Origin of the sequence: Cytobacillus oceanisediminis (assembly GCF_003182355.1) — a bacterium.
In the GTDB taxonomy this organism is placed as follows: domain Bacteria; phylum Bacillota; class Bacilli; order Bacillales; family Cytobacillaceae; genus Cytobacillus; species Cytobacillus oceanisediminis_A.
In genome coordinates, this window is record NZ_QGTW01000013.1 from 1 (window position 1) to 57,671 (window position 57,671).

Consider the following 57,671-nt stretch of genomic DNA (forward strand, 5'->3'; position numbering starts at 1 on the left):
TCGACTTGCATGTATTAGGCACGCCGCCAGCGTTCGTCCTGAGCCAGGATCAAACTCTCCATATAAGAGTTGATTAAGCTCATAAGTTGTCTTTTCAAAAAAGACTAAAGAATTAACGTTGACGTTTTTGTTCGTTCAGTTTTCAAAGATCAATTTCTCTTTGTTATATTTTGCCTTATCGCTCAGAGGCGACTTTATTAATATAACATGTGCTGCTTTTAACTGTCAACACTTTTTTAAAAGAAATCCGTCAGCTGTGAAAATGTTTTTTGTTCATATCGCAGCGACGGATATAAATATAACAAGGATTTAAATAAAGGTCAATAGTTTTTAATGTTTTTTTACGATAATTTTTTCCCGAGTTTATAATACCGGTGATATATCCCTTGCCCCTTCGTTTCCATATTCACTACTTCTATAATATGTTTATCAATCAGATATTCAAGAAGCATACTTAAGTCAACTGAATATAAATGAAGTTCTTCATGGTTCATAATGTCATGGATAGACCATTCTTCTTTTTCACCAAGAATATCTGCAAGATGGGTAATTCCTTGTTTTGTCCTTGAGTGGATCAAGAACTCACTAGCCAAAAATAACAGTTCCAGTCTTTTTTCCAACGGTTCCTGGCTATTTACAAGCTCTTCATATAACTTCATAACTTCTGGCTCAATTTGTTTCACTTGGTTCCAAACGGTTACCTCGGGATGAAAGCCATTTTCGATCACTGCAAGCCTGGCCAGATGATGGAGAGAATGAACAATATGATTATAGGCGTCAAAATAATGGCGGTTCTCAAAAAATGCTTTGCCATCCATATACCTGCGGATCAGCTTCGCAAACTCCAGCCCCATCTTTAGTTTCCGCCCATAGAACGGAAATTCCCTTAATTCCACTTTCAAATTATGAATATATTCATTTCGATCAAAAAGAACTTTTCCATTATAGAGCCAATCAAAGATCTTGCGGTTTGATCCTAAAAGGATCCATTCACGCAGCTGCTTATCTGTCACTATATGAAGAGCTGCTTTTTTATCCTTATATGTGTAATGCTTAACAAACACCGGTTCATCTGCTTCCTTTACAAGAATCAGGAGCACAGCATCAAAGGTATCTGTAGCGGGAATTGCTTTTTGTATCTTCTCGGTCATGATCACTCCGAGAGTATTTGCCTGGCTTGCCCGTTCTTGGTAAATAGGACGGAGAATATCTTCCATCATAATTCCTCCAGTTTATTGATAGCGTATATCTTCGACAATTATAAATGAAATCCTCCCTAAATGTGAGACATTTTTCGACACCATTCTATATTAATATTTATTTACGTAAAGAGGTTATGGTATAGTTAGCTTTTAGGAGGGAACAGAATGGCTAAGTACTCAAGTAAAATCAATAAAATTCGTACATTTGCCCTAAGTTTAATTTTTATCGGATTTATCGTTATGTACGTAGGAATCTTCTTTAGAAATTCCCCTCTTCTCATGACAATATTTATGCTGCTTGGAATGCTGTTCATCCTCGCAAGCACCGGTGTATATTTTTGGATCGGCATGCTTTCAACAAAAACCGTGCAAGTGGTTTGCCCAAATTGCGGCAAGCATACCAAAATGCTTGGCCGTGTTGATATGTGCATGTATTGTAAAGAGCCTTTAACGCTTGATCCAAAACTTGAGGGCGTTGAATTTAATGAAAAATACAACAAAAAAAATACGAAGCAGAACTGATAACCTCACCGCTTCATATTCGCGATTCAAATGGCCGGCTAGCTTATAGCCGGGTTTTTTATTATTAATTGTTCAGTTTAAACTTAAGTAAAAAAGAAAAAGCTGTCAGCATCCAGCCGGCAGCTTTGTATTATTTTATTAGTGGGCTTCTTTGCTTGCACATTCAGGGCAGGTTCCATAGATCTCCATTCTATGATGGCTGATTTTAAAACCTGTTACATGCGAGGCAAGATGCTCTACTTCATCAAGGCCAGGATAGTGGAAGTCTACAATCTTGCCGCAGCTTTCACAAATGACATGGTAGTGATGAGTAGTTACAAAATCGAAGCGGCTCGATGCGTCTCCGTATGTTAACTCCTTTACCAAGCCAACCTCACGGAATACTCGTAAATTATTGTAAACTGTAGCCACACTCATATTAGGGAATTTACCTTCCAATGCTTTGTATATATCATCTGCAGTCGGGTGTGACATGGAGTTTATTAAATATTCAAGTATCGCATGACGCTGCGGAGTGATACGGACTCCTGTTTCTTTCAAAGTTTCCAGCGCCTCTTTTAATTCCATTTGCGCCACCGCCATGCACCTCTTTTCCAACAAATATTCTTACTTTATAATCTTTATAAATAGTGTACTAATTTTTTACCACATTTGTCAATATTACAAACACCTTAATAGAGGGAAATCAGCTTTTATCAGCATGCAATGTGTCCTCGCTGGAACCTAAATGATGATTTACGAAGCGAGCTGAGACAAATAACAAATCGGATAAACGGTTTAAATAGGCAAGAACCAGCGGGTTTACATCTTCCCCCAGTGAGACCGCACAGCGCTCGGCCCTTCTTACAATTGTTCTTGCCACATGGAAAGCAGCTCCAGATGGATGGCCGCCAGGCAGAATAAAGTTAGTAAGGGCAGCAAGTTCTGCATCCCATTCATCGATTTGTTTTTCCATGAAGGCAATATCCTCTTCTGATATGACCCATTTAACTTCCTTTCCTTTAGGCGTTGCAAGCTCAGCGCCTGCATGAAACAAATCAGTCTGTACTTTGTGAAAAACCTTTTCTATCTTTTCTTTATCTGTAAAAAATTCAGCTGTTAAGTGGCTTATCGCCATCCCAATCATTGAGTTGGCTTCATCACACGTGCCGTAAGCTTCAACACGGATATCATCTTTATTGACCCTTTGCCCATATACCAAAGAAGTAGTTCCCTTGTCTCCAGTTTTTGTATAAATTTTCATCTTAATACCCTCTTTCAAGATCATCACATTAATTTAATCTTTGTTATTTTTAATATATGTATGAAGGTTATGCTTAAAAACTTCAAAAGATCTGGGTAAATAACTTTTAGTAATGCTTGAGAGGTGTGGTGTGACTGTCACATTTTCCATTTTCCAGAACGGATGCCCGCCCCTTTGGAAGCGGCTTATTTTCGAAAACATCCAGGTAAACATGTGAAACCTGGTCTGTTTCTAATACAGAAAGAAGAATATCCTCCTCCACAAGATGCCTCTCCCTATATTTATAAAGATAGCTGAATCTTTCATGGCTGTAAAATGCTTGTTTCAACTGTGATAGGCAAAACAGATACGACAAAATCAGCTTCAGGAAGTATTTTACTAAGATGGCTAATACTATAGATTCGGTCTGCGCCAGCTGCGTCTTTCCCGCTCCTATTCACTCCTGCTACATTCATTCCAATGCATTTAGCCAGCCTCGCGATTTCCCCTCCTATTGCACCGATGCCCAGCACCAACAAAGTCATGCCACACAGTTCCTCCATCGGCAGTTTTCTATCCATACTTCATTCAGCTCATTTCCCGCCAATGCAGCCATTTGTTTTATATGACCCAACATTGTGCCCAGCGTGAACTCAGGCATCGATATTTTATGGATTCCCTCGCATTCGTAACAAGGATTCCTTTTTCCTTGCATGCTTTGAAAGGCATTTCATCCATTCCGGCGGATATCACCATGATCTTTTCGATTTATGTATATGTTCCTCCGTTAACTCTTCCCCGTATGTAATAAATATTTTCTGCATTATAAAAAGATTCCCCGGCCGCTTCAATCCCTTTATAAAACAGAAACTCTGCTTGCGGAAATTCTTTGTGCACCTCTTCACCGAGTGCTTCCGAGGGGCAAAATAGAAGACACAATTTTCATACGGCATCACTCTATATTCGTTTTTTTCATCATATTACCGATGTCTGAATTGAAGTAACAATACGTTTTTTATTTTAGTACTCTTAAAATAAAAAAAACGGACCAGATAAGGTCCGCTTCGAAAAAAGTATCTGAGGAGGTATGCCCTAATAAAATGATATGCAAAACTTGTTTTTAGGAATGGACAAAAGCCTTGATCTCCTAAAAATAGGCCACCCATTTGCAAATTTATTCTCATTAAATCAATGCTAGGCCAGGTTTTCCTTAATATATTCAAGAGCTTCTTCTACATGCCCTTTTACTTTCACTTTCCGCCACTCTTTAACGAGTTTACCTTCCTGATCAATAATAAAAGTGGAACGTTCAATTCCCATATATTCTTTCCCAAAATTCTTTTTCAGCTTCCATACATCATATGCTTCTGCGGTTTTATGATCTTCATCAGCAAGCAGCAAGAATGGCAAGCTGTGTTTTTCAATAAACTTTTCATGTCTTGTGAGCGGATCGGGGCTTACACCTAAAATAACTGCATTCACTCCCGCAAAGTTCTCATACTGGTCCCTGAAATCACATGCTTGTGTTGTGCAGCCTGGTGTCATGTCTTTCGGGTAAAAATAAAGAACCACATTTTTCCCCCGGTAATCTGAAAGCTTTATCTTTTTGCCATTGCTGGCCTCCAGCTCAAAATCTGGAGCAAGTTCTCCAATTGCAACTGCCATACTCTATCACTCCCGTTGGATAAGTTTTTCTTCCTTTAAGCCTATCCAACTTTTCACTTAAAAACAACTATTAGGCAGGCAGTCATGCCTGCTTTTCCGCATCAAAAACAACTCTCGCCACAAAGGCAGCAGGTATGACATAGCCAATCAACGCTTCCATAACAGCAATCATCCTGCCAATCCCAATCGGGCTAATATCTCCATATCCAACTGAAAATAGAGTTACTGCACTAAAGTAAAAGCCAGTCTCAAGCCGTTCAAGAAATCCCGCTTCAATATAGTTTGTACCATCTATTAAAACAACTAGCCCATGCAAATCAAGCAAAATATAAATTAGCCCAAAACCAATCATGATCGTAGCATACAAACTTATCAGATAAAGGAAATTCTCCATAGAAACCCATCTGCCCTTTATCTTCGCGGATGAAAAAAGGGTTTGCAGACTCATAATCATGCATAACACAATCAGGATTAACGACAAATAAAATGCCATAATGCAACCTCATTTCGAAATGGCTTCAACTTATTTATACGCTTTCTATCCAGGCTGTATGACTGCCTGTCTGCACACAAGAAAAGCGGAGGCGCCATTCGGAACAAGCAAAAGCCGCGAGTTCCTGCGAAGCTGATTCCAAGGAGCTTGCCTTAGTGCGCATCGACGGAGCGTGGTGGACTGGCGCCCACAGGACAAGGAAGGCTTCGTCAGCTTTTGGGAGGATGTGGATCACTCAGACGTTGCCACAGGACAAGGAAAGCTACGGCAGCAATACATCGCACAACCAAAAGCGGAAGCATTTGGGATGACGTGGCGCTCTTAGTCTGAATTCCTTTTTGAGATAAAAGAAACAGGAAGAGCGATAACGATGTTGACTTATAACACTCGGAAACGCGCACGTCCTGTGCGTCATCGTAGGCGAAGTGAAGGTAGCACGTCGAGTCGATAGGGGCCGCAGCTAGACAGTTATCGAACTTGAAGGTTTTACATTCACATAAAAAAAGCCTGGGATATCCCCCGGCTCTTGTCTCAATTACCTGCACCTCTATACCTTTTTACGCCTGAATTCCAAATCAGGATCGAGAATCCGAAGAATACGATTCCGATTACCGGAGTTAAGAATGAGTAGAGAAACCACTCTTCTTTCCCCAAAAAGTAAGCGGCAGGATAAACACCGACAAAGGCGAATGGCAGTACCCAAGTTAAAACAAAGCGAATAACGCTATTATAAATATCTACTGGATACCTGCCATAATTTCCGATGTTGTACATCATCGGCATGATCGAAGTTCGGGCATCCGCCCAAAAACTTATGCAGGCAATCATGACAAAAATGCCGCCATATACAAGCATTCCTCCTAATACAAAAAGAAGAAATAAAAACGGGTCTGCCCAGGACAGCTTCAGGCCAAGGCTGTTTCCTGCATAAAACATTACAGCGATTCCCGTAACGGCACCGAAAAGGGATTCAAGCTCCATCCGTTCCAAAACGATTTGAAACAGGCTATGGATCGGACGGGTCAATATCCTATCAAGTTCGCCTTTGACAATATACCTCTCGTTAAAATCCCAAATATTAAAGAAAGAAGAGAACAGTGCATATGGGACAAGGAAAAATCCGTAAATAAAAATAATCTCATCCCTCGTCCAGCCTCCAAGAAGATTGGTATGGCCGAAAACGACTAATATAAAAATTAAATTGACTGCTTGAAATAATAGGTCTGAAAATATCTCCACAAATAAATCTGCTCGGTATTGCATTCTCGTTTTCATATATTGGGCGACATATTGGAAGAAAATTTTTATATAAAACATAGTCACCCTCCCTGAATAATAAGCTGTTTTTTCGCAATCACCCATAGAATCTGAATTGGGATCACCAGAATAATTACCCAGACACCCTGAAGAATAATCGCTTCAATAGCTTCATTATTTGAAAAGCTATTTGTAAAGATCATACTCGGTACATAACTGATTCCCTGAAAGGGAAGATACTTCAATATATCCTGGGCCCAAATCGGGAAAAAGCTGATGGGAATAAGAAGGCCTGAAAAGAGATCAATCACAACTCTTTTCGCCCGGATAAGCCCTGTATTATTAAATAGGAAGAAAGCGGTAATCCCTGTCAGCAAATTAATTTGAGTATTAATAAAAAAACTTAATAATATCGATACCGCAAAAAAGAGCCAAGTGGTTAAATCTGCGGAAAATTGGAGCGGGAAAATGAACGAAACAATCACTAGACCCGGAACCGAGAAGAAGAACAGACGGAATATCCCCTCGCCCAGACCCTGCATTGTTTTCATGCCAAGGTAATTGTACGGGCGTATCAGTTCCACCGCCACTTTCCCTTCTTTAATTTCCGTAGCCATTTCACGGTCAATATTATTAAAATAAAATGCCCTTGCCATCCACGCTACTGCAACATAGGTAGACATTTGGATAACAGTCATGCCTTCGATTGCATCCTTTTCGCCATAAATCGCCGACCATAAAAAGTAATAGGCGCCGATATTAATGCTATAAATTAAAATACCTGTATAATAATTAGTTCTGTAAGCCAGCATCATCAGAAAACGGATCCGGATCATTTCAAGATATTTATCCATGAGAACACCCCCAGTTATGGAGCGGGCGGAACCATTCCATTACGAGATCCCCCGATCATAAATATTACGGATGATTTCCTCAGTTGAAGTTTCTTTAATATTGATATCTTTTATTTTTAAAGCGGCAACCACCTTTGCAATTAATAGTGATATGAGCTCATCATCTTCCTCCACTACCGCCGTAAAAATGGCTTTCTTCTCATCCTTCTCCCATTTCACTTCAGATGATGCTGTAATTTTATTAAGATCAGCAAGTTCCACTTCTTCGAGGAATTGAAATTCTATTTCTTTGCCTTCTCCCCATTTTTCCTTCAGGCTTTTTAAAGCCCCATCATAAATGATCTTACCATCATCAAGCATAACCACCCTTTCACACAAGGCCTCGATATCTGTTAAATCATGTGTAGTCAGCAGAATGGTTGTATTATATTTTTCATTAATCTCTTTTAAGAACTCCCTGATTCTCAGCTTAACCAGCACATCAAGCCCGATGGTGGGTTCATCTAAAAACAGAAGCGGAGGGTTATGGATCAGTGCCGCAGCAAGTTCGCATCTCATTCTTTGCCCAAGCGAAAGCTTACGGACTGGCTTATCCAGCAGGGGTTCTATATCCAATGTTTTTATGACATGTGCCATATGGTTTTCATATTGCTCATCAGATACTTTGTACACCTTCTTCAGCAGCCTGAAAGACTCCTGAACAGCAATGTCCCACCATAGCTGCGATCTTTGTCCAAAAACCACACCAATGGTGCTAACGAACTTTTCACGGTCTCTATGGGGGTTCATTCCATTTACAATGACTTCCCCGCTGGTTGGGGTTAAAATTCCAGTCAGCATTTTTATGGTCGTTGACTTGCCTGCTCCATTTTCGCCAATATAGCCGACCATTTCTCCTTGCTTCACATTAAAGCTGATGTTGTTAACAGCTGGTACAATCTTATAGTTTCTTGTTAAAAGGTCCCGAAAAGCACCCTTTAATCCTGAGCGGCTAGAATAAGCTTTAAACTCTTTCTTTAAATTCCGGACTGTTATTGCATCTTTCATGATTACTCCTCCTGCCAATTAATGCCCTAATGAAATAGTTTAGACAAACTAGCACACCAACACAAATAGAATGCACCCTTTTCTTTTTGGCTCTGTTAAACTTTGATGCTGATTTCGGCTACACTCACTCGCTTTCTGCGGGCCGGACACTCCTCGAATAAACTCCGAACGAAGGGAATGCAAAAGCATTTCGAGGGTCTTGAAGCCTTCTGCGCCAATCTCCACAGTGCAAAATCAAATTAACACAGCTCTATTTGTTTTTATACCAATATACAGAATTCTCTGCTTTCCCCTTTAGATTGGACTAACTGCCTTTCGATCATGTTAAAATAATAAATGTACTACTAATTGGATTCATGTCAGGAGGATAATAATGCAATTTACTAATTCTGAAAGATTACATAAACAAGCTCTTGAACATATTGTCGGGGGAGTCAACAGTCCTTCCCGCTCTTATAAAGCAGTTGGCGGAGGTTCCCCGGTCGCGATGGAGCGCGCTCAGGGCGCATATTTTTGGGATGTTGACGGCAACCAATATATCGATTATTTAGCCGCCTACGGACCGATCATTACCGGGCATGCCCATCCGCATATTACTGAAGCGATTAAAACTGCAGCAGAGCGCGGAGTATTATATGGAACTCCAACCCCGCATGAAGTGAAATTTGCTGAAATGCTAAAGGAAGCAATGCCTAATTTGGATAAAGTCCGTTTCGTAAACTCGGGAACAGAAGCAGTTATGACAACCATCCGTGTTGCACGGGCTTATACAGGCAGAGACAAAATCATAAAGTTTGCCGGCTGCTACCACGGCCATTCCGACCTTGTTCTTGTTGCAGCAGGCTCTGGCCCCTCAACATTAGGCACTCCCGACTCTGCTGGAGTACCAAAGAGCATTGCCCAGGAAGTTATTACAGTTCCTTTTAATGAAATCGAGCCGTATAAGGAAGCTTTGGAAAAGTGGGGAGACCAGATTGCAGCAGTTCTCGTTGAACCGATTGTCGGCAATTTCGGGATTGTAGAACCTAAACCAGGATTTTTGGAACAGGTAAATGAATTAACCCATGCTGCAGGAGCGTTGGTTATTTATGATGAAGTTATTACTGCTTTCCGTTTTATGTATGGCGGAGCACAGGATTTGCTAGGAGTTAAACCAGATTTGACTGCTATGGGTAAAATCATTGGCGGAGGCCTGCCTATAGGTGCTTACGGCGGAAAAAAGGAAATCATGGAAACCGTTGCTCCTCTAGGACCTGCGTATCAAGCCGGGACTATGGCAGGAAACCCTGCTTCCATTCTGTCCGGCATCGCCTGCCTTGAAGTACTTAAACAGCCAGGTATCTATGAATATTTGGACCGCCTGGGCGAAATGCTTGAAGAAGGCATTAAAGCCGCTGCAGCAGAATTTAACATCCCGATCACGATTAACCGTTTAAAAGGTGCTCTCACCGTTTATTTTACAGATGAAATAGTTGTAAATTATGAGCAGGCAGAAAACACAGATGGTGAAATGTTTGCAAAATTTTTCAAGCTAATGCTAACCCAAGGAATAAACCTGGCACCATCCAAGTATGAAGCATGGTTTGTAACGATCGCCCATACAGAGGAAGATATTCACGCCACTATCCACGCAGTCCAAAATGCATTTCAGCAATTAATCACCGAATAATTATTCATTATTTTATACATTAATGGGAGCCTTAAGGTTCCCATTTTCTTTATTAACAGTCATGAAAACGTTTACATTATTGGCGTTTTTTTATACATCATCAGTTTTGTCCACCTAAACTCTATCCATCTTTTTGTATAAATAATTGATTTCTGAAAATTCATATGATATGATAGGAGAAATCTTTTCTGTAAGTGCGGATTACGCCAGCAAAAAGATGGGTATAAAGGCAAAAACCTTTCCCAAATAATCACACTATTCATTTAATAAATGCATGATGCATTTATCCTTTCAAAAACATGACTTTTTGAACAACCTCATTTAAAACCCGTAAACAACTAATTTTTAATAGATTACTAATCAGGGGGTGAACGGCTTTAAGGCAAAGCCTTATTTTCAGCCGAATACAATGACATTACAACAATGGAGTCCTTCACTTTTTAAAGAGTTTAACCGTCAGGAGCATGATGCGTGCGGCATCGTTTCTGCTATGGAAAAAAAGAAAGTACCTACACGGGAGAATATTTTCAGCTGCATCAACGCCCTTGTCACAATGAATCACCGTGCCGGCTTTATTAATGGAGAAGGAGACGGTGTTGGCATTCATATCGATATCCCGAGAGAGCTTTGGAAAGAAAAGCTAAAGGAAGCAGGAGCCGATCCGGCAGCTGCAACCAGTGAGGGGTTTGTCGTTGGACATGTCTTTATGTCCAGAAGCAAGGACACTGAATCTTTTAAAAAGCATTTAATGCAGAAACTTGCCGATTCTCAACTTGCAGTCATTTTTGAATCTGAAGAGGTAACAGAATCCTCTGCCCTTGGTCCAATTGCCATTCAGGAAAACCCTGTATTTTGGCAGTTTGCATGTTTGTCAGAACAAACCGGAGGAGAGCTTTCTAAAAAGCTTTTTGAATTGATTGTTGATTTTGAAGAAAATGAGCATGTGCATGTCGCTTCCCTAAGCCAGCATCATGCTGTTTATAAAGTAATGGGTGCTGGGGATATTTTGCCTAAATATTATCATGATTTAGCAAACCCGCTTGTTGCTTCAACAATGACACTTGGACATAACCGCTATTCAACTAATACATTATCAAGCTTCTTTCGCGTGCAGCCATTCAGTATTCTTGGCCACAATGGCGAGATCAACACAATTGCAAAGCTAAGAGATGAAGCAAAAATGGTTGGAGTTCCGCTTGTAAAAGACGGAAGTGATTCACAGGACTTGAGCAGAACGCTTGAAACGTTTATTTGCCGTGACGGTTATTCACTATTCGAAGCGATGGATGTCATGTTCCCGCCAATCGTGAATGAAATCAAATCTTACCCGGAACACCTTCAGGATATGTACTCATATATTCGTGAAGCATGGGGACATTTTGCTCAAGGTCCAGCAGGAATTATCTCCCGCTTTGCTGACGAAGCTGTGTTTAGTGTAGATGCTTTGGGTCTTCGCCCGCTCTGGATGCTTGAAACAGAAAGCTCTTACCTGTTCTCATCTGAGCCAGGAATTATTCCATCAAGTGAATATGTCAACGAACCAAAGCCGCTTTCACCTGGTGAAAAAGTTGGACTGAAATGGGATGGCGATACTCTTGCCGTTTATGAACACAGCAATTATCAAGCTGCAGTTTTTGAAAGATTTTCAAAACGTGTTAACGCTGATAACTTCCGTATTCGCTTGCAGGAGCCAAAGTTAGAAAAAACAATTTCTATAAACTATCCGGATAAAGTCCATAATGGGCAATATAAAGCGTTTGGCTGGGAAAGAGATCATGTCCAGCTTATAGAACAAATGGCGGAAAAAGGAGCAGAGCCAATCCGTTCACTCGGACACGACTCTCCACTTGCTGCACTAAATCCGCAACGCAAAAATATATCAGATTTTATCAAGGAAAGTGTTGCAGTTGTTACAAACCCTGCGATTGACCGCGACCGTGAAACCGAGCATTTCTCAACACGTACCATTATTGGGCAGCGTCCGTCCTTGTTCGAAAAACAGCAGCCTGGTGCTGTAATTGAGTTGCAGACTCCTATTTTAATAGAAGGAAAAGCAGGTTTTGAATGTTCTGCTGCTCTTAAACAGCCAAGCTACGATCAGGTAACCAGCTTTTATCAGGAACAAAAGCTTATTTCTTATCTGTCTACCACATTTAAGAAAGATGAAACAGTAAAAGAAGCTTTGGACCGTTTATCAGCAGAAGCAGTTGAAGCTGTCCGCAGCGGAAAAACCCTGCTTGTGCTCGATGATGCAAATGCCCATCAGGAGGATGCTTATTGGATTGATTCACATTTAGCCGTGTCTGCTATTGACCAGGCACTTGTAAAAGAAGCTTTACGCCGCGAATGTTCTCTTTTGGTGCGCTCTGCTTCCATCAGGTCCTTGCATGATATCATCACAGCATTTGGCTTAGGTGCAGATATAATCAGCCCGTACTATATGTTTATGACAGTGCTTGGCGATTCAGTAACGCCATTAACCAATTTATATTCAGCCCTTACTAAGGGTCTTGAGAAGGTAATTTCAACGATCGGCATCCACGAGTTAAGAGGCTATGGCCGTTTGTTCTCTGCAATCGGTCTGCATGAAGACATGGCCGAGTATCTGAATATCGTAAACTTCTTCGGTTCAAAGGAACTTGCATTTAATTTCGACGCCTTAAAAGAAGATGCTTTTGCGAGAGCAGAAGATTACCAAAATGAAAAAGAGCGGATCGGAAAGACGTTCAGCCTTTTCCCTCGTATCTGGAAAGCTATCGGCGAGGTTGCATCAACAGGCGACTATAGTGCATACAAGGAAAAAATCTCTGAGCAGGAGGATCAAAACCCTACGACAATCCGCCATTTAACTGGATTTAAGGAGACGGCCTCAAACTTAAAGCCGGAGGATATTAGCCTGAATGTAGGAGAGCATGACCTTCCGTTCGTCATCTCGTCCATGTCATTTGGTTCTCAGAATGAGACTGCGTTCAGGGCTTATGCAGAAGGTGCAGACCGTTTGAACATGGTCAGCTTGAATGGTGAAGGCGGGGAAATTAAGGATATGCTTGGTAAATATCCAAAAACCCGCGGACAGCAGGTGGCATCTGGACGTTTTGGTGTAAATGCCGAGCTGCTCAACTCGTCCAACTTGCTTGAAATTAAAATCGGGCAAGGTGCAAAGCCTGGTGAGGGCGGACACCTTCCAGGTTCAAAGGTTACAGCAAAAATTGCCGAAGCACGTAATGCAACAATTGGTTCAGATTTGATTTCACCTTCAAATAACCATGATATCTATTCAATTGAAGATTTGGCACAAATGATCCATGAGCTTAAGACAGCCAACGATAAAGCAAAAGTAGCCGTTAAGGTTCCGGTAGTACCGAATATCGGGACAATCGCTGTCGGTATCGCAAAAGCTGGTGCAGATATTATCACACTAAGCGGATTTGACGGCGGTACTGGTGCAGCCAGAATCCACGCGCTCCAGCACGTAGGCCTGCCGGTTGAAATCGGCGTAAAAGCCGCTCACAATGCGCTATTGGAAGCAGGCATCCGCGATAACGTCGAGCTGTGGGCTGACGGCGGAATCAAGAGTGCAGCAGATGTATTAAAGGTAATGCTTCTCGGAGCTAACCGAGTTGGCTTTGGTACATTGTCCATGCTAGCCATTGGCTGTACAACATGCCGCGGCTGCCATCTTGACACTTGCCACGTGGGTATAGCTACACAAATTGACTCTGAAGCACAGGCTAAGGAGCATGGTTTAAGAAGATTTGTTCCTCGCCAATTTGACCTTGCTGTCCAAGGCATCATGAATTTGTTTACAGCATTTGGCGAAGAGCTTAAAGCACTTGCAGTTTCTATTGGAGTAAAAAATCTTCAGGATGCTGTTGGGCGTTCTGACCTTCTGGTACAAACCAAAGGTGAAAACCAGCTTAATCTGACTCATCTGTTAAAGACACTTGAAATCGGCCAATTCTCTCAACAGGAAGCGCCTGCAGCCCTGCATGAAGCACAGCTACAGGTAGCCGTTGGAGCAGAGTACCTTGATGCAAGCGTGGAAGAGTTGCATCAATCACGCGAATTCCAGAGTATTACTTCAGAACAGCGTGTGTTAGGCAGCCGTGTTTCCTGCCACCGCGTAAGAGGCCGTTTGGATGGTTCCTATAAAGGGCTTCCACCGGTTGACTTAAAATATAAAGGCGGATCCATTCCTGGAAATGGCCTGGGAGCTTACAACAGCTTCGGCATTAATATTGAAGTTGCCGGAGGAGCCCAGGATGGAATCGGTAAGACGTCATTTGGCGGACAAATCAAGATCTTCAAGGCAAAAGGAAAGAACGGCAAGTTTTATAACGGCTCTGTCGGAAAAGGCTTTGGCTACGGAGCTCAGCATGGTTTGCTTGTAGCCCAGGGAAATGCTGATGCACGCGCAGGGATCAGATTATCCGGAGCTGACATGATTATAGGCGGACAACTGAAAAAGCCGATTCCTGAAAAGGAATACGGTAATATCGGAACAAACGCCAATATTAAGGGCTTTGCCTTCGAATATATGACAAACGGAAGAGGCCTTGTCCTTGGTGATCCTGGTCCATGGATTTGCGCAGGTATGACTGGCGGTGTTGTTTACTTAAGACACCAGCCGGAAATGGGCTTAACAAAAGAAGCCATCGAGCGCAGAATTGCAAAAGGAGCAAAAGTTTCTGTCACTTCCCTTTCAGAAAAAGGAACGGAAGATGTAAGAGAACTCCTTGGCCAATATATTGCGATGCTGACAGATCAAGGCCAGACTGATGAAGCTTCCCAGCTTGCTGCCCTCCTTGACCATCCGGCTGACCACTTCGTACAGGTCATTCCGGTTAAAGAACAAGCTGACCCATCTGTTTCTACAGAGTGATTATTTAGCAGAATATTAAAGAACCGTCCGTGCCTGCGGACGGTTCTTTTTATTTTATTAGTTGCAGATCTAAGTGGATACTTAGAGTTAATTATATTTTATTTGCCAATCTTGGCTGTATTCCAGGTTCATAGGCACTATTCCTCGCCTTTAGGTTCTTTTATGGCAGCTTTTCTCCACTCAACGGTACTATTCCTCCGTCTTAGTTCCCTTCTTGGCGCGGTTACTCCATTCAACGGCACTATTCACTCGCTTTAGTTCCCTTCATGGCGGCTTTTCTCCATTCAACGGCACTATTCCTCCGCTTTAGTTCTCTTCTTGTCTCGGTTACTCCATTCAACGGCACTATTCCTTGGCTTTAGTTCCCTTCATAGTTCGGTTACTCCATTCAACGTACTATTGATTACTCCGTCAACAGCACTATTCCTCCGCTTTAGGTCGCTTCACGGCTATTTTCTCCGTTTTCGGCATAAATCCTACACTATAACTCCAAAAAATATGCATTTAAGCTACCAAAGGTAAATATCACCTATTTACTTTTCTTAATAAAATTTCATTAAAATGCCCCTTGAACTTCTTTCCATATCCCTGTATAGTACAATATTGTTTAATAATGAGCAAAACCGTTTAAAGTATTTATAATTAGCACTTTAAACGGACCAATCGGCGAGACTACTAATCAACCAGAAGAAACTTGCTTCTGGAGGAAAGGACATATATTGTATGAAGCTTGGCGCCCGCATACTTAAGACGGGAATCGCAATTATTTTATCTTTATTTTTATCGGAAGTGTTTAACCTTCCCTCACCTATCTTTGCAGGGATTGCGGCTATTTTCGCCGTTCAGCCGACCATTTACAGATCTTATCTTTCCATTATTGAGCAGATCCAAGGGAATGCCATCGGCGCATTAATTGCAGTTGTTTTTGTGCTGTTGTTTGGCAATGATGTCTTTATTATCGGGCTTGCAGCCATTATGGTTATCACAATCAATCTGAAGCTGAAAATTGAAAATACGATTGGTTTATCACTGGTAACCCTGATTGCTATTATGGAGACACCGGGAGATACCTTTTTGCAGTTTGCACTTATTCGATTTTCCACTATTATGCTCGGGGTATTGTCTGCATTTATTGTGAACCTTGTATTTTTGCCTCCTAAATACGAAAACAAGCTTTACAATAGGATTTCCCATAACACAGAAGAGATTACGAAATGGATCCGGCTTAACATCAGGCACGCATCTGAGCACAAACTCCTGAAAAATGATATCGACAAAATGAAAGAAAGCAATGTAAAGCTTGAACAATTGTATTTAATGTACAAAGAAGAACGGAATTATTTTAAGAGAAATGATTTGGTTAAGTCACGAAAGCTTGTGATATACAGACAGATGATCTCAACAGTAAAGCGTTCACTTGAGACCTTAAAGAAATTGCACCGCTTTGAAAATGACTTGCAGCAAATGCCTGAAAACTTTCAGCATGCAGTTCAGCAGCAGCTGGATATTCTGATTCATTATCATGAGCATGTAATGCTAAAGTTTATCGGGAAAGTTCGACCGAATGTGGTATTTGAAGAAGGGGACTTCAACTTAAGCAGAAAAGAGCTCGTAAATCTTTTTCTGTCACAGCAAAAGGAGCTCAACCTTGAAGATGAATCAATATTCCCTCATACTATGCAAATCATCTCTGCTATTGTGGATTACGATGAGCATGTAGAGCATCTCGATAAGCTAATAACAAGTTTTCAGGCTTATCACAAGGACGAAAATGAGGTTACTATACAGGAGAATATTGAATAAGAATAGCTCCAGGCATTGGAGCAAGGACAAGAAAAAAAGCAGCTGGGCCTCAGCTGCTTTTTTAATTAATTCTTCATTCTCGGATCGAGAGCATCTCTTAATCCGTCACCCATTAAGTTAAACCCGAGAACAGTAAGCATAATCGCCAGCCCCGGGAAAATCATCGTCCATGGAGCCTGTACGAGATATGCTTTTGCATCAGCCAGCATTTTCCCCCACTCGGGGTTCGGAGCCTCAGCACCGAGCCCCAGGAATCCTAATGCGGCGGCTTCAATAATGGCAGTCGCAATCGCAAGAGTTCCCTGCACAATGATCGGCGCCATACTATTCGGCAGCACATGCTTGAAGAGAATACGGCTATTGCTCATTCCAACCGCTTTTGCAGCCATAATATACTCTTCCTGTTTTACACTAAGCACCCGTGAACGGATAAGCCTTCCGAAGTTAGGAATATTAATGACTGCGATCGCAATCAGGGCATTTCGCAATGAAGGTCCCAAAACAGCTACAATCGCAATCGCCAGCAAAATACTAGGAAAAGCAAGCATAATATCAAAAACACGTGAAATAATCGCATCAACCCATTTACCGTAGTAGCCTGCGACTACACCCAGAAGGCAGCCTACAACAATGGATCCCATTACTGCCAGGAATCCGACCCATAAAGAGATTCTTGCTCCGTAAATAACCCTTGAGAAAATATCCCTTCCAAAGTCATCAGTCCCAAACCAATGCTCGCTAGATGGGGCTTGCAGCCTTTTGGACAGCATTTGTTCATTTATCCCCTGCGGTGCGATAACCGGCGCAAAAACAGCCAGAAGAATAAAGAATATGACGATGATTGAGCCAATCAAAGCCAATTTGTTTTTTCTAAAGCTCCGCCATGCTTCCATCCAGGGGGAAACCACTTTTTCATCAGCTGGCAAAATCGGCGGCTGAATATCTTTTTGAGTTGAAAGTTCCAAGCTTCTCTCCCCCTCCCTAGTTATATTTAATGCGAGGATCTATTGCTGCATACAGCAAGTCCACCACTAAATTGATCATGACAAAGATAAAAGCGATAACAAGAATGCCTGATTGAATCACAGGATAATCCCGGTAGTTAATGGCTTCATAAATATAACGGCCGATTCCAGGCCAGCTGAAAATCGTTTCCGTCAATATCGCTCCCCCGAGCAATAAGCCCATTTGCAGGCCGATAATCGTTAGAACCGGAATAATTGCATTTTTTAATGAATGTTTATAAACAACCCAGAACATTCTTAAGCCTTTTGCCCTTGCTGTTCTAATAAAATCGGATCTCATAACCTCAAGCATAGTCGAGCGTGTAATTCTCGCAATAATAGCCATAGGTATGGTGGCTAATGCAAATGCAGGCAAAATTAAATGCTTGACGACATCCCAGAATTGATCCATCCTCCCTTGCAAGAGGGTATCAATCATATAAATATGTGTAATGGCCGTAATCGGGTTTCTTACCTCTTCCCTGCCTGATGTAGGCAGCCAATCCAGCTTTATGGCAAACGCCCACTGCTCCATTAAACCCAGCCAGAAAATCGGCATGGATACGCCAATAAGCGCAAGCACCATGGCAACATAATCAAACCATGAGTTTTGGTACCAGGCACTGATAATTCCTGCATTTACCCCTATAAAAACTGCAATTAACATCGCTACAAATGTCAGCTCCATAGTGGCAGCTAAATATGGCCAAATTTCCTGGCTAATTTCAGATTTTGTTCTAATTGATTCTCCAAGATCACCAGTCAAAAGTCCGCCAAGATATGTAAAATATTGAAGGTACCACGGTTGATCCAGCCCCAGCTGCTTCGTTAATGCCTCCACAGCCTCTTTTGTTGCCAATTGTCCCAGAATAATCTGTGCCGGATCTCCCGGAATTGCCCGAATCATAAAAAAGACGATTAGGGAAAGCCCCAGTAATACCGGTAAAAGTGAAAAAATTCGTTTGATCGTATAGGACATCATTTACATTTTCACCTCTCTTGAAGGTTGGTACAATATTTTGGAATAGAAAAGGGAGATACAAAACTGTACTCCCCTTTCCTGGATTATAAGAAGTATGACTCTCTTGCAATTTTTTCATTGTCTTAGCTGAGAGTCCGCATACTCTCAGCCTATTATCTTATTTAAATTCAACAGTTGATAATAAATCAGAACCTGTTGGGTGCGGCTTGAATCCTGTTATATCTGCTTTTCCCGCAAGGATTGGTCTTGAGTGGACAAGCGGAATCCAAGGAGCATCTTCTTTAATGATAAGCTGAGCCTGTTTGTATAGTTCTTCACGCTCTGCCTGGTCTGCACTTGCTTGTGCTTTCACCAATAAGTCATGCACTTCAGGGTTTTTGTAGTAAGAGTAGTTATTGGATCCAATGCTGTCCTGGTCAAGAAGTACGTATAAGAAGTTATCCGCATCTCCGTTGTCGCCTGTCCAGCCAAGCAGGAATGTATCTGCTTCACCATTCTTTGCTTTATCCAGGTAAGTACCCCACTCATAGGAAACAATTTTAGCTTTTACGCCGATCGCATCAAAGTTGGCTTGAAGAGCTTCTGCTACCTTTTGTCCATCTGGCATGTATGGTCTTGGAACAGGCATAGCCCATAGTTCCATTTCAAATCCGTCTTCATATCCCGCTTCTTTTAATAGTTCTTTCGCCTTTTCAGGGTTGTACTCATAATCTTGAACATCATCGTTATATCCTGCTACGACCGGAGGCATTGGGTTCTTCGCAGGTTCAGCTGCGCCTGCATAGAATGCATCGATTAATGCCTGCTTATCAACTGCATAGTTCAGTGCCTGACGTACCAGCTTTTCTTTCAATGGTCCGCGAGTGCTTGTTAATCCAAGATAAGCAACGTTTAGAGTTGGACGCTCAAAAACCTGTAAATCCGGATTTCCTTCAATTTGTCCTACATCACTGAAGTTAACGCCATCAATCAGATCAACCTCGCCTGTTGCCAATGCATTCAAACGTGCAGAGTTTTCAGGGATAACTCGGAAGATTACTTGATCTAACTTAGGTAAGCCTTCTTGCCAGTAATCTTCATTTTTCACAAGAGTAATACGGTCATTGGGCTTCAATTCCTGGAATTTGAATGGACCAGTTCCTACAGGATTTTGAAGGAACTTATCACCGTGCTTTTCAACAGCAGCCGGGCTTGCAATTCCGAATGGAGACATAGCCAGGTTTTTTAGGAATGGAGCAATCGGCTTGTTTAAAATGAACTCTACTGTATAATCGTCAACTGCTTTAACTTCAGAGATCTTGTCTCCAAATTGAGAGTTGTAATAGTAGAATTGTTCAGCGCTTCCTGCTTTCCATCTTTCAAAGTTGAAGACAACCGCTTCAGCATTGAAATCTGTTCCATCATGGAATTTAACACCTTCACGAAGCTTTAATGTGTGCTTTAGGCCATCTTCGCTTGTTTCCCATTCAGTAGCAAGACCCGCTTCAATTTCTGTATCCTGCTCACCGAAGTTAATTAGTGTTTCATAGATATTTTTAGTTACTTTAAAAGATTCACCTTCTGTTGTAATAGCCGGGTCAAGTGAAGTGGAATCACCGCCGCGTCCAAAGACAAGCGTACCTCCTGAAGTTGTTTCTTCTGTATCTGTGCCTTTCTCATTATCCTCTTCTTCCTTCGTTCCGCTGCTTGAGCTGCTGCAGCCGGCAAGTGCCAGTGACAGAAGCATGGCTACAATAAGGAACCAAATACCATTGCGCTTTTTCATTGTTTTCCCCCTTTTTTCTTTTGCCTGTTTTACAGGCGTCTTTACATATTTATCATCCATGCAGTGCTGCCATTTTGCCAGCTCATCGAGAACTGTACAAATGGCAGGCTGCAAAGTGACCAGGTTCAATTTCCTCTAATTGAGGTCTGTCTGTTTTACAAATATCCATGCATTCTTTGCATCTTGTGTGGAACGCGCATCCAGCTGGAGGATTCTGCGGGCTTGGAATATCCCCGGTTAAAAGCTCCCTGTCTTTCTTTAAAGCCGGATCAGGAATTGGAACTGCACCAAGCAAAGCTCGCGTATACGGATGCAGCGGCTTGTCATAAAGCTGGTCAGCTGTTGTGATTTCTACCAGCCTTCCAAGATACATAACTCCAACTCTATCACTAATATGTTTAACCACCCCAAGATCATGGGCAATGAATATATATGTAAGCTGAAATTCCTTTTGCAAATCCTCAAGCAGGTTTAATACCTGTGATTGAATCGATACATCGAGAGCTGAAACTGGTTCATCTGCAATGATCAGCTTCGGCTTTGTCATAAGTGCTCGTGCAATTCCGATTCTCTGCCTCTGGCCGCCGCTGAATTGGTGTGGATAGCGCTTTGCATGGTAGCTGCTGAGGCCGACAACCTCCAGCATCTCCCTTACCCTTCGCTTTCGCTCCTCTTTATCGCCAATGCCATGGACGATAAGTGGCTCCTCCAATATCTGTTCAACAGTATGGCGTGGATTCAGGGAAGCAAATGGATCCTGGAACACCATCTGCATTTCCTTTCTCATTTTGCGCATTTCACCGGAGCTTAAGCTTGTTAGATCTTTTCCTTCGAAAACCACTTTTCCTTCAGTTGGTTCAATCAGTCGCATTAGCATTCTTCCTGTAGTGGATTTACCGCATCCAGATTCTCCGACTAGACCAAGTGTTTCCCCTTTATTGACAAAGAAACTGATGTCGTCAACTGCTTTAACATCACCTGTTTTTCTGCCAAAAAGTCCGCCAGTCACCGGAAAGTACTTTTTTAATTGATTAACTTCCAACAGCACTTCGGTCATTCACTACACCCCCTGTCTCGTGCAGAAAACAGCGTACAGTATGCTGTTCTGCTTCTTCAACATTGTAAAGCGAAGGACTTTCAGCCATGCAGCGGTCATGGACAAACTCGCAGCGTGCTGCAAATCGGCAGCCTGTCTTGATTGACCCCGGCTTTGGCACATTTCCCGGGATAGAATAAAGACGTTCTTTCTTTTCCCGGACATCCGGTACAGATTGAAGCAGCCCCTGCGTATAAGGATGCTTCGGATTCTTAAAAATCTCTTCTACCGGCGCTTCTTCGACAATTTTTCCTGCATACATCACGATGACCCGCTCGCAGACTTCAGCGACCACGCCTAAATCATGGGTGATCATAATAATTGCTGTATCCAATTTCTCGTTAAGATCCTTCATCAGGGAAAGGATTTGAGCCTGTATTGTCACGTCTAAAGCGGTTGTCGGCTCATCGGCAATCAGGAGTCTCGGATGGCAAGACAACGCCATGGCAATCATAACTCTCTGCCTCATCCCTCCGGATAGCTGATGAGGATATTCCTTCATAATTTGCTCTGCTCTCGGCAGTCCGACTAGCTTCAGCATTTCAACTGCCTGCTGGGCCGCAGCCTTCTTGTTTACTTTTTTATGTATTTTGATGCCTTCTACCAGCTGGTCGCCAATCGTGAATAAAGGATTCAATGAAGTCATCGGCTCCTGAAAAATCATCGCCACTTCATTGCCTCTTATTTCACGCATTCTTTTTTCTGAAGCGTTCACCAGATTTTCGCCGTCCAAAAGAATTTCTCCTCCAACAATTTTTCCTGGCGGCTGTGGAATAAGCTTCATTATGGATAGGGAAGTAACACTCTTGCCGCAGCCGGATTCCCCGACTATTCCAAGGACCTCTCCCTTATTAACGGAGAAACTTATATCATCCACGGCCGGTACTTCACCATCCGAAGAGAAAAAGGAAGTCCTTAGCTGCTTTACATCTAAAACTGGAGCTTGAGTCACACGGATACTCCTTTCTTAATCATCCTTTTCTATGAATTAGGACATTTTTAACAATTTTGGAACTTAGGTCACTATCTTTTTCTCATTCTATAAAAAAAGATAGTTTAAGTCTACTCATTTTTCTAAATTATTTAAATATAGTAAACATTATATATTTTTCGACATAATTCTGTGTCATTCTACCTATGAAAATTAATAGTTTTCTAATAATATGTATGAAAAGGATGTATATTAATGACTGATTTTTTTCACTTAAATATTGTTACACTATAGCAATTTAACGCGATACCATAAAAAAGCAAAAGAAAGCCGACCCTTCTTAGAGCCGGCTTTTAGTCCTAATGTTCAAGCTGCTGAACTTGAAATAGCTTATAATAATTTCCTTGTTTTTTCATTAATTCGTCATGGCTTCCTGCTTCAGAAATTTCTCCATGTTCTATTAGGATAATTCGATCAGCATGGGTAATCGTGGAAAGACGATGTGCCACGATAAACGTCGTGCGATCCTTTGCCAATTTTTCCAAGGCTTCCTGTATCAGATGTTCACTCTCAAGGTCCAAAGCAGAAGTTGCTTCATCCAAAACAAGGATGGGCGGATTCTTCAAAAAGATTCTTGCAATGGCAATGCGCTGTTTCTGCCCTCCTGAAAGTTTGACACCTCGTTCACCGACCTTTGTTTCATACCCATCATGCAAGTTCATAATAAATTCATGTGCGTTGGCAGCCTTGGCAGCTTCGATCACTTCTTCATCTGTTGCTTCCGGCTTCCCCAGAAGGATATTTGTTTTTACTGATTCACTAAACAAAATATTATCCTGGAGCACCATGCCGATTTTATCGCGCAGACTGCGGACTTTAAAGGAACGGATATCGGTCCCATCAAGCAGGACTCTTCCTTCGGTTACATCATAAAAGCGCGGGATCAGGCCCACCAATGAAGACTTTCCGCCGCCGCTCATCCCTACTAGCGCAACCGTTTCCCCTTCTTTCACATCTAGGGATATATCCTTTAATACAGAAGCTTCATTCTCATTGTATGAGAAGCTTACTTTTTCAAACTGGATATGGCCCTTCACATCCCGGCACTCTATTGCATCAGGTGAGTCATCTATATCGTATTCCTCATCAATCAATTCGAAAACCCGGTCCATGGAGGCAATCGATTGGGTTAAGGTTGTCGAAGAATTAACAAGCCTTCTGAGCGGGCTATACAATCTGTCTATATAGGCAATAAAGGCCATCATCACACCGAGTGAGATATCGCCCTGGATCACCTGATAGCCTGAATAGCCAATGACAAGAAGCGGTGAAATATCTGTAATCGTATTAACCACAGCAAACGCCTTTGCATTCCATTTTGTATGGTCAATTGCCTTCGTCAGAAAGTTTTTATTTTGCGCATCAAATTGGGTTTGTTCATAATCTTCAATGGCAAAGCTTTTCACTACAGCCATCCCCTGGACCCGTTCATGCAAATATCCCTGAACTTCCGCTAGAGCCTGTGAGCGGGCTCTCGTCAGCTTTCTGAGATTCCCGAAAAAGTATTTAACCGAAAAAGCATAGAACGGAAATAAAAGCAGCGACACAATTGTCAAGGTAACATCCATATTCAGCATGATCACAACAGCAATCAAAATGGTCGCAACATCAAGCCACAGATTCATTAATCCAGTTACAACAAAGGTTTTGGTCTGCTCCACATCATTAATAACCCTTGAGATAACTTCCCCAGTCCGGTTATTTGCGTAAAACCTAAAGCTTAGCTTTTGAATATGGGTATATAGCTTATCACGAATATCAAATAAAATTTTGCTTGCCACCCACTGGGCAAAATATTGCCGGTAATACTCAATCGGCGGACGTGCAATGACAAACACCGCGATCATGATGCCCATAACGATTAAGAGTGTGTTAGTTTTATCACTCTGGCTTAATGCCTCATTGCCGATAATATCATCAATAACATATTTGATCAGAAGCGGAATCAATAGCGGAATGGCAAACTTGATAATGCCAATTATGATTGTTCCGATAATCTGAAGGCGATACGGCTTTACAAAATTTAAATATCTTTTTATACTATCCAACCGGCTCGCTCCCCCTCTCCATCTAATACAGCTCTATATTTCTTTGATATATCCTTTTTTTTGTTGATGAATGGATTAACTTGGTTATTGCCGGTACATGCTTCCCGGTAAAAGTAAGAACCTGCTGATTAAAAGGCTGTTTTCTCCTCACAAGGACAGTTATTTTCTTAAAATTACCCCTAATCTCAGCAAACATGCAAAAATAAGGCCAAAAATAAAAACCTGCTGACTCTAGGTCCAACAGGCGTTATTTTGGCACTTTCACCAGTTTTTTTAGCGTCTGTAAGTTAAGTATCGTTCATACCATATATCAATAAAGTCCGGTGCAAAAGGGCCCTTTCGCTGGCGGATCCAATGGATGAGATTGTCCACATTGGATTTTAGGATGCTGTCAATTACATCGGGATAATTCATTTCCTGACGGTGCCGTTCATACTCATCTTCATCCAATAGATTAAACGTCATATCTGGAAATACTTTAATATCCAGATCATAGTCAATATACTTTAACGCTTCTCCGTCAAAAATAAATGGAGAGCTAATGTTGCAGTAGTAATAGACTCCGTCCTCCCGAATCATTCCAATCACATTAAACCAGTGCTGGGAATGAAAATAACAAATGGCCGGCTCTCTTGTAACCCATGTTCTTCCGTCAGATTCTGTTACAATCGTCCGGTCATTACCGCCAATCACTAAATTTTGTGTCCCTTTTAATACGGTTGTTTCCTCCCAGACGCGGTGGATATGCCCATTATGTTTATAGCTGTGAATTTGCATTGGTTCGCCTTCTATGGGTACCGCCATTTTTTCCCCTACTTTCCTATTCCGGAAGCTTTGCAACCTGTAAAAAATTATCGGCGCCTTATTAAGCGCCCTCTCCTCCATGCCGAAGCCTTACACTTTGCAGCATGAGCTCAATATTATCATAGACAAAAGGCAACAAAGTACGATTCCTATTTTCTACTATTATAACGGTAAAAGGAAAATTTTAAAACAAAAGAGCCATTGAAATGTATCAACGGCTGCCAAAAAAGGATATAATATCTGATTTTAAACTTTTAAAAACATTTAATTGCTTATGATATTAAACCAATTTAGAACCAACAGAAATTAGAGATAACTCATTTAAACGGTTACATTTACTTCCTGATAAGAGCGGATAACCTCTTCTGTCTGTTCCTCAAAAACACGGTGAATCTCTTTCAGCTCAGATTTCATCCTTGCAATTTCGTACTGGACACTTTCCAGTTCCGTTTCCTGCTGGATAGCTTTAAGTTCTTCCTCAATCTCCTGGCAGCGTTCCAATTCACTTTGCAGATAAAGAAGCTTTTCCATCGTTTTCATTTGCTCTGACACCAAACTGTTAAAGTTTTTCATGATCGTTTCACCGTCCCATTTATTTTTCCTAGTATGTATTATTCGATGCCCCTTCTTCCAACCCTTTGACTACTTATGTTGACTTTATGGAAGTTTTGTCGATTCCTATTTTTCTTTATCAATTCCAATATAAGTTGTTTCCTTCTTAAGAGGAAAATAAAACTATTTCCACAATTTGTTTGTTAATTTGCTCCAGCGCCCGCTTTCTGCGGGCGGTCCTGGCGCCTGCACGCCTGCTTGGTCTCGCTCTCCCGCTGACATTGAATCTGTATCCTTGAATAATCACCGCACGAAGGAAATGCGAACCCATTTTTAAGGACTCGTGCCTTCGCTCCAATCAACATAGTCCCAAAATAAACAATGAGCTCTACCCCAGTCTTCACAAAAAAAGAAACCGCCCTTTCAGATTGAAGGACGGCTTCTTTTAAGTATACTGCTAATTTAATTAGCGGCTTTGACGGCCAGCGTTTTGGCCTTTGCGAGCTTCAGCTTGCTGGTTTTGTTGTCTTACTTCAGCAGCGTTTGTTTCGCTGGCAAATTCAGTACCGAATTGGCCTTGTCCAGCTTGACCTGCAGATTGAGCGTTTTGTTGTCTCACTTCTTGAACGTTAGTTCCAGCTTGAGTTTGGTTTGGTTGTTTAGCCATTATAATCACCTCCACGCTCATTAATTTAACCAGGCGGGGAGGAAACTATCCTACCTTTTTTAAAAACCAAAAATATCCAAAATTTATTTTACACGAGCAGAGAGATCCCGCCATCTACAATAATAGTCTGGCCCCGGATCATGCTTGATTCTTCGCCAATTAGAAACATTACCGTATTTACCATATCTTCAATTTCTACCATGCGGCCTGCAGGCGTCTTGGTTTTTGCTTCTTCCAAAAGCTCTGCGCGATTAGGAAAATGCTTTAATGCCTCTGTATCGACTGCACCGCCTGAAACAGCATTTACAATAATATTTTTAGGTGCCAATTCAACTGCCAAGTAGCGTGTGAGTGCTTCCAAAGCTGCTTTGGAAACGCCAACTGTCGTGTAATTTTCCAGATAGCGGATAGATCCAAGGGAGCTGATGCTTACTATTCTTCCGCCTTCATTTTTCTCCATTAGCTTCGCTGCTTCCTGTGCACAGAATAATAAAGCTTTGCTGTTAATGTTCATGGTCCAATCCCAATGGGATTCTTCCAATTCCATCGCAGGACGCAAAACACCCGAAGCTGCATTATTGACAAAGACGTCCAGCCTTCCAAATTCACGGTCAATTTCCTGAAAAAGCCCTTTAATTTTTTCCACATCGCCCACATTTGCCTTTACAACTAGCACCTTTCTACCCAATGCCTCGATTTCAGCTGCTGTCTCATTGGCAGCTGATTTGCTGCGTGCATAATTGATGACAATATCATAGCCTTCCTTTGCAAGCCTGATGGCTGTGGCTTTTCCAATCCCTCTGCTGCTTCCTGTAATAAGTGCTACTTTTTGTGTCATGATTCATTTCCTTTCTTTTATGTATTCCTTTGTCTAATTTGTTTAAGGATTGCTATCCCGGGAATCTAAAAATAAATCCCCCTGTTTCGCTTACCATTTTAGCTTTTTCCATGTATATATGGCAATTCGGATTAAAACACTATCAGTAATTATATCGAGATGAAAGGAAGATAGCATATGTATGTTGGCCGTGATATGACCGAGCTTTCCATGATGCCGAAAACTGATTGGAAGGACGACGAACTTGCTTTTTATCATCATTCATTTCAGCAAATTATGCCCTATTTAAATTCTGAGGGACAAACCATCCATAGGGAAATAATTGAAGAAATCGAGAGTCGGGGCGGGTTAAAAAGACAGGAAGCCGATTATACCCATGGAACGCGTATAAGCTACGATTAAGCGATATTCTTTAAAAAGGGGGATACCCCCCTTTTTTTTATATTTCACTGTCCAAAAATTGCTTGAACATCTTCTGGTGGGAAACCGGAAAAGGGTATTCATTGATTTCATCAAGGGTTACCAACTTTAAATCGGCTTCTTCCTTTACAACCGAAATAATTTTCCCTTTGTAAACATTGATATTCCAGGTTAAATGGGAAAAAACATGCTCGATTTGGCCTGTCATCTCATCAATTTCGATTTTTGCACCATATTCCGTGTGGAATGCATCCTTCATTTGTTCTTTTTCACTTACATAAGCGAGATTAATCTCTACCATCGGAAACTCCCACAGATTTGCGAGGAGGCCTTTTTCCGGACGTTTATGAATGAGGATTCTTCCTTGATTATCTGCGAGAACTGCCGCTGCCAATTGCACATTCCGCTGCTTTTTTGTTTTCGTTTTTACAGGAAGCTCGTGCTGTTTTCCTTCATGAAAAGCGGTACAATGCTCCCGAACAGGACATAATAAGCAGGAAGGAGACGTCGGTGTACAGATTAAAGCCCCGAGCTCCATCAGCGCCTGATTAAAATGGGATGGATTTTCGTGGGAAATCAATTTTCGGACCGCAGCTTCAAAAACCTTTCTCGTTGAAGGCTTTGCAATATCGTCCCAGATGGAAAGTATCCGGGAAAGTACACGCATAACATTGCCATCAACTGCCGGTTCAGGAATACCGTAAGCAATGCTTAAAATTGCTCCTGCTGTATATGGTCCCACTCCCTTTAATGAGGAAATTTCTTTGGGTGTATCCGGGACTTTTCCGCCATATTTTTGATGAACTTCCCGGACAGCTGCCTGCAAGTTTCTTGCCCGTGAATAATAGCCCAAACCTTCCCAGGCTTTTAACACCTTTTCTTCTTCTGCTTCAGATAGATCTTTTATCGTAGGAAACTGCTCAATAAAACGATGAAAATAAGGAATGACTGTATCCACTCGGGTTTGCTGCAGCATGATTTCCGAAACCCAAACCTTATAGGGATCCTGGTCCTTTCTCCATGGGAGGTCCCTTTGTTCTGCTTGAAACCAGCATAACAGATCATCCTGAAAACCTTTTATATCAATTGAATCAATATTGTTTTTGCTTATTTCTTTCAATTTTTGCTCCTCCTGATGTTAAACAATCGGAAATATGGGAATATATTAGTACAGTTCCTTTTTCAGAGCCCAGCAATCCATTTTGGCCAATCCGCCAGAAATAAAAGGATCCAAACTGCCAAATACATTGTGCTTTTTGGATTTGCGAAGTTTTTTCAAAGCAAAATAATGGGACTCAGTTGGAACTATGAAGGATTCAATAATCTTATATGAATCCGCAGCATAGTGAGAGATATTAATTTCTGCCGCATCATAAGAAGGCAGCATATCAATCACCTTGGATATCACTTCCTGATACTGAGAAAATGATGTGTTTTTCACTTCATATTGCACAATCATTTGAACGTTTTGTTTCATTTTAAGCAACTCCTTTAAAGGTACCCATAATTAGCTGTTAATACAAGAAATTTGCTGATACACTTTAGAAAAGCAAAGGCGCCTTGGTCAAACGGAACGCAGATGTCCTTCCAAAGTATGCCTTGTCCTGCGGGCCTCAAGCTTAAGACGTAGCCCGCAGGAAAGGCCTGCCCTAATGAGGGGGACGACTTAAGACCTCGTGGTGGCTAGGCGCCGCAGCTAGACAATTACCGAAGTTCAAAATTCACACATTCTAACTTAAATCATGTTCCCAAGGAAGGAGGTACTTTCTTCTTGGATACCGGCACACATGTAGTAATGGGGCTGGCGATTGGCGGTATTGCCTCTCTTGATCCGGTTGTTGCACAAAGTTCAGCAACTGCAACCAGCGTCATGATTGGAGCAATCGCAGGTTCACAAATACCAGATATAGATACAGTTTTAAAGCTTAGAAATAACGCCGTTTATATACGCAACCACAGGGGAATTACCCATTCCATCCCAGCCGTTCTGCTATGGCCACTGGTGATATTAGCGGTTATTTATCCGTTTTTTCCGGAAGCTAACTTGCTTCATCTTTGGATTTGGACATTTCTGGCCGTTTTCCTGCATGTATTTGTCGACATTTTTAATGCATATGGAACACAGGCACTGAGGCCTTTTTCGTCGAAATGGGTCGCATTGGGTATCATTAACACGTTTGACCCATTTATTTTCGGGATTCATGTTGCCGGATTATTTATTTGGGCATTCGGGGCCCATCCCGGATATACATTTTTAGTCATTTACGGAATCATTGTGGTGTACTATCTGCTCCGTTTTGCAGCCCAGAGGAGCGTCCTGAAAGCTGTAAAGGCTATAATACCAGATGCAACCGAAATCATTATTGCCCCAACTATGAGATTTAACCACTGGCGGGTTGCGGTTATGAGCAAGCACCAGTTTTTCGTGGGACGCGCTGTTAAAAATCACGTGCGGGTTCTCGATCAATTTAATCGAGTTCCCGTTCCTGAAACACCTGTGCTTGAAGCAGCAAAGAAAGATAAGAACCTATCGGCATTCTTATCCTTCTCTCCTGTATACCGATGGGAAGTGGATGAGTACGATGATTATTATGAGGTCCGTTTCATTGACCTTCGCTATCGGAGCAATGGCCATTACCCGTTCGTGGCTGTTGTCCAGCTTGACCGGGAATTAACCATCCAGTCTTCCTACACCGGCTGGATCTTTAGTGAAGAAAAACTTCGTAAAAAACTGGATATTATTCCTGGGTAAAATTAAAGACAGGCTGCCTTTTCTGAAGGCAGCCTGTTTTTTAATTAAGTTTATTTTTGTCCTGTTCAAGCAAATGTTTGTATTTAGGATTATTAGCCACAAATTCATGGAGTCTGCTGCCGTAATTCTTTACCCATTGCCTTACAATTCGCTCTGTTATTTCACTGCCTTTATATTCTCTGCCGGCTTTGGCATATGTTGCTTCGAAATCCTCCCAAAGAAGTTCAATCCATGTTTGTGCCTGGCTGGCTGACAGCTTATCATTTTTTTTCAATAAAAGTTCATAAAGGTTTTGCTGGTACTCATTCATAAAAATCACCTCATTACCATTTATTAAAAGGCTTTCCTCATCATAGCCTAGCTTATAAAAACAAATAATAGTACTACGTGAACGGCATTAATGCTGTTTACGCTCTATTCCGTTTTAGGAGGCTGCTTATGCGCAATAAAGCAAGAAATTTCCCAAATCAAAACAACAATAAATTGGAGGGCGAGCCGCGGGCTAAAGCTGAGTACGCTTCACGCCGGGCTGATGGCACCATCAATACACACCCTCAGGAACGGATGAGAGCTTCATCAAACCGTGAGAACGATACACCTGAATTTTAAAATTCGAGGAGGCTTGGTTATGGGAAACAGCAAAAACTTTTTTGGCGACAATCCGTATTCCAGTCCATTTACTTCACCGCATTTTAGGCCAAAGCGTGCGCATTCACAAGTAAATGGTGAAACCCAGCAAACTCAAGACCTCATCATTTTAAAACGACAGATTCGTAAAAATTCCTAAACTCAGAAAGAGGATGTTCAAATCATCCTCTTTCTTCTAATTTTTTAAGCATAGAAATCGGCAAAGCCTCTTCTCCTTTTCCATTTAACCGATATCCCCAAGCAAATACTCCATTCATATATTCAATTTTAAAATACACTCCTGGATCCCCTTCAATTTGATATAATTCCCCTGGCTTAAAATCATCCGGATTAAGCAGGTAGGATTTCGCCATTATCACTTTCCGCTCCAGCACTGCAAACTCGTTCACCATACCCATCTGTTCTGCTTTCCTGGCTTTTTCATTCAGGCTGGCAATTTCCTGCTGCAGCTCGTATGTAGTCATTGTGCTATATCTTTTTTCCTGCATACCGATCCCTCTAACTTTCTCTAGATAATTAAAACGTATTTTGAACACTCTAACCTATATAAAAGGTATTATTTTATATTATATTTCTCCATAGCTAAGTATAGGGGAAAAAGCTTAGTTAGAAAAGACTGGAGAATTTATTGCTAAAAGCCGGCAAGAAGAAATAAACTGCCTGTTTTGCTAAAATGACATTTATAGAATAGTTTTCAAAAAGGAGCGATTACATATGAAATCCCTTATTATCACTGGCGCAGGATCAGGGTTAGGAAGGGAGCTTGCCTTATTATGCGCAAAACAAGGCTTCCAGATTATTTTGACGGGGCGAACACTTGGGAAACTTAAAGAAGTTGAAGGGGAAATACAAGATGCCGGCGGAAGCGCACAATCCTTTTCTCTCGACATTACCAAGCCCGAAGAAGTCCGCCATTTTATAAAGGATGCAGTCCAAAGCTATTCTCTCTTCGGCTTGATTAATAATGCAGGAGTTGGCCACTTTGGCCCATTTGAAGAAATGGCTGAAAAAGAAATTAGCGAGATGCTTGATACTAATGTACTTGGCACTATTTATATGTCACAGGCTATATTGCCTTATTTGAAAGATAGGAATGAAGGATTGCTGATGAATATCATTTCCACAGCGGGCCTAAAAGGAAAGGTAAATGAAGCTGGATATGTTGCAAGCAAATTTGCTGTGAGAGGGCTCACGGAGAGCCTGCAGAAAGAGCTTGAGAACACAAATATCAAGGTCAAAGCCGTATATATGGGCGGCATGGACACACCTTTCTGGGATGAAAGCGACCACATCAAAGATAAATCAAAGCTTCGCTCTCCTAAAGAAGTAGCAAAGTTGATTTTGGATAGCATTGATGAAGAAACAATTGTGATAGAATCTAGAAAATAACACATGGCTTTATGCCATGTGTTTCTTATATTTCCTCATCTTTATTTAAATACTGCTCAATTAAGTCAAATGAAAATCCTTTGCGGAATAAGGTTTGTTTCATTTTCTGCTTGTATTCAAATTTTGTCAGCTTTGCATATTTTCTCTTGGCTTTTTCTGCCTGGAATTTTAAAGCTGCCATCTCTTCGTCCTCTTCTTTTTCAAGCTCTGTTTCCGCAATGGCTGCTTGAATAATATCAAAATTAAAACCTTTGCGCATGAGCATTTGTTCCAGTTTTTGCTTGATAATCTTTGAGGAATCACGGGAAAGTTTTTGTGCCTGTTTACCGCAAAGTTTTATTGCTGTATTGAGCTCAGTTTCCCTGGGATACTCCTCCAATGCTTCCTCAATTAATCTTGAGGAAATGCCTTTTTCCCTGAGTTCATTGCGGATTAATCCTTTCCCTTTATCTGAAGTATTCATTTGTGTACGCACGAAAGCTTTTGCGAATTCTTCATCGTTTAAAAATTTATAGTCATATAATTTGTGTATAACTTCCTGTATGACAGGTTCTTCAACATCTTTTTCGGCTAAATGTTTGCGGACTTCGGTTTCTGAGCGCATCCTTCTGGATAAATACTGAATAGCAGTGTTATAGGATTTGCGTATATCATCCTTGTAGCCAATTTCACTAAGTGCGAATTCATCAAGCTCCAGCCCTTTCTTCAGCTGGTGTTTAATTAAAACATCTTCATCCACACTAAACGCGTATTCTTCACCCTTGCCATAATCCATATATATATTGTAGCGGTCTGTTTTCTTTTTCTGTACAGTGATTTTCGTAATAATCGGCATTTTCTCCACCTCTTTTTTAATGTAACACATTTAAAAAAGGTTTTAGAATGAAAACGTCGTAAGATGTAAGAAAGGATTGCCACTTGAAAGGGGAATTTCCCATGAGAATAGCCATAACAGGAGGTACCGGTTTCGTTGGAAGCGCCTTGGCGAAAAAATTATTGGAGAACGGACACGAGCTTTTTATTTTAACGAGAAATACTGCGAACAAACAAAATTCCAAAAATCTTCATTATGTACAGTGGTTGAATAAAGCGGATTCACCGGAAGATGAGCTTGAAGGAATAGATGTATTTATAAATCTGGCTGGGGAATCCATTAACAGCGGCAGATGGACAGAGGAACGCAAAAAGCGTATTTTCAGCAGCCGGATTACAGCAACAAAGGAAGTGCTTCGCATTATCAGCCGGCTGGCAGAAAAGCCCTACACCTTAATTAACGCAAGTGCAGTTGGATACTACGGGACTTCAGAAAATGAAACTTTTACAGAAGCATCCAAAAATGCAGGCTCCGACTTTTTAGCTGACACTGTAAGGTGCTGGGAAATGGAGGCCTCCAAAGCGGAAGAATGGGAGGTCCGTACAGTTTTTTGCCGTTTTGGCATTATTCTCGAGAAAAATGAAGGTGCCCTTCCCCGAATGGCGCTCCCCTATAAATTATTTGCAGGTGGTACAGTTGGATCTGGCTGTCAATGGGTTTCCTGGATCCATTTGAATGATGTTGTCAGCGGGATTCTATTTTGCATAGAAAAAGAACAGCTGCAAGGGCCGGTCAATTTTACTTCGCCCAATCCGGTTACAATGTATGAATTTGGCCAGATCCTAGGTGAGGTTCTTCATCGCCCGCACTGGCTTCCTGCTCCAGGCTTTGCTTTAAAAATAGTCCTGGGAGAAATGAGCACCCTTGTATTAGAGGGACAAAAAGTGCTGCCGGAGAAACTGACAGCATACGGGTACGAATTTTTGTTTAAGAACTTGAAGCAAGCATTAGCGGATATATACTCATAATTGGATTGTTTGCGAATTTTAATTTAAGCAGCAAAATCCTTTTTTTGCGGAATCTTCAGTATCAATTCTTTCAAATAAGGGAAAAATAAGGAAAGTTGAAACACTTTTTGAAAGGATGATACAAAATGGACAAAAAGAAAAAAGACAAATCCAAAAGTACATTATCCAGCATGCAGGAAGTTACCTATTCCAGAGAATTCAAAAGAGCGGACAAAGCCGGCGGATTTGCCGGAAAACAGCCAAAACATTAATTACCACCTATACCAGCCTTAAAAATGGCACATGATAAAAGTACGGAAGCAATCTGTTTCCGTACTTTTATTGTTGAAAGGGGTTTTTAGAATGGGCCGTGCACATGGACATAAAACTCGTGACCGAAACAAAGCATCACTTCCACAAGTACCAAAGAACATGAAATCGGATGGTTTAGACGTAGAATTCGACCGCGATCTCGCCGATCACGATGACCTCGAAGCAATGGCACGTTCCAAGGCGGCTGACCAGCGTGCTAGAAACAGACAAAAACGCTAAGCAGCCAATCATATAGCTTCCCATATGGAAGCAGCTCTTTTTCAATAAAAAAGCTAAGGCACCCTTGGTATCGACGGTGCAACGACCAGGAAGTTTTTGGGAGGATGTGGGTCACTCAGGCCTTGCCACAGGATGTGGCGTTCTTAGCCTGGATTCCTTGTTATAAGATATAGGAAACACGAAGAGCAAAAGCAATTCGATGTTGACTTATAACGCTCAGAAACGCACACTTCCTGCGCCTTGCTTTACGCGTCATTGTAGGCGAGGTGAGGGAAGAACGTCGAGTCGGCAGGGTGCTGCAGATAGACAGTTATCAAAGTATAAAGATACACTTTCCTATCATTAGGAAAAGAAGCAGGGAAATATGTCCCTGCTTCTTCTCATTAAATTTAGTGATTATGGATTTCTCTTTTGCCGATGCCGTTTCCGCCTTTTTTCATCATCGTCTTGATATATGGAATTGCAAATCTGTCAACGCCCCAAAAGTATGCACCGCTTCCGGTAAAGAGAAGGATGATTGCTGCTGTATATAATACGGGATTAGTGCTTGTAGTTCCTGCCAGTAAGAAGTTAAGGTTCATAAATGCACCAGCGATTAAAGCCGGGATGGTTGCTGCACCAAGGATAAGTCCGATACCAACAAGCACTTCGCCCCATGCAACTAAAAAGCTGAATAAATCTGCGTTAGGCACTGCTACACTTTCAAGGAATCCTGCATACCAAGCCTGTACTGCAGGATGATCGCCGCCAGCTTTTGCAATGGCCCCCTGCATAAATCCGCCTGCATCAAACCCATCTGCTAATTTATGCCACCCTGCTTCAAGCCATTGTATGCCAAGCCATATTCTTAATATTGTCCACGCTGCTGCCGCTTGCGGAGTTTTCCACCATTTCATGATAATCATCTCCATATTTTATATTGTGAAGTTTTTCACATAAACAAATAAAAAATTTTCAACCCATTTAGGGTTTTTAAAAGCCGGCCAGCTTTTGGGAAGAAAGAAAAGATTAAGTGCTCCACTTTGTGAAATGTTTCACTATCTTTCTTCACTTTTAATATACTCCTTCCAACGCCTTTCTGCAATGGACTTCACCAATTTTTCACAATTATCGGGCTAAGTTTGAACAAGTTGTGAACAGATATCTTATCCACAAGGATGTGGATAAAGTTAATAAGTTAAATAACTGCTTTCACTGAGGTATATTATACCTTCGTATGGATGTTAATAAAATCTCGTTGATATTTCCATCGAATTCTGTGGATAGTATTGATAAGTTTGTGGATCTCCTTTATATCAAGCTTTAATCTGTTGATAAATACATGAATAAGTAAACAGCCTGATTATCATACTTTTTTTCGCTTACTGGGAAGGGGGCATTTAATTTTGTCTTTTTAGTCTGTTAAACTTGCCTGCTTCAGTCGGGCTGAGATTGAGGAACCTTTCATCGGTTCCTTTTTTATTGGCTAGGAGAGTTAAAGCCAAATGAAAGTTCTTCTTTTATAAGTAATTTTTAAAAGTACGATTTCTTCTACCCAAAGCCGGGAATAGGAATGATATGTTTGCAAAGCGTATTCAGTTAAAACTAAAGGAGGATCTTTTAAAATATGCTTGAGAATGTATTGAAGGATCTCATTTCAATTAACAGCTCTACCAAGGAGGGGGCAAACCGGGCAATCGAATATTGCCACCAGTGGCTGTCAGGCGCTGACCTTCCTTCAGAATTGATTGAAAACAACGGATATAAAATGGCAGTCTGCGAGATTGGAAGCGGTGATCAAACTGTCATCTTTAATGGCCATGTCGATGTTGTGTCAGGAAAGGATGAGCAATTTATTCCTGTGGAAGTTAGAGATAAAATCTATGGCCGCGGTTCAGCTGATATGAAAGCGGGAGTTGCTGCCATGATGTGTGCGGTCAAAGAGCTTCACAATAAACCTTTAGGTGTGAAAATACAGCTCCAAATTGTATCAGATGAAGAAATAGGCGGGTTTAATTGTTCCGGCTATCTCGCAGAGCAGGGGTTTCGCGGTGATTTTGTCATTTGTTCCGAACCCACTCAGCTGGGGATTGCGCTAGAAGCAAAAGGCGTTATCAGACTGGATATAGAAATTGAAGGAGACCCCGCCCATGGCAGCCGTCCCTGGGAAGGGATCAACGCAATTGAAAAAGCCTTTGAAGTCCATCAAAAACTGCTAAAATTGCCTTTTGCAAAAGAATCATCCGAGTTCTATCCATATCCATCGATTAACCTGGCTAAAATTAAGGGCGGCGATGTATATAATAAAGTTCCGGAAAAATGTGTGATGTCCTATGATATCCGCTACTTGCCTACACAGAATCATGAAGACGTCATCAAACAAATTGAAGGCATTACAGATGGCGAAGTAATCATCAATATGTTCAGTAAACCGCTTGTTACTGAAAGGGACAACCCCTTCATCTTAATGCTCGAACCGATTGTCGAGAAACATACGGAAGATAAGGCCGTGTTCTTTGGACAGCACGGTTCTGCCGATACGGTCTTTTTCGCTAACTATGGTATACCGGCTATCGAATTTGGCCCTTCCGGCTTAAACTGGCACGGTGATAAAGAATATGTTCTTCCTCACTCTATCCATTTATATGAAAAAATGCTTATAGACTTCGCTATGAAGTTTTCGAATTAAAGGAGAGCTCATAAAACTTAATTGATAGAATAAAAGGGGGACTTGAAATTGCTCAAGTCCCCCTTTTTATGATGGTTATCCTAATCTCATGCATGTGCACCAACTGCAGCTTTACCATGCAGCTGATAGTAAAAGCCCTCCTGCTTGAGAAGCGATTCATGCGTACCTTCTTCGATAATGCGCCCCTCTTCAAGTACAAAAATTTTATCTGCATTTTGAATGGTGTTTAAGCGATGGGCAATGACGAAGCTGGTCCGGCCCTTCATCAGTTCCTGCAGGGCATCCTGGATTTTTAGTTCTGTCACAGTATCAATACTGCTTGTTGCCTCATCCAGAATCAAAATGCCAGGGTTAGCGAGGAACGCCCTGGCAATAGATAACAGCTGTTTTTGCCCCTGGCTGATGCCGCTTCCGTCCTGGCTTAAAACGGTGTCGTATTGCTGGGGAAGCTTCATGATGAACGAATGGGCATTGGCGAGCTTTGCTGCTTTCACCAATTCTTCATCTGAAGCTTCAAGCCTTCCGTAGCGGATATTTTCACGGACCGTACCCCGGAATAGAAAGGAGTCCTGTAAGACGAAGCCCATATTCTTCCTCAGGCTTTCTTTTTTCACGAGGGAGATATCCTGTCCGTCTATTAAAATGATTCCTGTATCCCGCTCATAAAAGCGGGACAGTAAATTGATCATGGTTGTTTTCCCTGCTCCGGTCGGACCTACGAAAGCAGCCGTCTGTCCGGCTTTCACATGGAGGTTAACATTCCTTACCGTATTGCCATCCTCTTCATATGAAAATGAAACATTGCAGAACTCGACTTCTCCTTTAACGTGTGCAAGCTCCTTAAGATCCTTTTCATTCTTAAACTCTTCCTCTTCATCCATAATGTCAAATACCCGCTCAGCTCCGGCAATCGCAGACAGCAGCGTGTTAAACTGGTTTGCCAGGTCATTCAGCGGACGGGTAAATTGACGGGAATACTCGGTAAATATGACAATGACACCAATCGAGATCATTCCGTTTAGAGCAAAAATACCACCTATCCCAGCAATTATGGCAAAGCTAAGGTTATTCAGAACATTCATTAGCTTCGGAATAAACCCTGAATAGGTCTGCGCCCAAAATCCTGCCCTCCTAAGCTTTTCCCCTTTCTCATGGAATTCGGCAATAACTTTCTTTTCCTGTGAAAACGTTTTAATGATTCGTTGCCCTGATATCGTTTCTTCAATAAAACCATTTAGCTCGCCCAGATTTTTTTGCTGCTCCTTGAATAGTTTTCCTGTCCTTTTTGTAATCCATTTCATGCCAAGAAACATTAATGGCACAATAATGAGCGTGATCAGCGTCAACAGCGGACTCAGCCACAGCATCACAGAAATCGTGCCAATTAGGGTAAGCAAACTGGAGAACACCTGGATAACTGAGCTATTCAAGGTAGAGCTGACATTCTCGATATCATTGGTAACCCTGCTCATTAATTCTCCTTGCTGCCGTTTATCAAAGAAAGGAATCGGCAGCTTATGCAAATGCCTGAAAAGCCTTGTTCTCATCGTAAAAACAGTCTCTTGGGCAATGCCGATCATCCAATAGTTCTGGAACCAGAGTGAAAGCGAGTGAAACACATAGATCACTGCCAGACCTGCCAGCAAGGTAATAAAACCATCCCTATTTCGTGTGACAATATATTCATCAATGGCCACCCCCACTAAAAATGGACCTAGCAAAGCCAATGCGGAACTGATGAGCACCATGAGAAGAACTAGGAACAACAAGCTTTTATTATAGGAAAGAAAGGACCAAATTCGCTTTAAAGTCACACCTATATTTTTTGATTTCGCCTTTTTCCCTGGTGAAACCTTTTCATCAAGCTGGAGAGGAATTTTTTTATATTGGAATGGTCTTTTCAGATGTTTAAGCATAGTTTCTATTCCCCTCTCCTGATTGGGATTGGAAAATCCGTTTGTATAAACCGGATGTTTTTAGCAGGCTGTCATGATCACCTTCAGCCAGCAGCTTTCCATCCTCCAGAAGCAAAATCCGGTCCGCTTCAATAGCGGTGCTGATTTTCTGGGTGATAATCAATGTCGTGCAAGTATACTCCTTTAGAGTGCCCAGCAGCCTTGCTTCTGTTTTCATATCCAACGCGCTCGTGCTGTCATCGAGCAGCAAAATTTTTGGCATTCTCACAAGAGCCCGTGCAATCGACAATCTTTGTTTTTGCCCCCCGGATAGATTAACACCCTTTTGCCCCACTCTTGTATCATATTGCTGAGGAAGCTTCATAATGGTTTCATGAATTTGTGCATTTACAGCTGCTGCAGTAATTTCCTCCATAGTAGCATCTTCCTTGCCCCATGAAATGTTTTCTTTCACACTTCCTGTAAAAAGCAAGGCTTCCTGCGGAACGAAACCGACCTTCCTGCGGAGGTTCTCCATTTTCATCTCGCGGACATCATGCCCATCAATTTTAACTTTTCCTTCTGTTACATCATAAAGTCGGGGAATGAGCTGGAATAAAGAGGTCTTGCCCGCTCCCGTGGCACCGAGGATGGCGACCGTTTCGCCCGGATTTATTTTAAAGCTGATATCGTCGAGAACCGTTTCGGCCGTTCCCGGATATTGAAATGAGACATTTGTAAATTCAATTTTTCCTTCATTGACTGTTAAATCCTTTCGGGAGTCCAAAAGATCCGCTAAATCAACCTCTGTTTCCAATACCTCAGTGACACGATTTGCAGAGGCACGGGCCCTTGAAAAGGCCATTATAATCCAGGAAAAGATGGAAAAAGCAGCCGTTATCCTTGTTGCATAGTTGACAATTGCGACTACCTCTCCCACCTTCACATCCCCTGTATTGACCTGGATGCTCCCAAACCATAGTACACCCAGAATGCAAAGGTTCATAATTAGAAGAAGCACCGGCATGGTTACTTCCATTAGCCGCAATGCTTTGACTGTTCCATCTCTAAGATCCTCATTGGTTCCTGTAAAGCGTTTCACCTCATGGTTTCTGCGGACAAAGGCTTTTATTAAACGAATTCCCGACAAATTTTCCTGCATAACACTATTTACCGCATCCAGTTTTTCCTGAACCTCTTTAAACATTGCCCCCCCTTTGCCCATCACCCAAAACAGGAAAAGAAATAGAAAAGGTGAAACAACCGATAAAATGAGTGCCAGTTTTACATCCACTACAAATGCCATCCCAAGACCGCCGATAATTAATAGTGGCGCTCTCATCATAATTCTGAGACTCATGAACACTGTATTTTGCAGCTGTGTAATATCATTTGTCATTCTTGTAATCAGAGAAGAAGTGGGGAAGCGATTAAAATTGGCAAAAGAAAAAGATTGCACTTTTTCATATAAACTTTTTCTCACATCAAAACCGAAGCTTTGGCTAACATGGGCAGCATAGAAGGAATTGATTACGCCTGCTGCAAAAGCTGCAAATGAAGCTCCGACCATGATTCCTCCCCATTTCATAACCTCCTGAAGGTCATTTTGCATAATTCCATTATCTATAATTTTTGCCATTAGCAAAGGCTGAATAAGCTCAACCACGAGCTCTGTCAGCATTAGCATAAGAGCAACACCCACCGCGATCCGGTACGGTTTTAAGTATGATAAAATCCTCGCCATTCCTAGTCCCCCAAGCTGTAATTGCAAATTATAATATATGTATAAAAAGGCATCAGAAATCCTTCGATAAACTAAATATTATAACGCTATAAATATAATATCCCTTTTTACAAAATTTTTAAATAATTTGCCTGTAAAAAAATTAGAAAAGGGCAGGCGCCCTTAAACATCATGTGTGAAAAGCCCAATTCAAACAGTCTATTAAAGCAAAAAATTGATCTAATTATAAAAAGCTTTGTTAACTTACCTGTTGATTTCCGCTCCATGCACTCAGAAGAACCGCGGGCGGTACAGGAGCCTCCTCAAGAACTATACCTGCGGGGTCTCCCTTTGACTCGCGCCTCCCGCTGCAATCAACAGGGTGCTACTATCAACATTTATCTTAAATAGACCCTAATAAAAAAAAACGCCTGGATGATTCCAAGCGTCAATTTTCCTTGTATAGGGGTGCAATTAGATCAATCCGGTTTGTCCATATTCCCCCGGAATAGCCAGCAGGAAGACGTCCCAAATCTGCAGGTTTATCAAAGCCTTCAGACCAGCCGCCGTCGCCTGCAACTACGATGACATTTGTGCCTGCTTTATCCATACGGTTTAAAAACTTATTAGGCCAGCCCCACATCCATTTTGCATAAGCTTCAGGGACATGCAGCTGCGTTTCTTCACAGGAATTAGGAATATATCCTGTCCAGCCAGCTGCCAGATAGGGCAAAAGACAACTCTTTAGGGTTGCCTTTGACATCACCCGCATGCCAGGCATTTTCTCCTTAAGCGCAGCAATAGGTTCATCTCCCCCATATACCGTTATTTCCTGCAGCCGGCTTTCCGGGAACTTTGAAAGATATTCAGCAAGCTGTTTTCCTTCACTCGGATCATTGCTTTTAATATGAATTAAAAAGTTGCCTTCCGGAAAATGCTCCATTACATCATCAAGCGAAGGCATAAGTCGGGTTCCTTTTCCGCGAAACGGAAAAGTTTTTCCCTTATCAGCTGTATAGCCGTATCCAATGTCGAGCTGTTTCAGTTCTTCCATTGTATGTTCCCTGACAACTCCCTGGCCATCTGTCCTGCATTCCAGCGTCCAATCATGAAAAACAGCAAACTGGCCATCCTTTGTCAGCTGGATATCCAATTCCACTACATTAGCCCCAGCTTCAAAAGCCGCCTCCATAGATGGAATGGTATTTTCTATAAAAGGATGTTCAGGCTCATAAATTCGCTCTGCCGTACACGTATCTCCGGTTATTCCTTCCATATTAAAGGTCTGTGCCATCCCTCTATGCGCCATCAGCAAAGGTTTCTCTTCCCTTTCTTTTGTAAACAGAGAGCTATTATTGGCAAACATAAACACTGCAAGGATTAGTAAAAACAAGAGCAGTCTTTTAAAAAACTTTTTGATCTTTTTCATCCGGTCCTCCAAATGGTGTCTCTTATATCATTATCGAACCGATTTTACCACAATTTCATCTTTGTAAATACAAAAGACCAAATCAATCGATTTGGCCATCATAATATATTAACTCGATTTCCGTCCCAGATAGGCCTCCATGATTCTTGGATCATTCAACAGCTCCCGGGAACTTCCTTCTGCTACGATTTTTCCGGTTTCCAGCACATATCCATAATCAGATATGCGCAGAGCCTGTCTTGCATTCTGCTCTACCAGGAGAACTGTTGTCCCAGCTTCATTAATTTCTTTTATAATTTTAAAAATATCAGCCACGATCAGCGGTGCCAATCCCATTGATGGTTCGTCAAGGAGAAGAAGCTTCGGCTTGCTGAGGATTGCTCTGGCAATGGCGAGCATTTGCTGCTGGCCGCCAGATAAAGTCCCACCCAGCTGTTTCTGCCTTTCTTCAAGAATCGGGAATCTTTCCATTACATTTTTAATATCCCGGTCAATCTCATTATCCTTTCGGTGGTATGCCCCCATTTCAAGGTTTTCGAGCACTGTCATCCCTGAGAGGATCTGCCGGCCCTCCGGAACAAGAGCAATTCCTTTTCTCAGCAGCTGATCAGGCCGCAGCCCCTTTACTTCCTCACCTTGAAATTCAATGCTGCCCTGCTGCGGTTTCAGAAGCCCAGATATAGTCTTCATGGTCGTTGTTTTCCCGGCTCCGTTTGCTCCAAGAATTGTGACAATGCTTCCTTCTTCCACCTCAAGACCAATGTTCTTAAGCACCTGGATTTTACCATAAAAGGCGGAAATGCCGTTTACTTTAAGCATACATATCTTCCTCCTCGCTGCCGAGATAGGCTTCGATGACATCAGGGTTATTCTGAATGTCGGCCGGTGTTCCTTCTGCAATCTTCTTGCCGAAGTTAAGTACCGCAATCCGGTCGCATAATTTCATCACAAGAGGCATATCATGCTCAATCAGCAGCACAGTAATCCCCTGCTCCTGAATTTTTTTAATAAGGTGAAAAAGTTCGCTTGTTTCTGTTTCGTTCATTCCGGCTGCCGGCTCATCAAGAAGAAGAAGCTGCGGACTACTGGCCAAGGCTCTGGCTATTTCTAGTCTTCTTTGCTGGCCGTATGCCAGGCTGTCCGAGACAATATCCGCATATCCTCCCAAACCAACAAATTCAAGCAATTCATTTGCTTTGCGGCGGATTCTTTCCTCTTCCTTGCGCTGGTTTTTTGTCCGAAAGACACTGCTGAATACCCCTGCTTTACTCCGGCAATGCTCCCCTACCATTACGTTTTCCTCAGCTGTCATTTGCGGAAATAGACGAATGTTCTGGAATGTCCGGCAAATGCCTTTTTTCGTAATGAGATGGGGCTTCAGGCCATTTATGTTATCTGCGTTAAATATAATTTCCCCGGAAGTCGGTGTAAACATCGATGTAATTAAATTGAACATCGTTGTTTTGCCTGCTCCATTGGGTCCAATCAGTCCAAAGATTTCTCCCTTATTTATAGAAAATGAGACATCAGACAGAGCACTCAGCCCGCCAAAGTTTTTACATGCTTTTTTGACTTGAAGTACCATGCTTTTGCCCCCTCTTTGACGTTTTCAGCTTAATCCAGTTTAAAAAATTTACATCAATAAGTCCCTGAGGACGGACAGCCATCATAATAATGATGATTAAACCGTAAATCATATAGCGGTATTCGCTGATAAAACGAAGCACTTCTGGCATAACGGTCAAGAATAGCGCCCCAAATACTGGTCCCCAAATGACTTCACTGCCGCCAAAGACAGCAAAAATTAAAATTTCGACTGCACGGTGATAGGCAAAATCGGCCGGGCTTATGTAAGCTAGCACGTGTGCAAACAAAGTGCCGGCAAAGCCTGCTACCAATGCTCCCTGTGCAAAAGCAAGTACTTTATAATAGGTTATGTTGATTCCCATTGACTCCGCTGCCTTTTCATCAAGCTTTATTGCAGCAAAAGCCCGTCCGACACGGGATCGGTTTTGCCTTCTAAAAAACATGACAATGCTGATGGTAATTACTAATAAGAGAAGGAAAATAGTTAAGAAAACAAACTGGTTATTTTGCAGGCCAAGCACCTTCGGATCAAAACCAAAGCCTTTTAGTGTATTCAGGATTTCACGTCCCATATGCGGTATGCCTGATAAACCAACAGCACCCTTTGTCAGCGACTCCCAGTTTACAAAAATAACACGAATTACTTCTCCAAATCCAAGGGTAACAATCGCCAGATAAACTCCTTGAAGCCTTAAAGTTGGAATTCCGATAATAATTCCGAACAAACCCGCCATTAAGGTACCTGCCAGTATTCCCACAATAATCGGAAGGTCAAAATTCAGCGTTAAAAGTGCGGAAGTATATGCTCCGATCCCCATAAACCCTGCATTGGCAAGCGACAGCTGTCCCGTTGATAGTGTAATATAAATGCTTACCCCTAGAATAATGTTGATTAGTATAAAGGAAGCAACCTGTAAGTGATATGGATTAATTAATTCTGCAAGCATGGATTCACCTTCTTACGCTGAGATTTTTTGGCCAAACAACCCTTGAGGCCTAATGAGTAGTATGACGATTATAGCCACAAAAGCTATTGCATCCTTGTAGCCGGAATTGCCGTAAACTACAACGAAAGTCTCCGCCAATCCAAGGATCAGCCCGCCTGCCATTGCGCCTTTGACATTTCCCATTCCTCCGAGAATGATAATGGCAAGCCCTTTTAGCCCTATGGATAATCCCATCTGCGGCGTAACAGAGTTAAAAGCCATTCCGACTAGGATGCCGGCAATTCCTCCCATAGCCGATGCAATGATAACGGTCATCGTAATTGTTCTTTTTACATCAACGCCAAGAAGGCTTGCAGTTTCCAAATTTTCCGCTGTTGCCCTTAAAGCCTTGCCTGCTTTTGTTTTGCCAAGCCAAAAAGAAAGAGCGTACATTAGGAGTACAGAAATGACAAAAATGACAATCTGCACGAGGTATATGGTTATCGATCCGATCTGAAAATTAATTTCAGCGAATGAAGCCCGGAATGGATGATTGCCTGGACCAAAAAGATGATGGGACAGATTCTCCAGTAATATTGAAACACCGATTGTACTGATTAATGGCGCTAAATGTGAAACACCTTGTTTACTTCGCAGCGGTCTTAGAGCAAAACGTTCAAGCATATACCCCATTACAGCAGTAACCAAAATGGCTGCCAGGAAAGCGAGCCAAAGCGGCCCTTTGAAGGTAGCTGTCACAACCACGCCGATAAAGGCGCCAAACATAAAGATCTCTCCGTGCGCCATGTTAATAATGCCAAGCACCCCGAAGACTAGTGTAAACCCAAGCGCAACGATGGCATAAATACTGCCAAGGGTTATTCCGTTTATTAATTGTTCAATTAACACGGCTATCCACCTACTAACATTTTTTATATGAAGCTTGCAGTCTTAATTTTTGGCTTTGTTAAACTTGGTGTTGAATTCCGCAGCAAGCACTTAGCGAACCGCGGGCTTCCGGTGCTTCACGGCGTTCTGCGCCTGCAGGGTCTCCCTAGGTACACCTTTCCCGCTGGACATTGAATAAGCATCCTCGAATAAAACACTGTACGAAGAAAATACATATGCATTTTCGAGGATCTCGTGCCTTCCGCTCCAATCAACACGTGTTAAATCAACATTTAGCTTTAACAGAGCTTAAGCTTTAAAAGTAAAGCTCAGGCACTATTGGGCGCCAGAGCTTTACTAAGGGTTACCTTTATTATTCAAAAACCTTGAAAGATCCATCTTCTATCACCAAGACAGTTGGATCCATCACGACATCCCCTTCTTCATCAAAAGAGAACTCACCAAGGATTCCATTAAAGCCCTGGACTTCAGCCAATGCGTCCCGAAGAGCATCACGGTCAGCCTCACCCGCATTTTTCAATGCTTCTGCCATAATATAAAGCGCATCATATGCCTGGGCTGCAAATTGGTCTGGCTTTTTGCTGTATTCTTCTTCATATTTGCTGACAAAATCCTGAACCTTCTCATCTTCTTTTTCACCGTACCAAGGCGTTGCTACAATAAGCCCATTTGCCGCATCACCTGCGATGTTGATTACCTCGGGTGAGTTAAAACCGTTTCCGCCTACGAAAGGAACGTCTATACCCATTTTACGGGCTTGGTCCATAATGACTGCACCTTCGTTATAAAGAGCAGAAGCCAAAATCAGATCTGGATTTAAGCCCTTAATTTTTGTTAACTGTGCATTATAGTCGGACTGTCCTTTTTGAAAAGTTTCAATCGTCAATATTTCCAGGCCCTTTTTTTCTGCAGCCTTTTTCATCGTATCAAAGCCCGATTTTGTAAATACATCATCATTTCCATATAGGATTGCAACTTTTTTAGCATCATATTTTTCAATCGCTTTGTCGATTGCAGCCGGAATGGCCAATGCTTCAGGAAGCGAATTACGGAATACATAATCTCCTATTTGCGGGATGCCTTCTGCTGTAGTCGATGTTCCCATGATTGGGACACCGTTTAGATCTGCCTCCGGGCCGACTACATTCATTTCTGTGCTTAAGGTAGGTCCGATAATGCCTGTAACATTCTCGGAATTCATTAATTTTTGAGCTGCTGTCAAAGCTTGATCCTGCTTGCCGGCTGAATCTTCAATAACAAGGTTTATCTCTACCTCACCTTTGCTATTAATCTCCTCCTGCGCAAGTTTTAAGCCGTTTGTGATCGCTTCCCCATAGGCTGCTCCAGGTCCGCTGATATAGGAAATAACTCCTATATCTGCTTTGACTGCTCCTCCGCCGCTTTCCCCCTCTTTGTCTCCTGCAGTCTGGCTGCCGCCGCATGCAGACAGAACCAGCAAACTGGACAAGGCTGTAAATTGGGCAAATTTCTTCAACTGTTTTTTCATCTTCCAACCCCCGTGTTTTCAGAAATAAATAAATATTCGAAACTATATTACTATTTAAATACAAATGCTTGTCAATGTAAATAATAATATGGAAACTTTTCTTACATATTATTTTTGTAACTAAATTGGAAATCTCGCAGTGTGGAAAATCTCACCTTCAATTGTCTTCTATCAACAAAATATGAGGGAAATCTTTGTTTTTCTGGAACATTGCCGGCACTTGTCACAGAATTGTAAGATTAATCTAAAGATATAACCAACTGGAGGTGCTTTGAATGGAAGCGATTACAAGGGACTTTTTCCTTTACTTATCTAAGAATGGATTTTTAAACAAAATTGCCCAAAACAAAGGCGGAAGTTTTGCAGCAGGAAAATTAATTGGCGGTGTGGATTTTAAAAGCAGCGTGCGCTTTATAAGGGACTTGAATAATCAAGGACTTTCCGTAACTGTTGACCATTTGGGTGAATTCGTTGATTCGGTTGAGGTTGCGAATGAACGGACAGAGGAATGTATCTCTACTATTGAGATGATCAGCAGAGAAGGTTTGGATTCGCAAGTATCCCTTAAAATGACTTCCCTTGGCCTGGATATTGATCATGATCTTGTCGTAACAAATATGACCAGGATTCTGGATACAGCTGAAAAGCACAACATTATGGTTACAATTGATATGGAGGATGTTCCCCGCTGCCAGGCGACCATAGACTTGTTTAAGCAGTTTAAAGAGAAATACAGCTGTGTTAGTACGGTTCTTCAGGCATACTTATATCGCACTGAAAAAGACTTGCAGGATCTTGGCAAGTATCAGCCTTTTTTGCGGCTTGTAAAGGGAGCTTACAAAGAGTCACCTGAACACGCCTTCCCTGAAAAGAAGGATGTGGACGAGAACTATAAAAAGCTGATTGAACAAAGCCTGCTGAATGGAAATTATACGGCGATAGCTTCCCATGATGACCAAATCATCGAGTATACAAAAGAGCTAGCAAAGAAGCATAACATTCCAAACGATCGCTTTGAATTTCAAATGCTTTACGGCATGAGAAACAAAACACAGCTGGAACTCGCGAAGCAAGGATACAGAATGCGTGTTTATGTACCTTATGGAATGGACTGGTACGGCTATTTCATGAGACGGATGGCTGAACGCCCAGCGAATATTGCCTTTGCTTTTAAAGGTATTTTCAAAGGATAATACACTAGAAATTATTTTTCTTTCAAAATATTAAAATCCGGCTATAATAAAAACAAAATACTATTTTGATACAATATAAATGGAAGATTTCCTAAGTAATGAGAAAGCAGAGCAGAACGCTTTCTCACAGCTTATTTTATCTAAATATTTACAAAATTAAAGAATGCTTCTATCAAAGGGGGGTTATGTATGGATTATGCTTTGCTTATATCCATTACCATCTATATGATCGGGATGCTTTGGATTGGCTATTACGCCTATAAACGAACTTCCAATCTATCAGACTACATGCTTGGCGGAAGAACGCTTGGTCCTGCCGTTACCGCTTTAAGTGCTGGTGCATCCGATATGAGCGGCTGGCTGCTAATGGGGCTTCCAGGTGCCATGTATGCCACAGGCTTAAGTTCATCCTGGATTGTTATCGGATTAACGCTCGGAGCATGGGCTAACTGGCTGTATGTTGCTCCAAGGCTGCGCACTTATACGGAAGTTGCCAATGACTCTATCACCATTCCTGGATATTTGGAAAACCGCTTTGGCGATACGTCCAAGATCCTTCGCCTGATTTCAGGATTAGTTATTATGATTTTCTTCACATTCTATGTTTCATCAGGCATGGTTTCCGGAGGCGTATTATTCCAAAGCACATTTGGTCTAGAGTACCACACAGGTTTATGGATTATCACAGGTGTAGTTGTTGCTTATACTCTGTTTGGCGGATTCCTTGCGGTTAGCTGGACAGACTTTGTTCAAGGGTTGATCATGTTTGTTGCACTGATTCTCGTACCATTAGTAACATTGTTCCATGTAGGCGGATTCGGCCCGGCTATTGATACAGCCAGATCTATTGACCCTGCATTGCTTGATATTTTCACAGGGACAAGCCTGCTTGGCATCATCTCCCTGTTTGCCTGGGGTCTTGGCTACTTCGGACAGCCGCATATTATTGTCCGCTTTATGGCAATCAGTTCTGTAAAGGAAATCAAGAAAGCCACCCGCATCGGGATGGGCTGGATGATTTTCTCAAGCATTGGAGCAATGCTGACAGGTTTCATCGGCATTGCCTATGTTGCGGATACCGGGATAAGCCTTGAAGATTCAGAAACTATTTTCATCTTATTGGGAGATGTCCTATTCCATCCGGTTATTACAGGATTCTTAATAGCAGCGATCCTTGCTGCTATCATGAGCACGATTTCTTCCCAGCTGCTTGTGACTTCGAGTTCACTTACAGAGGACTTGTACAAAACGTTCTTCCGCCGTTCAGCATCAGACAAAGAGCTTGTCACGATTGGGAGACTATCTGTATTGCTTGTATCGATCGTAGCATTGGTTATTTCATGGGAGAAAAACGAAACGATTCTTAATCTAGTAGGCTATGCATGGGCAGGATTCGGAGCCTCTTTCGGACCGCTAATCATTCTTAGCCTTTACTGGAAGCGCATGACTAGATGGGGAGCTTTAGCAGGAATGGTTGTTGGGGCAAGCACCGTTATAATTTGGTCAAGCGCAGGCTTATCCGGAATCCTGTATGAAATGATTCCGGGCTTTGCTGCCAGCCTCATTGCGATCATAGTGGTAAGCCTTCTAACAGCAAAACCTTCAACAGAAATAGAAAAACAATTTGACGACTTTGAGAAATCATTTAAATAACCTTTCATGCAGGACTGGGCCAGAACGGCCCGGTCCTTTTATTTTCGACATAATTCGGGTGGTACCTGGTACTGATTTTCTCTATAATAAAAACAGTAATACTTAGGAGGTAGCCGAATGAGCCAGCCGCTGGAGAAGATCCTTAATATATCAGATATAGACGAAATAACGGAAATGGTCAGTACCTTTTTAAAGAAGCCTGTCGTCATCGAGGATGAGCAGTTTTCGCTGCTGGCCTACAGTTCATATTATATTGAGCATTTTGATCTGGCCAATCAGCAGACGATTTTTTCCAAAAGGTGGCCTATTCCCATCTTAGAAAAGTTTATGGATGAAGGCATTGTCGATCAGCTGAAAACCATTCCTGAGCCATTCCGCATTAAAAGGATGGAAGATATCGGGCTAAACCAGCGTGTGGTCGTTAGCGCTAAATACAAGGATCAGATTTTGGGTTATATTTGGGTTCAAGAAACGGATGGATTGCTATCGGACAATGAAATGAAGTTTTTGCTTGAAATCTCTTTTCATATTGGCAAGCTTCTTTACCAGAAAAACCTGTTAAAGCTGCGCAAAGATGAGGAGAAACATCAATTTTACAGAAAGATCATAGACCGGACATACCAAACGGAAGACCAGATCAAATGGGAAGCAGCCAATGTGAAAATCATCCTTCCGGAGGCATTCATCATTAATGTATTCACAGTCGCCCAGGCAGATGAAGAAATTTTTGCCGAGCTGACCGAAACAGTGCGCCTGTTTGCGAACGCACTCAGCCATCCGGCTCATATTTTTACAAACCAGCTGGAGATTATTGTGATGATTGGCAGCAGTTCTCCAGCGCCGGGCAGCCTATCAGAAGATGCACATGAATTAACCAACACAGTCCTCAGCCAATTTAAGCAGCAAGCAGTGTATGCGGGAATCGGCGGTGAATATGCATCCATCCTTAAACTGCGGAAAAGCTATGCAGAGGCGCGGGAGGTCATTAAAGCCGCCAAATTTATCGGCTCGCCTGAAGAATTGCCATATGAATATAAAAAACTGTGGGTCTTCCGGTATTTGGAGCCCATTGCACAGCATAACAGCAAGACGAATTACGTTAATGAAGACCTTTTGAAGCTTCAGAAAAAAGACCATGAAAGCCAGACCAATTTACTGAAAACACTTGAAGTTTATTTATTAAATAACTGCCGTCTCAAGCCTACAGCGGAACAGCTCTTCATTCACTCAAACACATTAAAATACCGGATGAAGCAAATTACAGATCTAACTTCCATCGATTTTGACGATTTTAATACAAGATGCCAGCTATATATCGATTTACAGTTGCTCAAGCGTAAAAAATAAAGCTGATTCCTTGAATGGAGTCTGCTTTTATTTTGCTTTTATTGGGAACTGCTTTTTCATATGGCCGCTGATATTAAAATTATTACCTCCCTCTAAACTTCCCCGGATTTTCCACCCTGACAGATAAGAATTCTCCGCTGTTTAAACAAAAACGATATATTTTGCAGAAGCCTATTGTTCAAAGTTTATTGTCATAAAGTATGTTCCCTCTGCGAATTCTGTACTTTTGTATTTGAGTCATTCATTTTTAACATCACCGCAACTCCTTCAATTTTAAATACCTTCCGCAGCATAAAAGCCCAAAAAAATGCTTGCCCCTTTTCGGGGATCAGGCATTTTAATTTTCTTCATTTTCAGGCTTGAACAAAAAATACGAAATAGCACCTGATAAAACCGCTGCACCGGCTGCTATCAATATTCTGATCGTCATGTCTATTTGCTGATAATCCTTGTTAAGCATCCACATAGCGGCAGCTGCTACAAGAATCATGATGGGAATCACTATAAGCTTTCTATTTTTCAAGATTTCTTACTTCCTTTCATTGCACTTCAGTAAGGCGGGTTAGTCTACATTCTATTATATAAAAAATGAGAGCAAATGGATAATTACACACCTTTATTGCAACCCCTTCCAATTGTCATAATTATTAAACCTTATTTTTTTGGCCGCATTCCCTTTACAAAGGGTGTTTATGGGCTTTATAATCCCGTTGTTCCACTTTTTACGAAAAGCGAAAAAAATGTTAGAAAAGGAGGTTGCGGCGATGCGACAAAAAATACTTTCCTTTTTATTGATAAATCTAGGAGCATTCCTTGTTTCAATAAATGTCCATTTTTTCTTGTCTCCCAATAATTTAGCAACAGGAGGAGTCAGTGGATTGTCGATTATCATGAATGATTTGTTCCCAGGGATCTCGATCGGAATGTTCATGATTCTTGTCAATATTGTACTGTTTTTGGTCGGATTTATTTTTCTCGGCTCAGGCTTTGGTGCTAAGACCATTTATGCAAGCTTTGCCCTTTCATTTTATGTATGGGCTCTTGAAAAATACGCCCCAATCAGCCAGCCGCTTAGCGATGATATTCTTATTCAGCTGATTATCGGCCAATGCATCGCCGCAACTGGGATGGCAATTGTCTTTAACCAGCAGGCATCCACGGGCGGAACTGACATTATTGCTATGATTTTTAATAAATACTTAAACATTGAAGTAGGCCGGGGTGTGCTTCTGGCGGATTTATCGATTGCTCTATCCTCCGCCATCCTATTCGGGCCGCAAGTCGGCATGTATGCGTTCTTTGGTGTCATCATAAATGGATTTGTCATTGATTATGCACTTCAGCAATTTAATTCAAATAAAGAAATCGTCATCATCAGCCGCCACAGCGATGAAATTAAAACCTATATTGTCCATGAGTTAGGCAAAGGTGCAACCATCCATACTGCTACTGGAGCCTTCACCTCAGACCAAAAAGAAGTGATTACGACCATCCTTGGCCGCAAAGATTTTACAAGGCTGAAAGGCTACATCACACAGGTTGATAATAAAGCATTTATCACCGTCCATACTATGAATGAAATCCTCGGACAAAATTTCAAACGATTAGCTTGACTATATAAAGAAGCCTCATCCACCATGGATGAGGCTTTTTCTTCTTTTGCCATTCCCTAAAAATTACTCCCCTCCGGGAGTAAAAGTCCTTTTCGCCAGTTCATTTTCAAGCATAAAAAATGCATTGCTGTCATCATCAATCCTTTTTAGCTTCTGAATCAAGCTATCAAATAAGGCTTCTTCCTCGACCTGCTCTTCAATGAACCATTTTAAAAAGGTCATGGTCGCATGCTCCCTCTCATCAAGGGCGATATCTGACAAGTTGTAAATTCGGCTGGTAACTTCCTTTTCATGAGCCAGCCCTTTTTCAAACACATCCAGGACAGAGTTAAAGTCATTATTGACAGACGGAAACCCTTCAACGGTCACCCGTGCCCCAATATCATTTAAGAAATTGTAAAACTTCATGGCATGGAATCGTTCTTCTTCTGCCTGGACTAAGAAAAAGTTTGCAAACCCATCCAGATTTTCAGCGGAACAATATGCTGCCATAGCTAAATAAGCATGGGCTGAATAATACTCATAATTCATTTGGCTGTTCAATTCTTTGATTAGTTTATCGCTCAACACCGCAATTCCTCCTATAATTCTTTCTTTTATTACTATTCCCTATGAGGATTGAATCAAGCGTAAAATCTGTACCAAATTATTAATAGCTTTTTTTCGTTCTTTTCAGTATCCAAAATTGTGGAGTTATTATAAAAAAACACTTATGTGATCAGCAAGTTCAGGGATGCTTTTGAACAAGTTGAATCGTCGGGATAATTAACCATGATTAATAATGAAATGGTATAGAAAAAAAAAGGCATAGTGCAGCTTCTAATGGGGCTGCGTTATTGTTTTAACCCTTTTGGTTTTAAAATAACCCTTTGTGGAAAAAGGGTAGAAAAGGAGGCGTTTATATGAAAGTGGTCGTTATCGGTGCCAATGGAGATGTTGGCGAACATGTAGTCAGGAAGCTGGCAGAGAAAAACATAGAATCTCTTGCAGTTGTCGCCAATGAAAATCAAATTGAAGATTTGAAAAAGCTGGGTGCGGCTAATGCAGTGGTATATGACGAACAAAATCTTTTATCTCACCTTCAGTCATCAGATGCTGTCATTTACTTAACAGGTGTCAATCCAAAAAAGCATACAAGCAAAACCGTCATGGTTGACCATCAATCTGTTTCGGATACGATCCAATTAGCACACAAATCAGGTGTTAAGCGATTTGTGATGATGAGCGCAGTAAAAGCGGAAGAGAGTGAGAATGACCAATCCCGGACGATTGCTGCCAAAGATTTGCCTGAGGATATGCTGAAGGGTGCCAATTTTATTTATACAGTCGTACGCCCTGGCCAATTAACAGATAAACCAGGTACAAAAATGGTACATGCAACCAGCAAAATACATGATAGGTCAGCAGAAATCCCCCGCGAGGATGCAGCCGAGGTTCTTGTTGAATCTTTAGAAAACGAAGCAGTTTTTAATAAAACGATTGAAGTATCCTCAGGTGATACCCCTATCCATGACGCACTAAACTTATTTTAATCGAAGGAGGACCATATGAGCTTAACAGATTATCTAGTCATTGCACTATTTATATTTATTGCACTTGTCATTTTAATACCAGTCTTCCTTTTTACCTATTGGTATATAAAAGATGACAGGCAAAAACAGCATTCTATACTCAGAAACTTTCCGGTTATCGGGAAGGTACGGTATATTACAGAAAAAATCGGGCCAGAATTAAGGCAATATTTGTTTAATAACGATACAGAAGGCAAGCCTTTCTCCAGGAAAGAGTATCAGGACGTCGTGAAAGCGGGAAAGTATAAAGAAAGACTAATAGGATTCGGATCAATAAGGGATTTTGATGATGAAGGCTTTTATATTCGGAATACATTGTTTCCAAAGCTGGTCGATGAAATGAAGGTTGATAACACCAATAAAATTAAAACACGTGTTTATAAAGTTGATGGGGACAACTTGTTTTCAAGAAAGGAACATAGTGAAGAAAAACTGGCAGATCCTTTTTATTTGCGTGATGAAGATGCAGTCGTCCTGGGTGAAACCACCTGCAGACATCCATTCAGAGTCAAGGGGCTTGTCGGACAATCGGCCATGAGCTATGGTTCCCTTGGCGAAAAAGCCATCACTGCCTTATCAAAAGGCCTTGGCCTAGCGGGGGGCACCTGGATGAACACCGGTGAAGGCGGTCTTTCCCAATATCATTTGGCAGGAAGTCCGGATATCATTATGCAAATTGGGCCGGACATGTTTGGCGTACGAAAACCAAACGGAGAATTCTCATGGGAAGAATTTAAAAAGAAAAGTGAAATCCCTGAGGTAAAAGCTTTTGAATTAAAGCTCGCCCAGGGTGCAAAAACCCGCGGGGGACATGTTGAAGGCGAAAAGGTTACTGAAGAGATTGCCAGTATTCGCCTTGTTGAAGTCGGAAAAACGATTAACAGTCCAAACCGTTTCTATGAATTTGATGATGCCCCTTCTATGTTTGATTTTATTGAAGAACTGCGTAGCGTAGGCGGCAAGCCGGTTGGGATGAAGATCGTAGTTGGTGACCTTGATGCACTCGAAAAGATGATTTCATATATGAAGGAAAGCGGCAAAGGCCCTGATTTTATTACAGTCGATGGAGGTGAAGGCGGTACAGGTGCAACCTATCAGGAGCTCGCAGACAGTGTTGGTCTTCCAATCCAATCCGCTCTGACTGTGGTAGACGAAATGTTGAGACAGTATGAAGTTCGAGACCGTGTAAAAATCATCGCCTCCGGAAAACTAATTACACCTGATAAAATTGCAATCGCTCTTGCAATGGGTGCAGACCTCGTCAATATCGCCCGAGGCTTTATGATCAGCGTTGGATGCATCATGGCGCAGGTTTGCCATACAAATCACTGTCCTGCAGGAGTAGCTACTACCGACAAAAAGCTCCAGGACGGATTGATTGTCGAGGAAAAACATTATCGAGTCTGCAACTACGTTATCTCTCTAAGGGAAGGGCTTTACAATCTTGCCGCCGCAGCCGGAATTGAGGACCCTACCTTATTCGAAAGGAAGCATATAGTCCATAAAGATAAATTTGGCAGAGTCTCTCCACTCGAGGAAATTCTGCAGGCAGCAAAAAGAACACAAAAGCAAAAGGAAGGCTGAAGAAGAAAAAGACCTGGTCCCAATTGGGATTAGGTTTTTTCTCTTTATTCAATACTTTTTCCACATAAGGAAATGACAGAAATTGAAGTTTCAACAATTTACTGGCTCCCTTCTTCCATTCAACAATCACCCCCGCACCCATCTGTTGTCCGTCCCAGTGATGGCCAATCTTTTGTTTTGCACATCCCTGACACTGGTACTTTTTAAAATAATCTTCTACTTCCAAATAAATTTGCTTTATTGATTCTCATAGGAAACTTCTCTGGAATTATCAAAGTACAGATCAGCTATCTGTTTTTTTGTATGTAATGGATTCATTTTAATTCCACTTGTGAACAATTTGTGGACACTTCCCAATTGTATCTTTACTTTCCTTTTTTGCGGTAAAACTAAGTTTACAAAAAGGAGGAGCATATTGTGGAATTATCCTGGATGACTTTTATTATGATTATATTAGCAAGCTACCGCTTAACTCATTTAATTGTTTTCGATAAAATAACAGAGCCCATCAGGAACCTTTTTTTAGTGAAAAGAGAAACACCTTTCCACCAAATTAAGAAAGTACCAAAGTCTATGTTCGGATATTTGCTGACATGCTATTGGTGCACTGGTATGTGGTCAGCTATCCTGCTCGGATCTTTATACATCCTTCTCCCGTCATTTGGAAGGTATCTAATTTTTATTCTTGCTATTGCCGGCGGGCAAGCCATACTGGAATCATTTGTTGGCGTTAATATTAAAAAGACAGAATTATATGCTGCTAAACTCAAGAAAGAGAATACTTAAACCAATTAGTAAGGAAATTGCCATAGAGGCTTTTGTGACTGTCCTGGGGAAACTTTTAATAAGAAATAAGATTTACCATCTGCCCCTTTTTCTTACATAAAAACAGGACTATTGTGGGATTTTGTCGTTTTAAATCGAATTCCCCCTGCAATCAAGGTATAATTTAGATTGGAAAAAATAGATACATAGAAAATGCTTTATATAGGGGAGGATTTTTATGATGGGATGGGTAATAGCCATTTTGTTTGGTTCAGCAGTTGTGCTGCTCATTTTATCGTTTTTTAAAACGACGCAATCCAAATCAAATCTTGAGCAACAAATTGATCAGGTTACTT

General features: G+C 41.6%; 58 protein-coding genes and 1 rRNA gene (1 of these 59 running past the window's edge). 21 read left to right on the plus strand and 38 right to left on the minus strand.

Annotated elements, in window-relative coordinates; translation table 11 throughout:
* Both DFO73_RS20760 and DFO73_RS20765 read right to left on the minus strand, forming a co-directional pair.
* Positions 1 to 65, minus strand: a 16S ribosomal RNA gene (locus DFO73_RS20760); the annotation flags it as partial.
* A gap of 276 nt (positions 66 to 341) precedes the next feature.
* Complete coding sequence (locus DFO73_RS20765) at positions 342 to 1,217, minus strand: nucleotidyltransferase-like protein (RefSeq protein WP_110066611.1); 876 nt, start codon at positions 1,215 to 1,217, stop codon at positions 342 to 344.
* A gap of 150 nt (positions 1,218 to 1,367) precedes the next feature.
* Between DFO73_RS20765 and DFO73_RS20770 the strand changes: the two genes are divergently transcribed.
* On the plus strand, positions 1,368 to 1,724 hold the full coding sequence (locus DFO73_RS20770) for a YgzB family protein (protein WP_110066612.1): 357 nt from the start codon (positions 1,368 to 1,370) through the stop codon (positions 1,722 to 1,724).
* A 138-nt stretch (positions 1,725 to 1,862) separates the two neighbouring features.
* Here the strand turns inward: DFO73_RS20770 and perR are convergent, their stop codons facing one another.
* The 10 genes from perR to DFO73_RS20810 all read right to left on the minus strand — a co-directional run bounded on the left by perR (position 1,863) and on the right by DFO73_RS20810 (position 8,262).
* Complete coding sequence (gene perR / locus DFO73_RS20775) at positions 1,863 to 2,300, minus strand: peroxide-responsive transcriptional repressor PerR (protein WP_181396081.1); 438 nt, start codon at positions 2,298 to 2,300, stop codon at positions 1,863 to 1,865.
* 109 nt (positions 2,301 to 2,409) lie between these two features.
* Positions 2,410 to 2,967 carry a cob(I)yrinic acid a,c-diamide adenosyltransferase gene (locus tag DFO73_RS20780; protein ID WP_110066614.1) on the minus strand — a complete coding sequence of 186 codons (558 nt, stop codon included), beginning with the start codon at positions 2,965 to 2,967 and terminating at the stop codon, positions 2,410 to 2,412.
* Between the two features lie 106 nt (positions 2,968 to 3,073).
* Positions 3,074 to 3,229, minus strand: a complete 156-nt coding sequence (locus tag DFO73_RS29455; RefSeq protein ID WP_258309665.1) for a hypothetical protein — start codon at positions 3,227 to 3,229, stop codon at positions 3,074 to 3,076.
* Between the two features lie 40 nt (positions 3,230 to 3,269).
* On the minus strand, positions 3,270 to 3,527 hold the full coding sequence (locus tag DFO73_RS29460; protein ID WP_258309667.1) for an NAD(P)-dependent oxidoreductase: 258 nt from the start codon (positions 3,525 to 3,527) through the stop codon (positions 3,270 to 3,272).
* Between the two features lie 40 nt (positions 3,528 to 3,567).
* Complete coding sequence (locus DFO73_RS29870) at positions 3,568 to 3,702, minus strand: hypothetical protein (protein ID WP_375137337.1); 135 nt, start codon at positions 3,700 to 3,702, stop codon at positions 3,568 to 3,570.
* Positions 3,703 to 4,140: 438 nt separating this feature from the next.
* Entirely contained in the window at positions 4,141 to 4,611 is a 471-nt protein-coding gene (bcp, locus tag DFO73_RS20790; RefSeq protein WP_110066615.1) for a thioredoxin-dependent thiol peroxidase, read from the minus strand.
* An 82-nt stretch (positions 4,612 to 4,693) separates the two neighbouring features.
* Positions 4,694 to 5,104, minus strand: coding sequence for a potassium channel family protein (locus tag DFO73_RS20795; RefSeq protein ID WP_110066616.1), 411 nt, complete (start codon positions 5,102 to 5,104; stop codon positions 4,694 to 4,696).
* Between the two features lie 531 nt (positions 5,105 to 5,635).
* Positions 5,636 to 6,421, minus strand: a complete 786-nt coding sequence (locus DFO73_RS20800; RefSeq protein ID WP_110066617.1) for an ABC transporter permease — start codon at positions 6,419 to 6,421, stop codon at positions 5,636 to 5,638.
* A 2-nt stretch (positions 6,422 to 6,423) separates the two neighbouring features.
* Positions 6,424 to 7,215 carry an ABC transporter permease gene (locus DFO73_RS20805; RefSeq protein ID WP_110066618.1) on the minus strand — a complete coding sequence of 264 codons (792 nt, stop codon included), beginning with the start codon at positions 7,213 to 7,215 and terminating at the stop codon, positions 6,424 to 6,426.
* A gap of 39 nt (positions 7,216 to 7,254) precedes the next feature.
* A complete protein-coding gene (locus tag DFO73_RS20810) occupies positions 7,255 to 8,262 on the minus strand; it encodes an ABC transporter ATP-binding protein (RefSeq protein WP_110066619.1) in 1,008 nt (335 codons plus the stop codon).
* Positions 8,263 to 8,635: 373 nt separating this feature from the next.
* On the opposite strand from DFO73_RS20810, the gene DFO73_RS20815 reads away from it, so the two are divergent.
* The 3 genes from DFO73_RS20815 (at position 8,636) to DFO73_RS20825 (ending at position 16,616) form a co-directional block, all read left to right on the plus strand.
* Positions 8,636 to 9,931, plus strand: a complete 1,296-nt coding sequence (locus tag DFO73_RS20815) for a glutamate-1-semialdehyde 2,1-aminomutase (protein ID WP_110066620.1) — start codon at positions 8,636 to 8,638, stop codon at positions 9,929 to 9,931.
* A 409-nt stretch (positions 9,932 to 10,340) separates the two neighbouring features.
* Positions 10,341 to 14,813 (plus strand): glutamate synthase-related protein, encoded by a 4,473-nt coding sequence (locus DFO73_RS20820; protein WP_110066771.1) that lies wholly within the window; start codon positions 10,341 to 10,343, stop codon positions 14,811 to 14,813.
* A 723-nt stretch (positions 14,814 to 15,536) separates the two neighbouring features.
* On the plus strand, positions 15,537 to 16,616 hold the full coding sequence (locus DFO73_RS20825; RefSeq protein ID WP_110066621.1) for an FUSC family protein: 1,080 nt from the start codon (positions 15,537 to 15,539) through the stop codon (positions 16,614 to 16,616).
* A gap of 65 nt (positions 16,617 to 16,681) precedes the next feature.
* Here DFO73_RS20825 and nikC read toward each other — a convergent pair whose 3' ends face one another.
* The 10 genes from nikC to fabL all read right to left on the minus strand — a co-directional run bounded on the left by nikC (position 16,682) and on the right by fabL (position 27,363).
* Positions 16,682 to 17,509: a nickel transporter permease gene (gene nikC / locus DFO73_RS20830; RefSeq protein ID WP_375137339.1), complete on the minus strand. Its 828-nt coding sequence runs from the start codon at positions 17,507 to 17,509 to the stop codon at positions 16,682 to 16,684.
* Between the two features lie 88 nt (positions 17,510 to 17,597).
* Positions 17,598 to 18,602: an ABC transporter permease gene (locus DFO73_RS20835; RefSeq protein WP_110066623.1), complete on the minus strand. Its 1,005-nt coding sequence runs from the start codon at positions 18,600 to 18,602 to the stop codon at positions 17,598 to 17,600.
* A gap of 157 nt (positions 18,603 to 18,759) precedes the next feature.
* On the minus strand, positions 18,760 to 20,367 hold the full coding sequence (locus tag DFO73_RS20840; protein ID WP_110066772.1) for an ABC transporter substrate-binding protein: 1,608 nt from the start codon (positions 20,365 to 20,367) through the stop codon (positions 18,760 to 18,762).
* An 82-nt stretch (positions 20,368 to 20,449) separates the two neighbouring features.
* On the minus strand, positions 20,450 to 21,424 hold the full coding sequence (locus DFO73_RS20845) for an ABC transporter ATP-binding protein (RefSeq protein WP_110066624.1): 975 nt from the start codon (positions 21,422 to 21,424) through the stop codon (positions 20,450 to 20,452).
* Positions 21,399 to 22,415, minus strand: coding sequence for an ABC transporter ATP-binding protein (locus tag DFO73_RS20850; protein WP_110066625.1), 1,017 nt, complete (start codon positions 22,413 to 22,415; stop codon positions 21,399 to 21,401). Before DFO73_RS20850 ends, DFO73_RS20845 begins: the two co-directional genes overlap by 26 nt.
* A 338-nt stretch (positions 22,416 to 22,753) precedes the next feature.
* Positions 22,754 to 24,502: an ABC transporter ATP-binding protein gene (locus tag DFO73_RS20855; RefSeq protein WP_110066626.1), complete on the minus strand. Its 1,749-nt coding sequence runs from the start codon at positions 24,500 to 24,502 to the stop codon at positions 22,754 to 22,756.
* A gap of 273 nt (positions 24,503 to 24,775) precedes the next feature.
* Positions 24,776 to 25,306: a nucleoside tri-diphosphate phosphatase gene (gene ntdP, locus DFO73_RS20860; protein ID WP_026581721.1), complete on the minus strand. Its 531-nt coding sequence runs from the start codon at positions 25,304 to 25,306 to the stop codon at positions 24,776 to 24,778.
* 321 nt (positions 25,307 to 25,627) lie between these two features.
* Positions 25,628 to 25,879, minus strand: coding sequence for a YgaB family protein (locus tag DFO73_RS20865; protein ID WP_110066627.1), 252 nt, complete (start codon positions 25,877 to 25,879; stop codon positions 25,628 to 25,630).
* A gap of 445 nt (positions 25,880 to 26,324) precedes the next feature.
* Positions 26,325 to 26,525, minus strand: a complete 201-nt coding sequence (locus tag DFO73_RS20875; RefSeq protein ID WP_026581723.1) for a gamma-type small acid-soluble spore protein — start codon at positions 26,523 to 26,525, stop codon at positions 26,325 to 26,327.
* An 88-nt stretch (positions 26,526 to 26,613) separates the two neighbouring features.
* The gene (gene fabL, locus DFO73_RS20880) at positions 26,614 to 27,363 is read right to left on the minus strand and encodes an enoyl-[acyl-carrier-protein] reductase FabL (protein WP_110066629.1); all 750 of its coding nucleotides are present in this window, start codon (positions 27,361 to 27,363) and stop codon (positions 26,614 to 26,616) included.
* Between the two features lie 177 nt (positions 27,364 to 27,540).
* Here fabL and DFO73_RS20885 point away from each other — a divergent pair, with 177 nt between their 5' ends.
* Positions 27,541 to 27,765 (plus strand): hypothetical protein, encoded by a 225-nt coding sequence (locus DFO73_RS20885; protein ID WP_110066630.1) that lies wholly within the window; start codon positions 27,541 to 27,543, stop codon positions 27,763 to 27,765.
* 37 nt (positions 27,766 to 27,802) lie between these two features.
* Here DFO73_RS20885 and mutY read toward each other — a convergent pair whose 3' ends face one another.
* Positions 27,803 to 28,894 carry an A/G-specific adenine glycosylase gene (mutY, locus tag DFO73_RS20890; protein ID WP_375137340.1) on the minus strand — a complete coding sequence of 364 codons (1,092 nt, stop codon included), beginning with the start codon at positions 28,892 to 28,894 and terminating at the stop codon, positions 27,803 to 27,805.
* Positions 28,895 to 28,948: 54 nt separating this feature from the next.
* Complete coding sequence (locus DFO73_RS20895) at positions 28,949 to 29,260, minus strand: hypothetical protein (protein WP_110066632.1); 312 nt, start codon at positions 29,258 to 29,260, stop codon at positions 28,949 to 28,951.
* A gap of 294 nt (positions 29,261 to 29,554) precedes the next feature.
* Here DFO73_RS20895 and DFO73_RS20900 point away from each other — a divergent pair, with 294 nt between their 5' ends.
* A complete protein-coding gene (locus DFO73_RS20900; RefSeq protein ID WP_110066633.1) occupies positions 29,555 to 30,535 on the plus strand; it encodes a metal-dependent hydrolase in 981 nt (326 codons plus the stop codon).
* Positions 30,536 to 30,575: 40 nt separating this feature from the next.
* Here DFO73_RS20900 and DFO73_RS20905 read toward each other — a convergent pair whose 3' ends face one another.
* A complete protein-coding gene (locus tag DFO73_RS20905) occupies positions 30,576 to 30,845 on the minus strand; it encodes a YfhJ family protein (RefSeq protein WP_110066634.1) in 270 nt (89 codons plus the stop codon).
* 128 nt (positions 30,846 to 30,973) lie between these two features.
* Here DFO73_RS20905 and DFO73_RS20910 point away from each other — a divergent pair, with 128 nt between their 5' ends.
* Both DFO73_RS20910 and DFO73_RS20915 read left to right on the plus strand, forming a co-directional pair.
* Complete coding sequence (locus DFO73_RS20910; protein WP_026581730.1) at positions 30,974 to 31,144, plus strand: small, acid-soluble spore protein K; 171 nt, start codon at positions 30,974 to 30,976, stop codon at positions 31,142 to 31,144.
* Positions 31,145 to 31,163: 19 nt separating this feature from the next.
* Positions 31,164 to 31,322 (plus strand): YpzG family protein, encoded by a 159-nt coding sequence (locus DFO73_RS20915; protein WP_009335831.1) that lies wholly within the window; start codon positions 31,164 to 31,166, stop codon positions 31,320 to 31,322.
* A gap of 22 nt (positions 31,323 to 31,344) precedes the next feature.
* Here the strand turns inward: DFO73_RS20915 and DFO73_RS20920 are convergent, their stop codons facing one another.
* Positions 31,345 to 31,671 carry a YfhH family protein gene (locus DFO73_RS20920; protein WP_110066635.1) on the minus strand — a complete coding sequence of 109 codons (327 nt, stop codon included), beginning with the start codon at positions 31,669 to 31,671 and terminating at the stop codon, positions 31,345 to 31,347.
* Positions 31,672 to 31,897: 226 nt separating this feature from the next.
* Here DFO73_RS20920 and DFO73_RS20925 point away from each other — a divergent pair, with 226 nt between their 5' ends.
* On the plus strand, positions 31,898 to 32,572 hold the full coding sequence (locus tag DFO73_RS20925; RefSeq protein ID WP_110066636.1) for an SDR family NAD(P)-dependent oxidoreductase: 675 nt from the start codon (positions 31,898 to 31,900) through the stop codon (positions 32,570 to 32,572).
* A 25-nt stretch (positions 32,573 to 32,597) separates the two neighbouring features.
* Here the strand turns inward: DFO73_RS20925 and recX are convergent, their stop codons facing one another.
* Complete coding sequence (gene recX, locus DFO73_RS20930; protein WP_110066637.1) at positions 32,598 to 33,407, minus strand: recombination regulator RecX; 810 nt, start codon at positions 33,405 to 33,407, stop codon at positions 32,598 to 32,600.
* Positions 33,408 to 33,508: 101 nt separating this feature from the next.
* Here recX and DFO73_RS20935 point away from each other — a divergent pair, with 101 nt between their 5' ends.
* The 3 genes from DFO73_RS20935 to DFO73_RS20945 all read left to right on the plus strand — a co-directional run bounded on the left by DFO73_RS20935 (position 33,509) and on the right by DFO73_RS20945 (position 34,945).
* A complete protein-coding gene (locus DFO73_RS20935; protein ID WP_110066638.1) occupies positions 33,509 to 34,414 on the plus strand; it encodes a TIGR01777 family oxidoreductase in 906 nt (301 codons plus the stop codon).
* A 125-nt stretch (positions 34,415 to 34,539) separates the two neighbouring features.
* A complete protein-coding gene (locus DFO73_RS20940) occupies positions 34,540 to 34,665 on the plus strand; it encodes a YfhE family protein (protein ID WP_110066639.1) in 126 nt (41 codons plus the stop codon).
* Between the two features lie 91 nt (positions 34,666 to 34,756).
* Positions 34,757 to 34,945, plus strand: coding sequence for a YfhD family protein (locus tag DFO73_RS20945; protein ID WP_110066640.1), 189 nt, complete (start codon positions 34,757 to 34,759; stop codon positions 34,943 to 34,945).
* 389 nt (positions 34,946 to 35,334) lie between these two features.
* On the opposite strand, the gene DFO73_RS20950 is transcribed toward DFO73_RS20945, so the two are convergent.
* Positions 35,335 to 35,841 carry a DoxX family protein gene (locus tag DFO73_RS20950; protein WP_110066641.1) on the minus strand — a complete coding sequence of 169 codons (507 nt, stop codon included), beginning with the start codon at positions 35,839 to 35,841 and terminating at the stop codon, positions 35,335 to 35,337.
* 710 nt (positions 35,842 to 36,551) lie between these two features.
* On the opposite strand from DFO73_RS20950, the gene DFO73_RS20955 reads away from it, so the two are divergent.
* Positions 36,552 to 37,613, plus strand: a complete 1,062-nt coding sequence (locus tag DFO73_RS20955) for a M20 family metallopeptidase (protein ID WP_110066642.1) — start codon at positions 36,552 to 36,554, stop codon at positions 37,611 to 37,613.
* 86 nt (positions 37,614 to 37,699) lie between these two features.
* Here DFO73_RS20955 and DFO73_RS20960 read toward each other — a convergent pair whose 3' ends face one another.
* From DFO73_RS20960 to DFO73_RS20995, 8 genes are all read right to left on the minus strand, one after another.
* Complete coding sequence (locus tag DFO73_RS20960; protein WP_110066643.1) at positions 37,700 to 39,529, minus strand: ABC transporter ATP-binding protein; 1,830 nt, start codon at positions 39,527 to 39,529, stop codon at positions 37,700 to 37,702.
* Entirely contained in the window at positions 39,522 to 41,252 is a 1,731-nt protein-coding gene (locus tag DFO73_RS20965) for an ABC transporter ATP-binding protein (protein WP_110066644.1), read from the minus strand. The genes DFO73_RS20960 and DFO73_RS20965 overlap by 8 nt, the downstream gene beginning before the upstream one ends.
* Positions 41,253 to 41,679: 427 nt before the next feature.
* A complete protein-coding gene (locus DFO73_RS20970) occupies positions 41,680 to 42,660 on the minus strand; it encodes a glycerophosphodiester phosphodiesterase family protein (protein ID WP_110066645.1) in 981 nt (326 codons plus the stop codon).
* Positions 42,661 to 42,768: 108 nt separating this feature from the next.
* Positions 42,769 to 43,479, minus strand: a complete 711-nt coding sequence (locus DFO73_RS20975) for an ABC transporter ATP-binding protein (protein ID WP_110066646.1) — start codon at positions 43,477 to 43,479, stop codon at positions 42,769 to 42,771.
* A complete protein-coding gene (locus DFO73_RS20980; protein WP_110066647.1) occupies positions 43,472 to 44,245 on the minus strand; it encodes an ABC transporter ATP-binding protein in 774 nt (257 codons plus the stop codon). Before DFO73_RS20980 ends, DFO73_RS20975 begins: the two co-directional genes overlap by 8 nt.
* Positions 44,217 to 45,194, minus strand: coding sequence for a branched-chain amino acid ABC transporter permease (locus DFO73_RS20985; RefSeq protein ID WP_110066648.1), 978 nt, complete (start codon positions 45,192 to 45,194; stop codon positions 44,217 to 44,219). The genes DFO73_RS20980 and DFO73_RS20985 overlap by 29 nt, the downstream gene beginning before the upstream one ends.
* Before the next feature lie 12 nt (positions 45,195 to 45,206).
* On the minus strand, positions 45,207 to 46,082 hold the full coding sequence (locus DFO73_RS20990) for a branched-chain amino acid ABC transporter permease (RefSeq protein WP_110066649.1): 876 nt from the start codon (positions 46,080 to 46,082) through the stop codon (positions 45,207 to 45,209).
* Positions 46,083 to 46,434: 352 nt separating this feature from the next.
* A complete protein-coding gene (locus DFO73_RS20995; protein ID WP_110066650.1) occupies positions 46,435 to 47,589 on the minus strand; it encodes an ABC transporter substrate-binding protein in 1,155 nt (384 codons plus the stop codon).
* 275 nt (positions 47,590 to 47,864) lie between these two features.
* On the opposite strand from DFO73_RS20995, the gene DFO73_RS21000 reads away from it, so the two are divergent.
* The 3 genes from DFO73_RS21000 to DFO73_RS21010 all read left to right on the plus strand — a co-directional run bounded on the left by DFO73_RS21000 (position 47,865) and on the right by DFO73_RS21010 (position 51,782).
* The gene (locus DFO73_RS21000) at positions 47,865 to 48,782 is read left to right on the plus strand and encodes a proline dehydrogenase family protein (protein ID WP_110066651.1); all 918 of its coding nucleotides are present in this window, start codon (positions 47,865 to 47,867) and stop codon (positions 48,780 to 48,782) included.
* 189 nt (positions 48,783 to 48,971) lie between these two features.
* Positions 48,972 to 50,435 (plus strand): sodium/proline symporter PutP, encoded by a 1,464-nt coding sequence (gene putP, locus DFO73_RS21005; protein WP_110066652.1) that lies wholly within the window; start codon positions 48,972 to 48,974, stop codon positions 50,433 to 50,435.
* A gap of 117 nt (positions 50,436 to 50,552) precedes the next feature.
* Positions 50,553 to 51,782 (plus strand): PucR family transcriptional regulator, encoded by a 1,230-nt coding sequence (locus DFO73_RS21010; RefSeq protein ID WP_110066653.1) that lies wholly within the window; start codon positions 50,553 to 50,555, stop codon positions 51,780 to 51,782.
* Positions 51,783 to 52,119: 337 nt separating this feature from the next.
* Here the strand turns inward: DFO73_RS21010 and DFO73_RS21015 are convergent, their stop codons facing one another.
* Positions 52,120 to 52,305: a histidine kinase gene (locus tag DFO73_RS21015; protein ID WP_110066654.1), complete on the minus strand. Its 186-nt coding sequence runs from the start codon at positions 52,303 to 52,305 to the stop codon at positions 52,120 to 52,122.
* 241 nt (positions 52,306 to 52,546) lie between these two features.
* On the opposite strand from DFO73_RS21015, the gene DFO73_RS21020 reads away from it, so the two are divergent.
* Positions 52,547 to 53,395: a YitT family protein gene (locus tag DFO73_RS21020; RefSeq protein ID WP_110066655.1), complete on the plus strand. Its 849-nt coding sequence runs from the start codon at positions 52,547 to 52,549 to the stop codon at positions 53,393 to 53,395.
* Positions 53,396 to 53,458: 63 nt separating this feature from the next.
* On the opposite strand, the gene DFO73_RS21025 is transcribed toward DFO73_RS21020, so the two are convergent.
* Positions 53,459 to 53,965 (minus strand): ferritin, encoded by a 507-nt coding sequence (locus tag DFO73_RS21025; RefSeq protein WP_110066656.1) that lies wholly within the window; start codon positions 53,963 to 53,965, stop codon positions 53,459 to 53,461.
* A 332-nt stretch (positions 53,966 to 54,297) separates the two neighbouring features.
* Between DFO73_RS21025 and DFO73_RS21030 the strand changes: the two genes are divergently transcribed.
* The 4 genes from DFO73_RS21030 to DFO73_RS21045 all read left to right on the plus strand — a co-directional run.
* Positions 54,298 to 54,927, plus strand: a complete 630-nt coding sequence (locus DFO73_RS21030) for an NAD(P)H-binding protein (protein ID WP_110066657.1) — start codon at positions 54,298 to 54,300, stop codon at positions 54,925 to 54,927.
* Between the two features lie 15 nt (positions 54,928 to 54,942).
* Positions 54,943 to 56,550: an FMN-binding glutamate synthase family protein gene (locus DFO73_RS21035; RefSeq protein ID WP_110066658.1), complete on the plus strand. Its 1,608-nt coding sequence runs from the start codon at positions 54,943 to 54,945 to the stop codon at positions 56,548 to 56,550.
* Between the two features lie 414 nt (positions 56,551 to 56,964).
* The gene (locus DFO73_RS21040; RefSeq protein ID WP_181396085.1) at positions 56,965 to 57,336 is read left to right on the plus strand and encodes a DUF1360 domain-containing protein; all 372 of its coding nucleotides are present in this window, start codon (positions 56,965 to 56,967) and stop codon (positions 57,334 to 57,336) included.
* Between the two features lie 217 nt (positions 57,337 to 57,553).
* Positions 57,554 to 57,671 carry the beginning of a hypothetical protein gene (locus DFO73_RS21045; protein WP_258309668.1) on the plus strand. The gene runs 263 nt beyond the window's last position, so only the first 118 of its 381 coding nucleotides appear in the window; its start codon is at positions 57,554 to 57,556; its stop codon lies off the right edge, out of view.

Excerpts from the sequence above, each read along its gene's own strand:
- DFO73_RS20765 (WP_110066611.1), bottom strand. The coding sequence starts at position 1,217 with ATGGAAGATATTCTCCGTCCTATTTACCAAGAACGGGCAAGCCAGGCA.
- DFO73_RS20770 (WP_110066612.1), top strand. The coding sequence starts at position 1,368 with ATGGCTAAGTACTCAAGTAAAATCAATAAAATTCGTACATTTGCCCTA.
- DFO73_RS20780 (WP_110066614.1), bottom strand. The coding sequence starts at position 2,967 with ATGAAAATTTATACAAAAACTGGAGACAAGGGAACTACTTCTTTGGTA.
- DFO73_RS29460 (WP_258309667.1), bottom strand. The coding sequence starts at position 3,527 with ATGGATAGAAAACTGCCGATGGAGGAACTGTGTGGCATGACTTTGTTG.
- DFO73_RS29870 (WP_375137337.1), bottom strand. The coding sequence starts at position 3,702 with ATGGTGATATCCGCCGGAATGGATGAAATGCCTTTCAAAGCATGCAAG.
- bcp (WP_110066615.1), bottom strand. The coding sequence starts at position 4,611 with ATGGCAGTTGCAATTGGAGAACTTGCTCCAGATTTTGAGCTGGAGGCC.
- DFO73_RS20795 (WP_110066616.1), bottom strand. The coding sequence starts at position 5,104 with ATGGCATTTTATTTGTCGTTAATCCTGATTGTGTTATGCATGATTATG.
- DFO73_RS20800 (WP_110066617.1), bottom strand. The coding sequence starts at position 6,421 with ATGTTTTATATAAAAATTTTCTTCCAATATGTCGCCCAATATATGAAA.
- DFO73_RS20805 (WP_110066618.1), bottom strand. The coding sequence starts at position 7,215 with ATGGATAAATATCTTGAAATGATCCGGATCCGTTTTCTGATGATGCTG.
- DFO73_RS20810 (WP_110066619.1), bottom strand. The coding sequence starts at position 8,262 with ATGAAAGATGCAATAACAGTCCGGAATTTAAAGAAAGAGTTTAAAGCT.
- DFO73_RS20815 (WP_110066620.1), top strand. The coding sequence starts at position 8,636 with ATGCAATTTACTAATTCTGAAAGATTACATAAACAAGCTCTTGAACAT.
- DFO73_RS20820 (WP_110066771.1), top strand. The coding sequence starts at position 10,341 with ATGACATTACAACAATGGAGTCCTTCACTTTTTAAAGAGTTTAACCGT.
- DFO73_RS20825 (WP_110066621.1), top strand. The coding sequence starts at position 15,537 with ATGAAGCTTGGCGCCCGCATACTTAAGACGGGAATCGCAATTATTTTA.
- nikC (WP_375137339.1), bottom strand. The coding sequence starts at position 17,509 with ATGGAAGCATGGCGGAGCTTTAGAAAAAACAAATTGGCTTTGATTGGC.
- DFO73_RS20835 (WP_110066623.1), bottom strand. The coding sequence starts at position 18,602 with ATGATGTCCTATACGATCAAACGAATTTTTTCACTTTTACCGGTATTA.
- DFO73_RS20840 (WP_110066772.1), bottom strand. The coding sequence starts at position 20,367 with ATGAAAAAGCGCAATGGTATTTGGTTCCTTATTGTAGCCATGCTTCTG.
- DFO73_RS20845 (WP_110066624.1), bottom strand. The coding sequence starts at position 21,424 with ATGACCGAAGTGCTGTTGGAAGTTAATCAATTAAAAAAGTACTTTCCG.
- ntdP (WP_026581721.1), bottom strand. The coding sequence starts at position 25,306 with ATGGCGGTACCCATAGAAGGCGAACCAATGCAAATTCACAGCTATAAA.
- DFO73_RS20865 (WP_110066627.1), bottom strand. The coding sequence starts at position 25,879 with ATGAAAAACTTTAACAGTTTGGTGTCAGAGCAAATGAAAACGATGGAA.
- DFO73_RS20875 (WP_026581723.1), bottom strand. The coding sequence starts at position 26,525 with ATGGCTAAACAACCAAACCAAACTCAAGCTGGAACTAACGTTCAAGAA.
- fabL (WP_110066629.1), bottom strand. The coding sequence starts at position 27,363 with ATGACACAAAAAGTAGCACTTATTACAGGAAGCAGCAGAGGGATTGGA.
- DFO73_RS20885 (WP_110066630.1), top strand. The coding sequence starts at position 27,541 with ATGTATGTTGGCCGTGATATGACCGAGCTTTCCATGATGCCGAAAACT.
- DFO73_RS20895 (WP_110066632.1), bottom strand. The coding sequence starts at position 29,260 with ATGAAACAAAACGTTCAAATGATTGTGCAATATGAAGTGAAAAACACA.
- DFO73_RS20905 (WP_110066634.1), bottom strand. The coding sequence starts at position 30,845 with ATGAATGAGTACCAGCAAAACCTTTATGAACTTTTATTGAAAAAAAAT.
- DFO73_RS20910 (WP_026581730.1), top strand. The coding sequence starts at position 30,974 with ATGCGCAATAAAGCAAGAAATTTCCCAAATCAAAACAACAATAAATTG.
- DFO73_RS20915 (WP_009335831.1), top strand. The coding sequence starts at position 31,164 with ATGGGAAACAGCAAAAACTTTTTTGGCGACAATCCGTATTCCAGTCCA.
- DFO73_RS20920 (WP_110066635.1), bottom strand. The coding sequence starts at position 31,671 with ATGCAGGAAAAAAGATATAGCACAATGACTACATACGAGCTGCAGCAG.
- DFO73_RS20925 (WP_110066636.1), top strand. The coding sequence starts at position 31,898 with ATGAAATCCCTTATTATCACTGGCGCAGGATCAGGGTTAGGAAGGGAG.
- recX (WP_110066637.1), bottom strand. The coding sequence starts at position 33,407 with ATGCCGATTATTACGAAAATCACTGTACAGAAAAAGAAAACAGACCGC.
- DFO73_RS20935 (WP_110066638.1), top strand. The coding sequence starts at position 33,509 with ATGAGAATAGCCATAACAGGAGGTACCGGTTTCGTTGGAAGCGCCTTG.
- DFO73_RS20940 (WP_110066639.1), top strand. The coding sequence starts at position 34,540 with ATGGACAAAAAGAAAAAAGACAAATCCAAAAGTACATTATCCAGCATG.
- DFO73_RS20945 (WP_110066640.1), top strand. The coding sequence starts at position 34,757 with ATGGGCCGTGCACATGGACATAAAACTCGTGACCGAAACAAAGCATCA.
- DFO73_RS20950 (WP_110066641.1), bottom strand. The coding sequence starts at position 35,841 with ATGAAATGGTGGAAAACTCCGCAAGCGGCAGCAGCGTGGACAATATTA.
- DFO73_RS20955 (WP_110066642.1), top strand. The coding sequence starts at position 36,552 with ATGCTTGAGAATGTATTGAAGGATCTCATTTCAATTAACAGCTCTACC.
- DFO73_RS20960 (WP_110066643.1), bottom strand. The coding sequence starts at position 39,529 with ATGCTTAAACATCTGAAAAGACCATTCCAATATAAAAAAATTCCTCTC.
- DFO73_RS20965 (WP_110066644.1), bottom strand. The coding sequence starts at position 41,252 with ATGGCGAGGATTTTATCATACTTAAAACCGTACCGGATCGCGGTGGGT.
- DFO73_RS20970 (WP_110066645.1), bottom strand. The coding sequence starts at position 42,660 with ATGAAAAAGATCAAAAAGTTTTTTAAAAGACTGCTCTTGTTTTTACTA.
- DFO73_RS20975 (WP_110066646.1), bottom strand. The coding sequence starts at position 43,479 with ATGCTTAAAGTAAACGGCATTTCCGCCTTTTATGGTAAAATCCAGGTG.
- DFO73_RS20980 (WP_110066647.1), bottom strand. The coding sequence starts at position 44,245 with ATGGTACTTCAAGTCAAAAAAGCATGTAAAAACTTTGGCGGGCTGAGT.
- DFO73_RS20985 (WP_110066648.1), bottom strand. The coding sequence starts at position 45,194 with ATGCTTGCAGAATTAATTAATCCATATCACTTACAGGTTGCTTCCTTT.
- DFO73_RS20995 (WP_110066650.1), bottom strand. The coding sequence starts at position 47,589 with ATGAAAAAACAGTTGAAGAAATTTGCCCAATTTACAGCCTTGTCCAGT.
- DFO73_RS21000 (WP_110066651.1), top strand. The coding sequence starts at position 47,865 with ATGGAAGCGATTACAAGGGACTTTTTCCTTTACTTATCTAAGAATGGA.
- putP (WP_110066652.1), top strand. The coding sequence starts at position 48,972 with ATGGATTATGCTTTGCTTATATCCATTACCATCTATATGATCGGGATG.
- DFO73_RS21010 (WP_110066653.1), top strand. The coding sequence starts at position 50,553 with ATGAGCCAGCCGCTGGAGAAGATCCTTAATATATCAGATATAGACGAA.
- DFO73_RS21020 (WP_110066655.1), top strand. The coding sequence starts at position 52,547 with ATGCGACAAAAAATACTTTCCTTTTTATTGATAAATCTAGGAGCATTC.
- DFO73_RS21030 (WP_110066657.1), top strand. The coding sequence starts at position 54,298 with ATGAAAGTGGTCGTTATCGGTGCCAATGGAGATGTTGGCGAACATGTA.
- DFO73_RS21035 (WP_110066658.1), top strand. The coding sequence starts at position 54,943 with ATGAGCTTAACAGATTATCTAGTCATTGCACTATTTATATTTATTGCA.